The organism is Rhizobium sp. SG_E_25_P2 (assembly GCF_029892285.1).
Lineage (GTDB): Bacteria > Pseudomonadota > Alphaproteobacteria > Rhizobiales > Rhizobiaceae > Rhizobium_E.
In genome coordinates this window covers 114619-171467 of sequence record NZ_JARXVM010000009.1, presented here as the reverse complement: position 1 = coordinate 171467, position 56849 = coordinate 114619, and the positions used below count along the sequence as shown (strand labels likewise).

At 61.4% G+C, this 56849-nt stretch carries 56 protein-coding genes (2 of these 56 only partly in view); 38 read left to right on the top strand and 18 right to left on the bottom strand.

Features of this window, described 5'->3' with window-relative positions; all coding sequences use genetic code 11:
* The 4 genes from M2360_RS14405 to M2360_RS14390 form a co-directional block, all read left to right on the top strand.
* Positions 1-213, top strand: the final stretch of a protein-coding gene (locus M2360_RS14405; protein WP_280775892.1) for a LysR substrate-binding domain-containing protein. It extends 645 nt beyond the left edge of the window; 213 of the gene's 858 nt are visible here — the last part of the coding sequence; the start codon falls outside the window, past its left edge; the stop codon is at positions 211-213.
* A 68-nt stretch (positions 214-281) separates the two neighbouring features.
* Positions 282-1427: an acetylornithine deacetylase gene (gene argE / locus M2360_RS14400; RefSeq protein ID WP_280775891.1), complete on the top strand. Its 1146-nt coding sequence runs from the start codon at positions 282-284 to the stop codon at positions 1425-1427.
* Between the two features lie 110 nt (positions 1428-1537).
* Positions 1538-1903 carry a metalloregulator ArsR/SmtB family transcription factor gene (locus tag M2360_RS14395; RefSeq protein WP_280775889.1) on the top strand — a complete coding sequence of 122 codons (366 nt, stop codon included), beginning with the start codon at positions 1538-1540 and terminating at the stop codon, positions 1901-1903.
* Positions 1900-2430, top strand: a complete 531-nt coding sequence (locus tag M2360_RS14390) for an SRPBCC family protein (RefSeq protein ID WP_280775888.1) — start codon at positions 1900-1902, stop codon at positions 2428-2430. Before M2360_RS14395 ends, M2360_RS14390 begins: the two co-directional genes overlap by 4 nt.
* 17 nt (positions 2431-2447) lie before the next feature.
* Here the strand turns inward: M2360_RS14390 and M2360_RS14385 are convergent, their stop codons facing one another.
* Both M2360_RS14385 and M2360_RS14380 read right to left on the bottom strand, forming a co-directional pair.
* Positions 2448-2930, bottom strand: a complete 483-nt coding sequence (locus tag M2360_RS14385) for a YchJ family metal-binding protein (protein ID WP_280775887.1) — start codon at positions 2928-2930, stop codon at positions 2448-2450.
* 79 nt (positions 2931-3009) lie between these two features.
* Positions 3010-4239 carry an NAD(P)/FAD-dependent oxidoreductase gene (locus tag M2360_RS14380; protein WP_280775885.1) on the bottom strand — a complete coding sequence of 410 codons (1230 nt, stop codon included), beginning with the start codon at positions 4237-4239 and terminating at the stop codon, positions 3010-3012.
* Between the two features lie 277 nt (positions 4240-4516).
* On the opposite strand from M2360_RS14380, the gene M2360_RS14375 reads away from it, so the two are divergent.
* The 11 genes from M2360_RS14375 to M2360_RS14325 all read left to right on the top strand — a co-directional run bounded on the left by M2360_RS14375 (position 4517) and on the right by M2360_RS14325 (position 16090).
* Positions 4517-4933, top strand: coding sequence for a RidA family protein (locus M2360_RS14375; RefSeq protein ID WP_280775961.1), 417 nt, complete (start codon positions 4517-4519; stop codon positions 4931-4933).
* A 7-nt stretch (positions 4934-4940) separates the two neighbouring features.
* Positions 4941-5618 carry a DUF1028 domain-containing protein gene (locus M2360_RS14370; protein WP_280775884.1) on the top strand — a complete coding sequence of 226 codons (678 nt, stop codon included), beginning with the start codon at positions 4941-4943 and terminating at the stop codon, positions 5616-5618.
* An 18-nt stretch (positions 5619-5636) separates the two neighbouring features.
* Entirely contained in the window at positions 5637-7118 is a 1482-nt protein-coding gene (locus tag M2360_RS14365) for an aldehyde dehydrogenase (RefSeq protein ID WP_280775960.1), read from the top strand.
* Between the two features lie 246 nt (positions 7119-7364).
* Positions 7365-8192: a phosphogluconate dehydrogenase C-terminal domain-containing protein gene (locus M2360_RS14360; RefSeq protein ID WP_280775883.1), complete on the top strand. Its 828-nt coding sequence runs from the start codon at positions 7365-7367 to the stop codon at positions 8190-8192.
* A 102-nt stretch (positions 8193-8294) separates the two neighbouring features.
* Entirely contained in the window at positions 8295-9236 is a 942-nt protein-coding gene (locus M2360_RS14355; protein WP_280775882.1) for a D-ribose ABC transporter substrate-binding protein, read from the top strand.
* Positions 9237-9359: 123 nt separating this feature from the next.
* A complete protein-coding gene (locus tag M2360_RS14350) occupies positions 9360-9998 on the top strand; it encodes a DUF2291 family protein (RefSeq protein WP_280775881.1) in 639 nt (212 codons plus the stop codon).
* Between the two features lies 1 nt (position 9999).
* On the top strand, positions 10000-11541 hold the full coding sequence (locus M2360_RS14345; protein ID WP_280775880.1) for a sugar ABC transporter ATP-binding protein: 1542 nt from the start codon (positions 10000-10002) through the stop codon (positions 11539-11541).
* The gene (locus tag M2360_RS14340; protein WP_137155065.1) at positions 11541-12605 is read left to right on the top strand and encodes an ABC transporter permease; all 1065 of its coding nucleotides are present in this window, start codon (positions 11541-11543) and stop codon (positions 12603-12605) included. The genes M2360_RS14345 and M2360_RS14340 overlap by 1 nt, the downstream gene beginning before the upstream one ends.
* Before the next feature lie 16 nt (positions 12606-12621).
* Complete coding sequence (locus M2360_RS14335) at positions 12622-13656, top strand: Gfo/Idh/MocA family oxidoreductase (RefSeq protein WP_280775959.1); 1035 nt, start codon at positions 12622-12624, stop codon at positions 13654-13656.
* A 30-nt stretch (positions 13657-13686) separates the two neighbouring features.
* Complete coding sequence (locus M2360_RS14330; RefSeq protein ID WP_280775879.1) at positions 13687-15582, top strand: hypothetical protein; 1896 nt, start codon at positions 13687-13689, stop codon at positions 15580-15582.
* A 112-nt stretch (positions 15583-15694) separates the two neighbouring features.
* A complete protein-coding gene (locus M2360_RS14325; protein WP_280775878.1) occupies positions 15695-16090 on the top strand; it encodes a DoxX family protein in 396 nt (131 codons plus the stop codon).
* 50 nt (positions 16091-16140) lie between these two features.
* Here M2360_RS14325 and M2360_RS14320 read toward each other — a convergent pair whose 3' ends face one another.
* The gene (locus M2360_RS14320) at positions 16141-17466 is read right to left on the bottom strand and encodes a four-carbon acid sugar kinase family protein (RefSeq protein ID WP_280775877.1); all 1326 of its coding nucleotides are present in this window, start codon (positions 17464-17466) and stop codon (positions 16141-16143) included.
* Between the two features lie 21 nt (positions 17467-17487).
* The gene (gene oiaX, locus M2360_RS14315; protein ID WP_280775876.1) at positions 17488-18744 is read right to left on the bottom strand and encodes a 3-oxo-isoapionate-4-phosphate decarboxylase OiaX; all 1257 of its coding nucleotides are present in this window, start codon (positions 18742-18744) and stop codon (positions 17488-17490) included.
* A 140-nt stretch (positions 18745-18884) separates the two neighbouring features.
* Here oiaX and M2360_RS14310 point away from each other — a divergent pair, with 140 nt between their 5' ends.
* The 6 genes from M2360_RS14310 to M2360_RS14285 all read left to right on the top strand — a co-directional run bounded on the left by M2360_RS14310 (position 18885) and on the right by M2360_RS14285 (position 25270).
* On the top strand, positions 18885-19604 hold the full coding sequence (locus M2360_RS14310) for a transcriptional regulator NanR (RefSeq protein ID WP_280775874.1): 720 nt from the start codon (positions 18885-18887) through the stop codon (positions 19602-19604).
* Positions 19605-19680: 76 nt separating this feature from the next.
* Positions 19681-20625 carry a LysR family transcriptional regulator gene (locus M2360_RS14305; RefSeq protein ID WP_280775873.1) on the top strand — a complete coding sequence of 315 codons (945 nt, stop codon included), beginning with the start codon at positions 19681-19683 and terminating at the stop codon, positions 20623-20625.
* Positions 20626-20917: 292 nt separating this feature from the next.
* Entirely contained in the window at positions 20918-21898 is a 981-nt protein-coding gene (locus M2360_RS14300) for an ABC transporter substrate-binding protein (RefSeq protein ID WP_280775872.1), read from the top strand.
* A gap of 113 nt (positions 21899-22011) precedes the next feature.
* Positions 22012-22785 carry an ABC transporter permease gene (locus M2360_RS14295; RefSeq protein WP_280775870.1) on the top strand — a complete coding sequence of 258 codons (774 nt, stop codon included), beginning with the start codon at positions 22012-22014 and terminating at the stop codon, positions 22783-22785.
* Between the two features lie 10 nt (positions 22786-22795).
* Positions 22796-23587 (top strand): ABC transporter ATP-binding protein, encoded by a 792-nt coding sequence (locus M2360_RS14290; RefSeq protein WP_280775869.1) that lies wholly within the window; start codon positions 22796-22798, stop codon positions 23585-23587.
* An 81-nt stretch (positions 23588-23668) separates the two neighbouring features.
* Positions 23669-25270, top strand: coding sequence for a GMC family oxidoreductase N-terminal domain-containing protein (locus M2360_RS14285; RefSeq protein ID WP_280775868.1), 1602 nt, complete (start codon positions 23669-23671; stop codon positions 25268-25270).
* A gap of 4 nt (positions 25271-25274) precedes the next feature.
* Here the strand turns inward: M2360_RS14285 and M2360_RS14280 are convergent, their stop codons facing one another.
* Positions 25275-25514: a WGR domain-containing protein gene (locus M2360_RS14280; protein WP_280775867.1), complete on the bottom strand. Its 240-nt coding sequence runs from the start codon at positions 25512-25514 to the stop codon at positions 25275-25277.
* A gap of 90 nt (positions 25515-25604) precedes the next feature.
* On the bottom strand, positions 25605-26375 hold the full coding sequence (locus M2360_RS14275; protein WP_280775865.1) for a TIM barrel protein: 771 nt from the start codon (positions 26373-26375) through the stop codon (positions 25605-25607).
* A 379-nt stretch (positions 26376-26754) separates the two neighbouring features.
* Here M2360_RS14275 and M2360_RS14270 point away from each other — a divergent pair, with 379 nt between their 5' ends.
* On the top strand, positions 26755-27765 hold the full coding sequence (locus tag M2360_RS14270) for a helix-turn-helix domain-containing protein (protein ID WP_280775864.1): 1011 nt from the start codon (positions 26755-26757) through the stop codon (positions 27763-27765).
* A gap of 24 nt (positions 27766-27789) precedes the next feature.
* Here the strand turns inward: M2360_RS14270 and M2360_RS14265 are convergent, their stop codons facing one another.
* Both M2360_RS14265 and M2360_RS14260 read right to left on the bottom strand, forming a co-directional pair.
* Positions 27790-28227, bottom strand: coding sequence for a helix-turn-helix domain-containing protein (locus M2360_RS14265; RefSeq protein ID WP_280775862.1), 438 nt, complete (start codon positions 28225-28227; stop codon positions 27790-27792).
* 271 nt (positions 28228-28498) lie between these two features.
* Complete coding sequence (locus M2360_RS14260; RefSeq protein WP_280775860.1) at positions 28499-30121, bottom strand: ABC-F family ATP-binding cassette domain-containing protein; 1623 nt, start codon at positions 30119-30121, stop codon at positions 28499-28501.
* Positions 30122-30248: 127 nt separating this feature from the next.
* Here M2360_RS14260 and M2360_RS14255 point away from each other — a divergent pair, with 127 nt between their 5' ends.
* Positions 30249-30464: an antitoxin Xre/MbcA/ParS toxin-binding domain-containing protein gene (locus M2360_RS14255; protein WP_280775859.1), complete on the top strand. Its 216-nt coding sequence runs from the start codon at positions 30249-30251 to the stop codon at positions 30462-30464.
* A 2-nt stretch (positions 30465-30466) separates the two neighbouring features.
* Here the strand turns inward: M2360_RS14255 and M2360_RS14250 are convergent, their stop codons facing one another.
* The 6 genes from M2360_RS14250 to M2360_RS14225 all read right to left on the bottom strand — a co-directional run bounded on the left by M2360_RS14250 (position 30467) and on the right by M2360_RS14225 (position 36606).
* Positions 30467-31534 carry an ABC transporter ATP-binding protein gene (locus M2360_RS14250; protein ID WP_280775858.1) on the bottom strand — a complete coding sequence of 356 codons (1068 nt, stop codon included), beginning with the start codon at positions 31532-31534 and terminating at the stop codon, positions 30467-30469.
* Positions 31531-32358, bottom strand: a complete 828-nt coding sequence (locus M2360_RS14245) for a carbohydrate ABC transporter permease (RefSeq protein ID WP_280775857.1) — start codon at positions 32356-32358, stop codon at positions 31531-31533. Before M2360_RS14245 ends, M2360_RS14250 begins: the two co-directional genes overlap by 4 nt.
* Positions 32355-33257, bottom strand: coding sequence for a sugar ABC transporter permease (locus M2360_RS14240; protein WP_280775856.1), 903 nt, complete (start codon positions 33255-33257; stop codon positions 32355-32357). The genes M2360_RS14245 and M2360_RS14240 overlap by 4 nt, the downstream gene beginning before the upstream one ends.
* Positions 33258-33366: 109 nt before the next feature.
* Complete coding sequence (locus tag M2360_RS14235) at positions 33367-34599, bottom strand: sugar ABC transporter substrate-binding protein (RefSeq protein WP_280775855.1); 1233 nt, start codon at positions 34597-34599, stop codon at positions 33367-33369.
* Positions 34600-34661: 62 nt separating this feature from the next.
* Positions 34662-35564, bottom strand: a complete 903-nt coding sequence (locus M2360_RS14230) for a sugar phosphate isomerase/epimerase (RefSeq protein WP_280775854.1) — start codon at positions 35562-35564, stop codon at positions 34662-34664.
* Between the two features lie 4 nt (positions 35565-35568).
* The gene (locus M2360_RS14225) at positions 35569-36606 is read right to left on the bottom strand and encodes a Gfo/Idh/MocA family oxidoreductase (protein WP_280775853.1); all 1038 of its coding nucleotides are present in this window, start codon (positions 36604-36606) and stop codon (positions 35569-35571) included.
* 127 nt (positions 36607-36733) lie between these two features.
* On the opposite strand from M2360_RS14225, the gene M2360_RS14220 reads away from it, so the two are divergent.
* The 12 genes from M2360_RS14220 to M2360_RS14165 all read left to right on the top strand — a co-directional run bounded on the left by M2360_RS14220 (position 36734) and on the right by M2360_RS14165 (position 48888).
* Positions 36734-37750, top strand: a complete 1017-nt coding sequence (locus M2360_RS14220) for a LacI family DNA-binding transcriptional regulator (protein WP_280775852.1) — start codon at positions 36734-36736, stop codon at positions 37748-37750.
* A 60-nt stretch (positions 37751-37810) separates the two neighbouring features.
* Positions 37811-38764 (top strand): sugar-binding transcriptional regulator, encoded by a 954-nt coding sequence (locus tag M2360_RS14215; RefSeq protein WP_280775851.1) that lies wholly within the window; start codon positions 37811-37813, stop codon positions 38762-38764.
* Positions 38765-38978: 214 nt separating this feature from the next.
* The gene (locus tag M2360_RS14210) at positions 38979-40289 is read left to right on the top strand and encodes a sugar ABC transporter substrate-binding protein (RefSeq protein ID WP_280775850.1); all 1311 of its coding nucleotides are present in this window, start codon (positions 38979-38981) and stop codon (positions 40287-40289) included.
* Between the two features lie 133 nt (positions 40290-40422).
* Positions 40423-41295: a sugar ABC transporter permease gene (locus M2360_RS14205; RefSeq protein ID WP_280775849.1), complete on the top strand. Its 873-nt coding sequence runs from the start codon at positions 40423-40425 to the stop codon at positions 41293-41295.
* 10 nt (positions 41296-41305) lie between these two features.
* Positions 41306-42130: a carbohydrate ABC transporter permease gene (locus M2360_RS14200; RefSeq protein WP_280775847.1), complete on the top strand. Its 825-nt coding sequence runs from the start codon at positions 41306-41308 to the stop codon at positions 42128-42130.
* 20 nt (positions 42131-42150) lie between these two features.
* Positions 42151-43152 (top strand): ABC transporter ATP-binding protein, encoded by a 1002-nt coding sequence (locus M2360_RS14195; protein ID WP_280775846.1) that lies wholly within the window; start codon positions 42151-42153, stop codon positions 43150-43152.
* Positions 43149-43922, top strand: coding sequence for an L-iditol 2-dehydrogenase (locus M2360_RS14190; protein WP_280775844.1), 774 nt, complete (start codon positions 43149-43151; stop codon positions 43920-43922). The genes M2360_RS14195 and M2360_RS14190 overlap by 4 nt, the downstream gene beginning before the upstream one ends.
* 31 nt (positions 43923-43953) lie before the next feature.
* Positions 43954-45435: a mannitol dehydrogenase family protein gene (locus tag M2360_RS14185; protein ID WP_280775843.1), complete on the top strand. Its 1482-nt coding sequence runs from the start codon at positions 43954-43956 to the stop codon at positions 45433-45435.
* Positions 45432-46148, top strand: a complete 717-nt coding sequence (locus M2360_RS14180) for an HAD family hydrolase (protein ID WP_280775841.1) — start codon at positions 45432-45434, stop codon at positions 46146-46148. The genes M2360_RS14185 and M2360_RS14180 overlap by 4 nt, the downstream gene beginning before the upstream one ends.
* The gene (locus M2360_RS14175; RefSeq protein ID WP_280775839.1) at positions 46141-47718 is read left to right on the top strand and encodes an FGGY-family carbohydrate kinase; all 1578 of its coding nucleotides are present in this window, start codon (positions 46141-46143) and stop codon (positions 47716-47718) included. The genes M2360_RS14180 and M2360_RS14175 overlap by 8 nt, the downstream gene beginning before the upstream one ends.
* A gap of 458 nt (positions 47719-48176) precedes the next feature.
* A complete protein-coding gene (locus M2360_RS14170) occupies positions 48177-48626 on the top strand; it encodes an NUDIX domain-containing protein (protein WP_280775838.1) in 450 nt (149 codons plus the stop codon).
* 85 nt (positions 48627-48711) lie between these two features.
* Positions 48712-48888: a hypothetical protein gene (locus M2360_RS14165; RefSeq protein ID WP_280775837.1), complete on the top strand. Its 177-nt coding sequence runs from the start codon at positions 48712-48714 to the stop codon at positions 48886-48888.
* A gap of 20 nt (positions 48889-48908) precedes the next feature.
* Here the strand turns inward: M2360_RS14165 and M2360_RS14160 are convergent, their stop codons facing one another.
* The 4 genes from M2360_RS14160 to hutI are packed head-to-tail and all read right to left on the bottom strand — an operon-like array spanning position 48909 to position 53938.
* Positions 48909-49457 (bottom strand): HutD family protein, encoded by a 549-nt coding sequence (locus M2360_RS14160; protein WP_280775836.1) that lies wholly within the window; start codon positions 49455-49457, stop codon positions 48909-48911.
* Positions 49457-51133, bottom strand: coding sequence for a urocanate hydratase (gene hutU / locus M2360_RS14155; RefSeq protein ID WP_280775835.1), 1677 nt, complete (start codon positions 51131-51133; stop codon positions 49457-49459). The genes M2360_RS14160 and hutU overlap by 1 nt, the downstream gene beginning before the upstream one ends.
* A 31-nt stretch (positions 51134-51164) precedes the next feature.
* On the bottom strand, positions 51165-52700 hold the full coding sequence (gene hutH / locus M2360_RS14150) for a histidine ammonia-lyase (protein ID WP_280775834.1): 1536 nt from the start codon (positions 52698-52700) through the stop codon (positions 51165-51167).
* A complete protein-coding gene (gene hutI / locus M2360_RS14145) occupies positions 52697-53938 on the bottom strand; it encodes an imidazolonepropionase (protein ID WP_280775833.1) in 1242 nt (413 codons plus the stop codon). The genes hutH (M2360_RS14150) and hutI overlap by 4 nt, the downstream gene beginning before the upstream one ends.
* Positions 53939-54049: 111 nt before the next feature.
* Between hutI and M2360_RS14140 the strand changes: the two genes are divergently transcribed.
* The 3 genes in view from M2360_RS14140 to hutH (M2360_RS14130) are tightly spaced (at most 60 nt apart) and all read left to right on the top strand, a layout consistent with a single transcriptional unit that may run on beyond the window.
* Positions 54050-55396: a formimidoylglutamate deiminase gene (locus M2360_RS14140; RefSeq protein WP_280775832.1), complete on the top strand. Its 1347-nt coding sequence runs from the start codon at positions 54050-54052 to the stop codon at positions 55394-55396.
* A 60-nt stretch (positions 55397-55456) separates the two neighbouring features.
* A complete protein-coding gene (gene hutC, locus M2360_RS14135) occupies positions 55457-56197 on the top strand; it encodes a histidine utilization repressor (RefSeq protein ID WP_280775831.1) in 741 nt (246 codons plus the stop codon).
* Positions 56194-56849, top strand: partial view of a histidine ammonia-lyase gene (gene hutH / locus M2360_RS14130; protein ID WP_280775830.1) — the 5' portion only. Its footprint extends 838 nt past the window's final position; 656 of the gene's 1494 nt are visible here — the first part of the coding sequence; its start codon is at positions 56194-56196; its stop codon lies beyond the right edge, outside the window. The genes hutC and hutH (M2360_RS14130) overlap by 4 nt, the downstream gene beginning before the upstream one ends.

Here is a 56849-nt window from a genome sequence, read left to right as displayed (position 1 = left end):
CTGACCGCAGCCGCAAAGGCAGGAATGGGCGTGTTCGTACAGCCGCGCAGCCTCGCGCCGTCTGGACTTCGCGAAATCCCCACTGGGCGTCTTCCCGAACTCGAGGATGTCGAATTCGTGCTTGTCGAGCGGCGAGGGGCTGACAAGGCGCTCACCTCGGCGCTCACCGAAGAAATCATGCGCAAGGCGATCAATCTGCGCGCGGCGCCCTGACGTCGCGATGCGTCCTTGCGTCCGCCATGGTCGCAGCGGTAGTTTGCGGCAAACAGGAATCGCCTCGCATGACCAGCGCCTATGACATTCTCGACCGATTGATCGCTTTTCCGTCCGTGAGCCGAGACGGCAATATCGATCTGATCCGCTATATCGCCGATGCGCTGGCGGCGGCCGGCATTCCCTCCCGATTGTTCCCACACGAGAATGGCGACCGCGCCTCGCTTTTCGCCACGATTGGACCGGAAGGGCCGGGGGGCATCGTGCTCTCAGGCCATACCGACGTCGTGCCGGTCGATGGCCAGGCCTGGACGGTCGATCCCTTCCGCATGAGCCGCAAGGGCGACCGCTTCTATGGACGCGGGACCACGGATATGAAAGGCTTCATCGCCTGCGCCATGGAAGCAGCGGCAGCCGCCACCGAGCGCCGGCTAACCCGTCCGTTGCATCTCGCCTTTTCCTATGACGAAGAAATCGGCTGCGTCGGCGTTCGCCCGATGCTGGATGAATTGGCGACTGCCGGCATCGATCCGGAATGGGTGTTGATCGGCGAACCCACCGCCATGCAGGTCGCCACCGGCCATAAGGGCAAGACCGGCGTCAAGGCCTATTGCACCGGCCATTCCGCCCATTCGGCGCTGGCGCCCACCGGCCTCAACGCCATCTATATGGCGACAGAGCTTCTGGCGGAAGTGCGCGCCATCCAGGCCGATATCGAGGCCTCCGGGCCCCGCGATGACGATTACACCGTGCCCTACACCACGCTGCATGCCGGCGTGATCCAGGGCGGCACCGCGCTCAACATCGTGCCCGACGCCTGCCGTCTCGATTTCGAAATCCGCAACCTCGCCGGCGACGATCCCTTGGCCTATATGGCCAGACTTTTCGACAAGGCCGAGCGGATCACCGAAGAGGGACGGAAGCGTTTCCCGGAAACCGGCATTCGCCTCGACATCTTCAACACTTATCCGGGCCTCAATGTCGATCCGCGCGGCAAGGCGACCGAGACGGTGAAATCGCTCTCCGGCGGCCAGCAATTCAAGGTCTCTTTCGGCACGGAAGGCGGGTTGTTCGAACAGGCCTTCGGCGCGCCTTCGATCGTCTGCGGCCCCGGCGATATGGAGCAGGGCCACAAGCCCGACGAATTCATCGAACTCAGCCAGATGGAGGCATGCCGGACGATGCTCGGCAAGATCCTCGATCGGCTGTCCTGACCTTTCATTCCAGCGCAGCATAAGCCAACCGCAACGCGGCTGGCGCAGATCGGGATTTTTATTCAACCAATCGGTTGACAATTAAGCGCCGATCAAAAATATTCAACCACATGGTTGAACATCACACACAACAGATAGATTTGATCTTCCACGCTCTGTCGGACGCGACGCGCCGAGGAATGCTGGCCGCACTCGCCTCGGGCGAACGCAGCGTCGGTGATCTCGCCGCGCCGCATGACATGTCGCTGGCCGCGGCCTCCAAGCACATCAAAGTGCTGGAAAGCGCGGGGCTTCTCCGCCGCGAGGTGAGAGGGCGCACCCATGTCTGCCGGCTCGACCCCGGCCCATTAGCGCGCGCGCATGAGTGGCTGGCGATCTATCAGCGTTTCTGGACCGATCGTCTCGATGTTCTCGAAAATCTGCTGCGGACGGACCGCGGCGGCGATGGAAATGCAACAGAGGGAGAGACCCGATGAATGAGCATGCCAAACTGAACGCCTACGCCGCCGTCGTCGAACAGGCGACTTTGAAACTCGAACGCCTGCTGCCCGGCCCCGCCGAGCGCGTCTGGTCCTATCTCACCGACAGCGAGCTGCGTCGCCAATGGCTGGCGTCCGGGCCGATGGATCTCACGATCGATGGGCCCATGGAACTGGTCTGGCGGAATGACGAACTGACTGACCCGCCGGGCGCGCGGCCGGAAGGTTTCGGCGAAGAGCATCGCATGCAGAGCCGGGTGACGGAAATCGACCCGCTGCGCAAACTGGCCTTCGCCTGGGGACCGGGCGAAGTCAGCTTCACGCTGGAGCCGAAAGGTGAGGATGTGCTTCTGACGGTGATCCACAAGCGCATCAGCGACCGCGCCAATATGGTCAAGATCGGCGCCGGCTGGCACGCCCATCTCGACATCCTCAAGGCGCGGCTGGAAGAGGCTGACCCCAAACCCTTCTGGGACGTCTGGTCGAGCCTGCGCAACGAATACGAGACGATGATCCCGGCGTAAAGCTCAGGGGCCTGCGCTCAGCCGGCCCCGCAGCATTTCTTGAATTTTTTTCCCGATCCGCACGGGCAGGGATCATTACGACCCGGCGCGGAGAAGGTAGGCGCGGATGCGCGCGAGATATTGCCGCGCATATAGCGCCATCCATCCGCAAGCCTTTGGAATTCCGATGTTTCTGTTTGCGAAAACAGCCGACCGCCCTCGCGATAGCGAACAGCAAATCGCACGGTCCCTGCCGCATCCTCTTCACCGCCATTGACGGTTTCCTCGATCGTCAGGCCCAGCCATTCCGTGTTTGCGATCGACCGGCCGAGCGAGAGGCGATCAAAGGCGAGCCTCGCGTCGCCGGCGCAGGTTCGTTCGATATAATCGAGATCACCGCGTGTGAAAGCCGTGTAGCGCGACCGCATCAGACCTTCGGCGGTCGGCGCCGGCTTGCCGGCCAGATAAGGGCCGCAACAGGATATCTCGAACTGGCCGGAGCCGCAGGGACATGCGATCATGAACGCCTCGCGCGTGAACTGACATCAGCCCTTAGCGCCTTACCCGGACCTTGGCCAGACGCACTCACGAAGTCCCCGCTCAGCCCTGACGCGCGGCGATCTGCTCGGCCAGATATTTTGCGTCGTGCCAGACGCCCCAGATAAAGGGCGAGGCGCGGCGGGAGAGCCAGGCAAGGCCGAGGAAATAGAAACCGGGGACGGCGGAGACGCCCCGGCTATGGGCAGGCCGGCCCTTTTCGTCCATCACGTCGAATTTAAGCCAGCCAAAATCGAGCACATAGCCCGTCGCCCAGATGATCGAGGTGACGCCAGCCTCAGCAAGATCGAGATCAAGGATCGGGTTCTTCACGCAATCGGGCTCGGGGCCGATGATCCGCGCTTGGGGCTCTTCCGGGAAATCCAGTCCTTCGCGAGCGATATGCGCGTCGGCGGCATCGAGCACCGAGAGATAGTCAGCATCGCCCATGGCGATGTTTTTCGCCAGGTCATCGGCGAAATGCAGCACGCCCGACTCATAGGATTGGGCGCGACCGACCAGCGTGATGCCCTGGGCGGCGAGTTCGCGGAAATCCACAGTATGACCGCCGCGTGCGCCGCTCACGGCAATGGTGACATGTTCAAGCGCGGGATCGTTGGCCTTGACGTCCCAGAGGCCGAGCGCGCCGAGCCACCAGACAAAATCCTTGCCGCGATAGCTGCGGGGCGGCCGGTTGTGCGGGCCTACCGCGAGATAGACCTTGCGGCCGGCGCGCGCCAGTTCATCGGCGATCTGTACGCCCGAGGAGCCGGCCCCAATCACCAGCACGCCGCCATCAGCAAGTTGTGCGGGATTGCGATAGGATGAAGAATGGATCTGTGCCACCCCGCTATCATCAGGCACAAGGGCGGGAATAACAGGCTTCTGAAACGGGCCGGTGGCGGAGACGACGTTCCGCGCTTCGAAGACGCCCTCGCTGGTCTCGGCGATGAAACCCGAACCGTCAGGCTTGCGGCGGAGCGCCGTGACCTCGACGCCGCACCGAACAGGGGCGCCGAAGTGTTGTGCATGAGCTTCGAGATAGCTGACAATGCTGTCCTTGCCCGCAAAACCGTCGGGATCGATATCATCGAAGCTCCGGGTCGGAAAACGGTCATGCCAAGCAGGTCCGTTGGCCACCAATGAATCCCAGCGCTCCGAACGCCAGCGCTCGGCAATGCGATTGCGCTCCAGCACGAGATGAGGGACGCCGGCGCTACACAGGTGCTCGCTCATCGCGAGCCCGGCCTGGCCAGCGCCGATGATGAGTGTGTCAATCGTTTCTACCGTCATGGCGGGCTCCTTCGTGACCGGGACGAGAAAAGGCTAGTCGAAGGGGCTGCTTCGGGAAATGATGATTTATCTGTCATCTGATTTTGATATTTCGAACCAGCGGACGCAATCACCGTTCGCCCACATCATGCCATAGTCGACTAAGCAAGGCGTTGATTGCTTCGGTTTTCCTGACGCAACGAACAAGGAAAGCGTTCTTTCCTCAATCCGGAACATAAGGTCCAATAACAGCCTGCCTCGCCCCGGCGGGGATCGCCAACCGAAGAATGGAATGACCATGCCCATCCACAAGCGCATCCGGATGTTCAACACAAAGGACACCTATCCCGAACAGAAGCTCGACAACGATCTCTGCCAGGTCGTGGTCGCACGGGGTACCATGGTGTTCGTTCGCGGCCAGATCGGCCAGGACCTCGACACCAGCAAGAATGTCGGCATCGGCGATGTCGAGGCGCAGACCGAGCAGGCGATGAAGAACATCAAGATGCTGCTTGAGGAAGCCGGCTCCGAACTTGGCCATATCTGCAAGATCACCATCTATCTGGTTGACCCGCGCTATCGCGAAACCGTTTATCGCGTCATCGGCAAATGGCTGAAGGGCGTCTTTCCGGTGTCGACAGGCGTGGTGATCTCGGCGCTCGCCCGGCCGGAATGGCTGGTCGAAGTGGATGTCACCGCCGTCATTCCGGATTGAGCGCGCCATGACCTTCTCGATCCTCGGGCGCTGCAAGACCACCGGCCAGCTTGGCATGGCCATCTCCTCCTCGTCTCCTGCGGTCGCCGCCCGCTGCGCCCATGCCCGCGCCGGGGCCGGCGTCGTCGCCAGCCAGAACATCACCGACCCCGCGCTCGGGCCGAAGGGGCTCGACCTGCTCGCAAAGGGTCTAGCCGCAGACGCTGCGATGACGGCGCTTCTCGACGGTTATCCGCATGCGGAGTGGCGCCAGATCGTCATTCTGGACGCAAAAGGGCAATCCGCGCTGTTTTCCGGCGCCCAGGCGCTCGGCGTTCACGAGATGGCGCAGGGGCGCGATTGCGCCGCAGCCGGCAATCTGCTTGCCAATCCCTTCATTCCCAAGCGCATGGTCGCGGCGTTTGAAGCGGCAGAGGGCGATCTCGGCGACCGGCTGCTCGCCGCCATGCAGGCGGCGCTTGAGGCGGGCGGGGAGGCGGGGCCGGTTCATTCCGCCGGCCTGCTGATCGTCGATCATGTCAGCTGGCCTGTCGCCGACCTCCGCGTCGATTGGGCCGAAGAGGATCCGATCGGCCAGCTCGCCGATCTCTGGCGGCTCTACAAGCCGCAACTCGACGCCTATGTCACCCGCGCGCTCAATCCCTCGGGCTCGCCGAGCTACGGCGTTCCCGGCGACGAAAGATAAGGAGCGTATGCCATGACCATGACCCTCGCAGACTGGAAAGCAGCCGCTGAAAAGCTGAGCGTCCGCAACAAGGCCTTCATCGACGGCGCTTTCGTTCCGGCGCTCTCCGGCAAGACTTTTCCGAGCGTCAATCCAGCGACGGAGGAGGTGATCGCCGAGATCGCCGCCTGTGACGCCGAGGATATCGACCGCGCCGTCAAAGCCGCACGCGCCGCCTTCGAGGACGGTCGCTGGTCGGGCAAGACGCCGGCTGAGCGCAAGGCGGTGCTGTTGAAGCTTGCCGATCTCATCCGCGACAATCTCACCGAATTCGCGCTGCTCGAAAGCCTCGACATGGGCAAGTTGGTGACGGATGCAGCCGCCATCGATGTGCCGGGCGCGGCCGGTGTGTTCCAGTGGTTCGCCGAAGCCATCGACAAGATCTATGACGAGATCGCGCCGACAGGTCGCGGCAATGTCGCGATGGTCAGGCGCGAAGCGCTGGGCGTCATCGGCGCTGTCACGCCCTGGAATTTCCCGCTCGATATGGCCGCATGGAAATGCGCGCCGGCGCTCGCCATGGGCAATTCGGTGGTGCTGAAACCGGCCGAGCAATCGCCGTTGTCGGCCCTCTTCCTCGCAGAACTCGCACTTGAGGCGGGCGTGCCGGAAGGCGTCTTCAACGTCGTGACCGGTTTCGGCGAGACCGCCGGCAAGGCGCTCGGCCTGCATGAGGATGTCGATTGCATTACTTTCACCGGCTCCACCGAAGTCGGCAAATATTTCCTCGGCTATTCCGCCCAGTCCAATATGAAACAGGTCTGGCTGGAATGCGGCGGCAAGAGCCCCAACCTGATTTTCGACGATTGCGAGGATTTGGACGCCGCAGCCGACATGGCCGCCTTCGGCATCTTCTTCAATCAGGGCGAAATCTGCTCGGCCAATTCCCGCCTGCTCGTCCAGCGCGGCATCGCAGACGCCTTCCTTGAGAATATGAAGGAGCGCGCCGCGCGCTATGTGCCCGGCGATCCGCTCGATCCGGCCTCGACCATGGGCGCGATTGTCGATGGCCGCCAATGCGACCGGGTTCAGGCCTATATTGAACACGGCAAGACCACTGCCAAGCTGATCGCAGGCGGAGAGCGCGTGACGGTAGCTGGCAAGGGCCACTTTATCCAGCCGACCATCTTTGCCGACGTCGATCCTGACAATCGCCTGTCGCGTGAAGAGATCTTCGGCCCTGTGCTGGCCGTGACGGTGTTCGACACCGAGGAAGAAGCCGTGACGCTCGCCAATGACACGATCTATGGCCTGGCCGCCTCCGTCTGGACGTCAAACCTGTCGCGCGCCCACAGGCTGATCGATGTCCTGAAAGTCGGCACTGTCTCCGTGAACACCGTGGACGCCCTGTCTCCGATGACGCCGTTCGGAGGCTTCAAGCAATCCGGCGTTGGACGTGACCTGTCGCTGCACGCCTTTGACAAATTCTCCGGCCTCAAGACCGCCTGGATCAAATACTGACTGTTTCTCCCGCCAAGCCTTGCCCGCCGGCTGCAATCCGGCGGGTTTTTTGTGTTCGCACAAAATAATCATTACCTCATTGACTCATCATACCAGTTGCTTTACCGATCCTCGCCAGAGTGAGGAGCGGCGCCGTCGGGAGAACGGCAGCCTGGGAGGCCTCCGCCGCAGCGTCGGCGGATAGCGACCCTCTGCGCCCAAAGCGCCGCCCCTCCAAATGGACACAGCAAAGACGGAGACGGCACAATGACGGCGATCGCGCTATTCGGAGCAGGCGGAAAAATGGGCTGCCGCCTGGCGAAAAATCTCAAGGGATCGCGTTTCGACGTCCGTCACGTCGAAGTCAGCGACGCCGGCAAAGCTCGGCTTGCCAATGAACTGGGCGTCACGGCCGTTGACGCCGACGCAGCACTCGATGGCGCCGATGTGGTGATCCTGGCGGTGCCGGATACCGCCATCGGCAAGGTCGCGCATTCGATTTCCGACAAGCTCAAGCCGGGCGTGATGGTCGTGGTGCTCGACGCCGCCGCCCCCTTCGCCGGCCATCTGCCGGAACGCACCGACCTCACTTATTTCGTCACCCATCCCTGCCACCCGCCGATCTTCAACGATGAGACCGACATGGCCGCCAAGAAGGATCACTTCGGCGGCGTGCACGCCAAGCAGCATATCGTGTCTGCGCTGATGCAGGGTCCGGAAAGCGAGTATGCGCTCGGCGAGGAAATCGCCAAGACGATCTGGGCGCCGGTCATGCGCTCGCATCGCGTCACCGTCGAACAGATGGCGCTGCTGGAGCCCGGTCTGTCCGAAACCGTCTGCGCCTCGCTGCTGGTCGTGATGAAGGAAGCCATGGACGAATGCGTCCGCCGTGGCGTGCCCAAGGAAGCGGCCCGCGACTTCCTGCTCGGCCATATGAATGTGCTCGGCGCGGTCATTTTCGAAGAGACGCCCGGCGTGTTTTCCGACGCCTGCAACAAGGCGATCGAATTCGGCAAGCCGGTGCTGATGAAGGACGACTGGCTGCGCGTCTTCGAGCCTGAAGAAATCGCCGCCAGCATTCAGCGCATCACCTGAGGCTTCGCGCCACAGACAAGCGGGCGTGGAGGCGTCCGCTTGATGACTACAGGACACGGCCGACGCGCCGCGCCAAAACCTGTTCAAGAGGAGGAGAACATTATGACACTGACCCGCAGACTGACGCTTGCCGGCTTCGCCGCCATCATGGCGGCCACCACCGCCATGCCGGCCTTCGCCGCCGATCTCATCGCCATCATCACCCCCAGCCACGACAACCCGTTCTTCAAGGCGGAAGCAGTCGGCGCGGAAGCCAAGGCCAAGGAACTCGGCTATGACACGCTGGTGCTCGTTCATGATGACGACGCCAACAAGCAGTCGCAGCTAATCGACACGGCCATCGGCCGGGGCGCAAAAGCCATCATTCTCGATAATGCCGGCTCGGAAGCCTCGATCGCCGCCGTCAAGAAGGCCAAGGACGCAGGCGTCCCCTCCTTCCTGATCGACCGCGAAATCAACGCCACCGGCATCGCCGTCTCCCAGATCGTCTCCAACAACTATCAGGGCGCGCAGCTCGGCGCGGAAGAATTCGTCAAGCTGATGGGCGAGAAGGGCAATTATGTCGAGCTTCTTGGCCGCGAAGCCGATCTCAACGCCGGCATCCGCTCCAAGGGCTATCACGACGTCATCGACGACTATCCGGAGATGAAGATGGTCGCCCAGCAGTCGGCCAATTGGAGCCAGACGGAAGGCTATTCCAAGATGGAAACCATCCTGCAGGCCAATCCGGACATTCAGGGCGTGATCGCCGGCAATGACACCATGGCCATGGGCGCGATCGCCGCACTCCAGGCCGCCGGCCGCAAGGATGTGATCGTGGTGGGCTTCGACGGCTCCAACGACGTGCGCGACTCCATCAAGGCGGGCGGCATTAAGGCCACCGTCATGCAGCCGGCCTATGCGCAGGCCCAGATGGCGGTGACGCAAGCCGACGAGTTCATCAAGACCGGCAAGGGTCCGGCTGAAGAAAAGCAGCTGATGGACTGCGTGTTGATCAACGCCGACAACGCCGACAAGCTCGAAACCTTCGCGCTCAAGGACTGATCTTTCCCAAGGCCGCCTTACGGCCAACTTTGCGCGGGGGCGCCGTCCAGCATCCCCGCGCCTTTTCCCTTCATTCCGGGCCGTTTGCCGGCCCATCATTGGTGTACACGACCGGAGCGCGCCATGTCCCGACATCACGCCTTCATCGCCCTTCTGGCGCTGACTGGGCTCACGCTGGCCGGATGCAAATTCGTCAAGACCGCGGACCAGCAGAAGGAAGCAGCCGCCGCCGCCTTCGATCCAGACCGGCAGGTGGCCGAGATCTGGGACAGCAAGGTCGCACCCTATTTCGACAAGAAATCCGCGCCCTATAAGGACGTGGCGGCCCTTGTCGCCTCCGATCCGGACGCCGCTAACAAGACCTATGGCCATAAGGAAAAGCAGGGCAACGCGCCCTGGACCTATGTCGCCAAGGTCGACGGCGTCATCGTCAAGGCCGAGACCAAATCCCGCGCCGGCTATGTCGACGTCGATGTCGACGGCGACCAGAAGGCGGATGTGCGCGTGGCGATCGGCCCGGCCATTCGCGGCACAGCGCTGCGCGACGCGCTGGATTTCGTCGATTTCAATTCCTTCCGCAACCAGATCGAATGGGCGCAGTTCGGCAAGTCCTTCAACATTCATGTCAACAAGCTGACGCTGGAAAAGCTGCCGCGCGACACACTCGTCGGCAAGACGGTGAAGGCGTCGGGCGCCTATCCGCAGCCGTCTTCGGGCCAGTTGCCGCAATTCGTGCCGGCGACGATCACGTTCGGAGGCTGACATGGACGCTTCCCAGGACGACGTCATCCTCGAACTGCGCGACGTCACCAAAGCCTATTCCGGCATTCTCGCCGTCAAGAAGGCCAATCTCAAGCTCAGGCGCGGCGCGGTCAATGTGCTGGTCGGCGAAAATGGCGCCGGTAAATCGACGCTGATGCGCATCATCGCCGGCGTGGAGCAGCCGACGCTGGGCGAGATCTGGATGGATGGCGAACGCATTTCGCTCTCCTCGCCCGCCGACGCCGTCAAGCATGGCATCGGCATCGTCTTTCAGGAACTCAACCTGTTCGGCAATCTCACCGTGGCGGAAAACATCTTCGCCACCCGCGAGATCACCCGCGGCCTGCGCGGCATCGACCACAAGGCGCAGGTCGACAAGGCCAACGCTTTCCTTAACCGACTGGAAGCCGGCATCTCCGCCGAGACGCTCGCCGAAGATCTGCCGATCGGACAGCAGCAGCTGGTGGAAATCGCACGCGCGGTTTCGCTCGACACCCGCATCCTGATCATGGACGAGCCGACCTCGGCCCTGTCAGCCGCCGAGGTCGACATTCTCTTCCGGGTCATCGCCGAACTGAAGGCGCAGGGCGTCGCCATCGTCTATATCTCGCACCGGCTCGAAGAGCTGATGCGCATCGGCGACTACATTACTATGCTCAAAGACGGCCAGATTACCGGCCAGGCGCTGGTGAAGGACATCGACACCCGCTGGATCGTCCGCTCGATGATCGGCTCGGACGCCAAGGATTTCGCCAAAGCCACGGATCACAAGATCGGCGGCGAGGCGCTGCGCGTCGAGGAAATCTGCCTGCCGCGCGCCCAGGGCGGCTATGCCGTCGATCACGTGTCGCTCACGGTGCGCAAAGGCGAAATCCTAGGCATTTACGGCTTGATGGGCGCGGGACGCAGTGAACTTTTCGAATGCGTCATGGGCCGTCATCCCCTGTCGTCGGGCCGGATCTTCATCGATGGCGCGGAACTCACGGCGCCCGACACCACGCGCCGCATCCAGAAGGGGCTCGCTCTGATCCCCGAGGATCGCCAGCGCGAAGGCCTCGTGCAATGCCTGTCGATCGCCGAGAACCTGACGCTCGCGAGCCTCGGCCAGTTCGTGAAGGGACTGTTCCACATCGATCTCGGCAAAGAAAAGCAGGCGATCAAGGACTCGATCCGCAATCTCGCCATCAAGGCGCCGAACCCGGATTTCGAAGTCACTTCGATGTCGGGCGGCAATCAGCAGAAGGTCGTGATCGGCAAGGCGCTGATGACCGGGCCGAAGGTGCTCTTGATGGACGAGCCGTCGCGCGGCATCGATGTCGGCGCAAAGGCCGATGTCTTCCGCACCATGCGCCGGCTGGCGGGCGAGGGGCTCGCCATCCTGTTTTCCACCTCCGATCTCGAAGAGGTCATGGCGCTGTCGGACCGGATCGCCGTGATGAGCAACGGCCGACTGGTGACGATCCTTGATCGCGCCGCCGCCACCGAGGAGGCGATCATCGCCGCCTCCGCCGAAGGACATAAACAAAGAAGGACGCTTCACTGATGACCGCCGCCGCCAATGCCGCAACGGGCGCGAGCCCAGTCTCCGGATCGCTGCTCCTGACGCTCATGAAACTGCGCACTTTCATCGCGCTGTTTGCCGTGATCGCCTTCTTCTCGATCTTCGCCCCGAATTTCCTGTCGACGGCGAATATGATCCTGATGTCCAAGCATGTGGCGCTCAACGCCTTTCTCGCCATGGGCATGACCTTCGTCATCGTCACCGGCGGCATCGATCTCTCGGTCGGCTCGATCGTCGGCCTCTGCGGCATGGTGGCGGGCGGACTGATCTTGAACGGCATCCAGCTTCCGATCGGCTACACCGTCTATTTCAACATTTTCGAAGTGGCGCTGATCGTGCTGGTGGTCGGCGTGTTCATCGGCGTCATCAACGGGCTGTTGATCACCAAGCTCAATGTCGCGCCCTTCATCGCCACGCTCGGCACGCTCTATATGGCGCGCGGCGCGGCGCTTCTCTATTCCGACGGTCAGACGCTGCCCAATCTGGTCGGCAAGCCGGAACTCGGCAATGAAGGCTTCGGCTTTTTGGGCGCAGGCTATATTCTGGGATTGCCGACATCCGTCTGGCTGCTGATCGCGGTAGCGCTGGCCGCCGCCTATTTCGCCCGTTTCGTGCCGCTCGGCCGGCATATCTTCGCCGTTGGCGGCAATGAGCGGGCGGCCCGCATGTCCGGCATTCGCGTCGACCGGGTGAAGATGTTCGTTTATATGTTTTCCGGCTTTTGCGCCGCGATCGTCGGGCTGGTGATATCGTCGGAATTGATGGCTGCCCATCCGGCCACCGGCAATTCCTTCGAGCTCAACGCCATCGCGGCGGCCGTGCTCGGCGGCACCTCGATGTCAGGCGGACGCGGCACGATCGGCGGCACGATCATCGGCGCTTTCGTGATCGGTATTCTCTCGGACGGACTGGTGATGATGGGCGTCTCATCCTTCTGGCAGATGGTCATCAAGGGTCTCGTCATCATCGTCGCGGTCGTGGTCGATCAGGCGCAACGCAAATTGCAGCAGCGCGTGACGCTGATGCAGATGGCCAAGGCCGGCTGAGCAGGGGAGGGCGATGATGCCGACATTCAAGGGCGCGTTGATCGGCTGCGGCTTCTTCGCCGTCAACCAGATGCATGGCTGGCGTGACGCCGGCAATGTCGAGATCGTCGCGATTTGCGACCGCGATCCGGAACGGCTGAAGATTGTCGGCGACCAGTTCGGCGTCGCCAGACGCTATCAGGATGCGGAGACTATGTTTGCCGATGGCGGCTTCGACTTTGTCGACATCGCCACCACCGTTTCCAGCCATCGGGCGCTGGTGGAGCTTGCCGCCCGGCACAAGATCCCGATGATCTGCCAGAAGCCCTTCGCGCCGACGCTGGATGACGCCAAGGCCATGGTCCGCGCCGCCCGAGACGCCGGCGCACCCCTGATGATCCACGAGAATTTCCGCTGGCAGACGCCGATCCTGGCGGTCAAGGCTGTGCTGGAGTCTGGCGAAATCGGCGAGGCTTTCTGGGGCCGCGTCTCCTTCCGCTCCGGCTTCGACGTGTTTTCCGGCCAGCCTTACCTGGCCAAGGGCAAGCGCTTCATCATCGAGGATCTCGGCATACATTCACTCGACATCGCCCGCTATCTGTTTGGCGACGCCAGCCGCATGACGGCGCGCACCAGGCGCATCAATCCCGCTATCGCCGGCGAGGATGTCGCCACAATGCTGCTCGATCATGCAAACGGCGTCACCTCCGTCGTCGATGTGTCCTACGCCTCGAAGCTGCCGGAAGAGCCGTTCCCGGAAACCTTCGTCGAGATCGACGGAACCGAGGGCACGCTCCGGCTCGGCAAGGATTATCGCCTCACCGTGCATGGCCGATCGGGAACCAGAATTTCCACCGTCGCGCCCAACCTGCTGCCCTGGGCCTCCCGCCCCTGGCACAATATCCAGGAAAGCGTATCGCTGATCCAGAAGCACTGGATCGAGCGGCTGGTCGCAGGGCAGGCGCCGGACACCTCCGGCGACGACAATCTGAAAACCTTCGCGCTGGTCGAGGCCGCCTATCTCAGCGCCGAGACCGGCAGACCGATCGATCTCGCGGATCTCCTAGGCTGACCCCCTGTTGCAATCCATGAGGAGGAAACCATGAGCAGCCTCGATTTCCGTCTTTATGGAACTTATGAGCCGCCAGCGCCCATGCGCAGGCTGACGGCGGGGCCTCTGAGCGTCGATCTGCAGGACGGCAATCTCCGCACCATCCGCTATCGTGGCCACGAAGTCCTTCGCGCCATCGCCTTTCTGGTGCGCGACAAGGATTGGGGAACATGTGCAGCGAAGATTTCCGACCTCGCCATTCATGAAAGTGAGCCGCGTTTCCGCATCACCTATCGCGCAAGCTATTCCGCTCCCGATGGCGCAGGACTCTTCGCCGACATCGTCATAGAAGGAGAGGCGGAGCGCATTCGCTTCACGGCGAATTTTACGGCGCAAGGCGATTTCGAGACAGCCCGCGCCGGCTTCACTGTGCTGCATCCCATCGTCGGCGTCTCCGGCCAACCGGTGACGGTGGGCCATGCGGATGGATCGGTTGAGCAGGCGCATTGGCCCAGGGCGATTGATCCCTGGCAGCCTTTCAAGGAGATCGCCTCCATCACGCATAGGGTCGCGTCCGGCATTACAGCAGAGACCCGCTTCGCCGGCGATATCTTCGAGATGGAGGACCAGCGCAACTGGACCGACGGTTCCTACAAGACCTATGTCCGGCCCTTGGCGCTGCCCTGGCCCTACCGCCTCGAAAGCGGCGCGCGCCATAGCCAGAGCGTCGAACTGATCCTGTCAGCAGACGCCGCAGCGCCGGCTTTGGCGCGGTCGGATGCGCCCATCGCGCTTGCTCTGTCTCCGAAGGCTGTGCGACTGCCGGAGATCGGCGTTGGTCTGCGGCCCGACTGCGCTGAGGCCGAGGCGCGGCATCTCCCTTTGCTTGAGCAGATCGGAGCGCGCCATCTCATCGCTCATTTTGATCCGATCGCGGGTCATGGCCTTGATGCGCTCAAGCATTACGCATATGTGGCGCGGCAGACGGGGCTCAAACTCACCCTCGAATGCGCCGTCGCTTGCAAACGCCCGCTCGATGACGAGATGGCTGAACTCGCTGCGCTCATTGCGAAGGCCAATCTCCCGATCGACACGCTGTTTGTAAGCCCCTCTGTCGACCGGCAATCGACTCCCCCAGGCTCGGCATGGCCCAATTGCCCGCCTCTTGAAGACCTCTATCAGGCGGCGCGCAAGGCCTTTCCCGGCGTTCGGCTGGGCGGCGGTATGCTCTCCTACTTCACCGAACTCAACCGCAAACGCATTCCGGGTCACTCTGTCGATTACGTCAGCCATTGCACCAACCCGATCGTGCACGCGGCCGACGATCTCTCGGTGATGCAGAGTTTCGAGGCGCTGGCCGACGTCGTCGCCTCTGCGCGCGCGCTCTATGACGACAAACCCTATCGCATCGGTCCCTCGACCATCACCATGCGCCAGAACCCCTATGGTTCTGCGACCAAGGACAATCCGACGCTCTCGCGCATTCCCATGGCCAATGTAGATCCGCGCCATAACGGCCTGTTCGGCGCGGCCTTCGCGCTCGCTTACGCCGCGACCACGCTGCCGGCTGGCCTCGAACTGCTCACGCTGTCCAGCTTGGCGGGGCCATTCGGATTGATCGCCGGCGAGGGGGAACCCTGCGCAGCCGGCACGCTGCGCCCCCTCGGGCGCATCATCACAGAACTCGCCGCGCTCTCGGGGAAAACCGCATGGACGCTAACCTCCGAGACGCCGTCGGAGATCGTGGGTCTCGCCGCAGAAGGCGAGGGCCGAACAGTTCTGCTCGCGGCGAACATCACCTCCCAGAGGCGGATAGTCCGCCTCCCAAGCACCGCAAGCAGCCTCGCTCTTCTCGCCGCTGACGATCTGGAACAGGGCTTCAAGCCAGGTCCGACTTCGGACATCGTCTCCCTGCCCGCCTATGCCTGTCTCAAGGCCTTGATCTGACAGCGCAAGGGGTGTTCACGAGGAATTTATCTGGAGTTGAAGTGACAACATTTCCGAGCCATGCGAAGCCGCTGAGGCATTCTCCTCTCAGCCCAAGCAAGGCATTGAATCCATGACGCTCACCGCAAGACTGAACTCCTATTCTCCCTATATGCTCAGCATCACCCGGATCATTTCGGGTCTCATCTTCCTTGAACATGGCACCGCCAAGCTGCTCGGCTTTCCGGTGTCGCAGATGAACCCGGCGGCGTTCAGCCTCGGTTGGTGGGCCGGCGTTATCGAACTGGTCTGCGGCGCTCTCCTGACCGTCGGTTTCCTGACCCGTCCGGCCGCCTTCCTCGCTTCGGGCATGTGCGCCTTCGCCTATTTCATCGCGCATGCGCCGCAGAATTTCTTCCCGATGAACAATGGCGGCGACGCGGCGATCCTCTACTGCTTCCTGTTCCTGTATTTCGTCTTTGCAGGCGCCGGTCCGCTCAGCGTCGACGCCCAGCGCGCCAAGGCCTGATTGACTGATGATCCGAGGGGAGGGCGGCAAAACCGCCCTTTCTTCGACCGTCAGGGACGGCCGGCGCGGATCATCGAGAAGTAATCGTCGCCGCCGACCTGACCGCCCTTCAGCGCGATCTCCAATCCATCGAGATCGCCGCCATGCGCCTTGCAGAGCGGCGAGCCCGGCGTTTGCGGCAGCGGCATCGCCAGCGTCAACGCTTCGATCCCCATTTCCCCAAGCGCATGGCTGGACGTGTCGCCGCCAGCGACCACCGCGCGGGAGAGCTTGGCCTGGCCGACCAGACGCTTCTGGATCTTTCCCAGTCCCTGTCCGATCCGGTGCCGAGCGCCGTTGCGCGCGTCGATGTCACTGCCGCGATCAGCGGACGGTCCGAGCGCCGTATAGATCACCGGGCTCGCGCTGCGCGACAAGATCTCGAGACCCGCCGCCACGGCGCGGTCCATCTCACGCTCCGCTTCATCGCCGGTTAGAAGCAGCGGATCGAGCGCCACGGCTTCAAACCCTTGCGTCAGCGCATGACGGATCTGCCGCTCCGTTGTCGGCGACACCGAACCCGAGACCACCGCAATCTGCTCAACCGGCCCGACAGGCTCGAAAACCGGTTTCGGCCCAATCAGCCCCGCCTGCCGCCAGGCTTCGATCAGCGCATATTCGACGCCCGAGGAGCCGCAGACAAAACGACCGCGATCTCTCAGCGCATTCCACAGGATCTGTCCGGCGGCGGCCTGCGTGCCCCCATCCAGCACATCGACCAGCAGAATGGCGGGATCATCCGCGAGCGCGGCTTCCAGCGCGCCAGCGACGTCGGCACCGGTCAAGGACACGCAATCGAGCAGCGCAGTCGACAGTGACGTCTGGCGCGACAGATGCAGGAGAAGATCCGCCTCGTCCATCGGCGTCACCGGATGCCGGCTCATCACCGGATGGCGATCGATACGGAAATTCTTGCCCTGATAGGCGGCGAAAAGCTGGCCGAATGCAGTGTAACGACGGATCTGCGGCGCGCCGACAAGGAGACTGGTGGTTCGATTTCCAAATATACGCGCGCCGATCTCGATGGCCCGACCGATGCTGCCAATCTCAGGGCGGGAGTCGAAGGTCGAGCAGACCTTATAGTGGCAGAGTTCGGCGTCGAGCCCGGCGAGCCACGCAAAGGCCTCAGCAAGATGGACATCCATCCAGTCAGGGCTTTCGCTGCGGCTTGTGCCAGCAAGCCCGACGGCGCGGGCGTCGCGAAACCGCTCAGCTGTCACCGCGCTTGGACGCTTCAGATAGAGGACGGTGTCGACGCCATTGGACGCAAGCGCCTCCATCACATCGGTCGAGCCGGTGAAATCGTCGCCGTAATAGCTGATCAGGGGGCGGGTCATATCATGCTCCGGGAAGGTTTGTCAGGCGGCCTTGCCGTCAGCGAATTTCTCGATCGAGCGGGCGAGTTCGGGGTGATCCCGTGCGTAATCCTCGAGCGGAACGCCCGCCACCGCCGCCTCCCAGGCCTGCCGGACGGCCTTGACGCCCGCGCCCGGCCCATCGGGATGGCTGACGATGCCGCCGCCGCAGAGATAAAGAAGATCGGTCGAACCGCCGGTCGCCTTGAGCGTATCCGGCGCCTGGCCGCCCCATTGGCCCGAGCCGATCACAGGCAAGGGACAATCGGAGGGGTCGAACATCGGCGTCGACACCGCCTTGTAGGAGCGCACGAAACTCTCGTCCGGCTCCCAATATTTGACGCGGATGCCGTTGATCTGGAACTGGTCGACGCCGAGCAGGCGCCAGAACTGTTGCCAGACGGAAAACTCAAAGCCGATGCCGGCGTGACGGGTGAGAACATCCCAGCCATTGCGATGGGCGTGCAGCACGAGCCCTGACCGCTTGCGCAGAAAACTCATGCCACTGAACCCGATCGAATTGATGTTGACCACGGCGCAATTGCCGCCAGCCTTGAGCACCAGATCATGATTGCGCATCATTTCATCGGGATCGGCATGCGAGATGCCGAAGGCGTACATCACTTTCTTGGCGGTCTTCTGCTCGTGGTCGAGTATCCTCGGCATGATCGCCGCCACCCGTTCCGACAACGGCGAATAGGCCGGGCTCATCAGCTTCTCGTCGTCCTTGATGAAATCGACGCCGGCCTCGATCAGTTCGCCGACCATCTCCGCCGTCTCATGCGGGCGAAGGCCGAGCGCAGGCTTGACGATGGTGCCGATAATGGGCCTGTCCACGACGCCCGTCAGTGTCCGGCTGCCCGCGACGCCGAATTGCGGGCCGGGATGGGCCGTGCGGAACGCGTCGGGCAGTTTGAGATCGACGATGCGGATGCCGGTCATGCCCTTGATCGAAAAGACGCCGCCGATGCAGATCGTCATCAGCGCCGAGAGATCAGTCCCCACCGCGTCCATCGGAAAGTCGATATCGATATCGGCGCGATGAAACAGACTTGCGCCGCCGCCTTCATCAGGAAAAGACGGCGTGTCGGTCGGGGGCAGGGGTCGGATATCGACGACCCGGGCTGCGACCCGCGCCTTGAGCTCTTCCGTCTCGCCGGGCAGCGCCACGAATGTGCCGGTGGATTGGTCGCTGGCGATCTTGGCGGCCATTTTTTCAATGGAGCCGGCCGTTTCAATACGATAGGTGACCCTGATCACGGCGCTCCTCCCCGAGCATTCGCGTTGCGGATGGAAGACAACTGGTATAATGAGTATCACTGTCATGCAAGTGCCCGGCGACGGTTTTCTTGCTTCGCGCAATCGTGCATAAGATCAGCGGCGAAACAGAAGGTAACGCGATGACCATCCTCTCCGAACCGATCGTGCGACGGAAGCTATCCGACGAAGTGTTCCTGAGATTGCGGGCGCTGATCGAGACGGGCGAACTCAAGGCCGGCGACGAAATGCCGTCGGAACGAACGCTGATGGAGCGGTTCGGCGTTGGCAGGCCGGCGATCCGCGAAGCGATGCAGGCGCTCGCCGGCAAAGGGCTGGTGGAAATTTCGCATGGCGAACGCGCCCGGGTATTGAAGGTCACGGCGCAATCGCTGCTGAGGCAGGTGGATTTGCCGGCCAAGGTCATGCTGGCGGGATCCTCGGACTCGCTCGAACATCTGAAAAGCGCCCGCATCTTCTTCGAGCGCGGCATGGTGCGGGAAGCCGCCGAAAAGGCCACAGACGACCAGATTCGTGAACTCAAGACAAAGCTCGAAAAGCAGAAGGCGCAACTCGGCGATTCCGAAGGCTTCATCGGAGCCGACATGGAATTCCATACGGCCATCGCCCGCATCTCCGGCAATCCGATTTTCGAGGCGGTCAGCGAGGCCATGCTCGGCTGGCTCAAGGCCTATCACACGGAAATGCTGATCTGGACCGGCAAGGAGAATTTCACGCTGGCCGAGCACGAGGACATCATCGCCGCGATCGAGGCCCATGATCCCGAAGCGGCCGAAAACGCCATGATCAAGCATCTGGAGCGATCCCGCGCGCTATACGCCCTCAAGAACGGTCTGGGCTGAAGCGCCTTCGGATGCTAATGTCGACTGGACGGACACGCCGGACAGGCGAGACTGACAATAACCGGATGTCCCCTGCATGCGCTTCACGTTGAGACAGCTCGAATATTTCATCGCTGCAGGCGAAACCGGCAGCATCGCGCAGGCGTCGGACCGCATCAATATCTCCTCTCCGTCGATCTCGACGGCCATTTCGCAACTGGAGCAGGAACTCGGGGTCCAGCTCTTCGTGCGTCACCACGCACAGGGCCTGTCGCTAACGCCCGCTGGCCGCGTCATGCTGGCGGAGGCCAAACGCCTGATCGAACAGGCTGAAGCGCTTTATTCGGCGGCGACGGCGACTTCGGAAGAGGTGAGGGGACAACTCAATGTCGGCTGCCTCACCACGCTCGCGCCGATGATCCTGCCGGAATTGTCGCTTTCCTTCATGTCGGCCTTTCCCAAGGCGTCGATCCGTCCCTTCGCCGATCACCAGGAAACGTTGCTGTCGGGCCTCCACAAGGCAACGATCGATGTCGCCATCACCTATGACCTGCAGATCCCGCTGGACATAGATTTCACGCCGCTCGTCGACCTCCCCGTTCATGCGCTGTTCGGGGAAACGCATCCGCTCGCTCGGAATTCCGCCGTGACGCTGCAGGAACTCATCGAACTGCCGCTGATCCTGCTCGACATGCCGATCTCCACTGAATATTTCATGGCGCTCTTCCTCAAGGAAGGCCTGCAGCCGACGATCGGCTTCCGCTTCTCGCAGCCGGATGTGATCAGGACCATGGTCGCCAATGGCTACGGCTATACGCTTGCCAATGTCACCTCGCGCTCGGACCAGGCGCTGGATGGCCGCAGGGTGACGCGGGTGCGACTGGCTGGCGATCACAGGCCCATGACCATCGGCGTCGCCACTCTCAAGCAATTGCGCAAATCGCGTTTGCTCGCCGCCTTCAGCGCCCATGCCCGGGCATTTATTTCCGACTCCTATATTCCGGGAATGGTGGCGCCGGCCATGGGACAGAAACGCCGCTGAACTGGCGAAAAACCATGGCAGAGACCGGAAATATGCAGACGCCCAAAGCTTAGGCGACGCCTGCGCGTATTTTAATCGACGCAGACGAACGCTCACGAAAAAAGCTGTTGATTAGGCTGACCCTAATCAATTTCGTCAGAAAAGTTTATTTTTCCAAATGACCGATCCGTGCTTACTTGTATAGGCAACGACAAAAGACGCCGGTCCGATGCGGTTTTGGGATCTCTCCTGCCCCAGAAAATCCATCGTCAGCCAGGACGTCGAGAACGAACCACAGACAAGGGAACGTCACATGAAATCTCTTTCTCGCCTGTTCAAGACTTCGCTGGCCGCTGGCGTCGCGCTTCTCGCGGCCAGCACAGCCGAAGCCGGAACCATGAAGCTCGGCATGACCACCTGGGTGGGCTACGGCCCGCTGTTTCTGGCCCGCGACCTCGGCTATTTCAAGGAAAAGGGCCTTGAAGTCGATCTTCAGATCGTCGAGGACCATGCGCTCGCCATGGCTGCGGAAGCCTCCGGCGAACTGGATGGCGACGCCGGCACGATCGACGAGACGCTGCAATATCGCACCAAGGAATTCTGCTTCAAGACGGTCTACGCGCTTGACGACAGCCATGGCGGCGACGGCATGCTGACGCCCACCAGCGTCAATTCCATCAAGGAGTTGAAGGGCATGGAAATCGGCCTGAACGAAGGCTCGGTCTCGCAGTTCTGGTTCAACATCCTGCTCAAGCGCGAAGGCATGACGGAAGCCGACGTCAAGGTTACCAACATGACCGCCGACGACGCCGCCGCCGCCTTCATGGCCGACCGCATCCCGGTCGCCGTCACCTGGGAACCGCATCTGACGCTGGCCAAAAAGGCCAACAAGGGCAAGGTTTTGATCGATTCGTCCAAAACCCCCGGCGTGATCGTCGACGTGCTGTCGCTGCGCTGCGATTATATCGAAAAGCACCCGGAAGACGTCAAAGCGCTGGTCGAAGGCCTCTACAAGGCCAATGAATATATCAAGACCAACAAGGAAGAGGCCTACGCCATCATGGCCAAGGGCGTCGGCGGCTGGCTGTCCGATCCCAAGGATTTCGCCGATTCCGCCGCTGGCGTGAACTTCTACGGCAAGGACGAAAATGCCCGCTTCTTCAAGGGCGGCGCAGATAGCGAGGCCGGAACGCTGATCAAGCTCGGCAACGAGATCTGGGGCAGCTTCGGCAAGGTCAAGATGGACGCCAAGTTCGAAGACGTGGTCGACGCACAGTTCCTCGACATCAAGTAACGCTCGACTCTCCGCCGGGCGGCCCAGCCGCCCGGTCCGTATACGCGCCTCCGCCTTCCATCGGGGCAGGAGCTGGAGTACTGATTTTGTCTCAACGTTCTCTCCTAAAAGACATGGCGTCGCCTTTTCGCGCTATTCCGCCGTCGCTGACTGCGGGCCTTGGCGTGCTGATCTGGGTGCTGGTCATCGGCTTCTGGATCGCGGTGACCTGGTCCGGTTACGTGCCCGAAATGTTTCTGCCGAGCCCCGGCCATGTTGTAGAAACAACGGTGAAATTCGCCCAGAATGGCCAGTTGTGGGAGCATACGTCGTCGAGCCTCAAGGTCGTGCTCCTGGGTTTTGTGGTGTCCTCCGTTTTCGCCGTTCCGCTGGGCCTCCTGATGGGCTCTTATCGCGTCGTGCAAGGACTGTTTGATCCGCTCGTCAATTTCATCCGCTATCTCCCGGTCACGTCTTTCGTGCCGCTGTTCATCCTTTGGATCGGCATCGGCATTGAGCAAAAAATGGCCGTGATCTTCTTCGGCATCTTCTTCCAGCAATTGGTGATGATCGCCGACGCCGCCCATTCCGTGCCGCGCGACCTGATCAACGCCGCCTATACGCTTGGAACGCGACGGATCGAGACCGTGTTCCACATCGTTCTGCCGGCGACCCTGCCCAACATTCTCGACGTTTTGCGCGTCACCATGGGCTGGGCCTGGACCTATCTCGTGGTCGCCGAACTCGTCGCCGCCCGCGCCGGCCTCGGCTATATCTCACTGAAGGCCGCCCGCGGCTTCCAGGTCGACGTGATCTTCATGGCGATCGCCATGATCGGTCTTCTGGGCCTCCTCACCGACAAAATCTTCCGCATCGTTCGCCGCTATATGGCGCCCTGGGCCAATTGAGAGGCGCCGCATGTCCAAACTCGATTACAATTCATCGGATATTTCCGTCTCTCATGTCCAGTTGCGCTACGGCGCCGGCAACAAGGCGGTCCTAGCCCTCAACGACATCTCCCTGCATGTGGAAAAGAACGAGTTCTGCGTCATCGTCGGCCCGTCCGGTTGCGGAAAGTCGAGCCTTCTCTATCTCATCGCTGGTCTTGAAGACCGGACGGGCGGCGAGATCACCGTCGGCGGCCGCACCGTCACCGAACCGGGTCCCGATCGCGGCATGGTGTTTCAGGGCTACACGCTGTTTCCCTGGCTGACCGTGGCCCAGAATGTCGAATACGGGCCTAAGCGCAAGGGTATCAACCCAGCCACCCGCAAAGACCTGGTCGATCACTATCTCGCCGAGGTGGGCCTGTCGAAATTCGCCAACCACTATCCGTCGCAATTGTCCGGCGGCATGAAGCAGCGGGTCGCCATCGCCCGCGCGCTCGCCAATGATCCGGAAGTGCTGCTGATGGACGAGCCCTTCGGCGCGCTCGACAGCCAGACACGCCATCAGATGCAGAAATTGCTGCTCAGGGTCTGGGAAGCGACCAAGAAAACCGTACTGTTCGTCACCCATGACATCGACGAGGCGATCCTGCTTGCCGACCGGGTGCTGGTGATGTCCGGGCGGCCTGGCCTGATCAAGAAGGAAATCAAGGTCACGATTCCCAGGCCGCGCTCTGCCGACATCGTGCTGGAGCCGGAATTTATCGCCATGAAGCGGGAGATCCTGGAACTCCTGCGCAATGACGAGGACGACGCTCACTAAAGGCGTCGTCGACATTCAAAACGACATGCAGAGACCAGTCTCGCGCCGGCGCAGGCCGCGCGACAGCGTGGAGATATGCGCATGGACAGACTCGAATTCGACTATGTGATCGTCGGCGCGGGCTCGGCTGGCTGCGTGCTCGCCAACCGGCTGAGCGCGGATCCGACGAAAACCGTCTGCCTGATCGAAGGCGGCGGCTCGGACGCCAGTCTGCGCGTCAAGGTTCCCGCTGGCATTCTCTCGCTCTATGGCAATCCGCGCTTCGACTACGGCTATACGGGCGTTCCGCAAAGCGAAATGAATGGCCGGCGCATTCCCGTCAATCGCGGCAAGGCGCTGGGCGGCTCCTCGACGATCAATTCGATGATTTATATCCGCGGCGCGCGGGAGGATTACGACGAATGGGCATCGCTCGGCTGCAAGGGCTGGGGTTATGACGATGTGCTGCCAGTGTTCAAAAGCTTCGAACGCAACCTGATCGGCCAAGACGCGGCCTATCACGGCTTCGACGGCGAACTCCTGGTTGACCGGCCGCGCGATCCCAATGTCGTAGCGCGCCTGTTTGTCGAGGCCGGCAAGCAGGCCGGACTGCCTGAGAACGGTGATTTCAACGGCCAAAGCCAATTTGGCGTCGGCGTCTACAATGTGACCCAAGACAAAGGCAGCCGCTTCTCCGCGCATACCGCTTTCGTGAAGCCGATCGCGGGCAGGGCGAACTTGCATGTCCTCACCGAAACCGAGGTCATCGATCTCGACATCGATGGCGACAAGGCCACGGCTGTTAATGTCGTGCGCAATGGAATTGCGCATAAGATAGTTGCGCGCGGCGAAATCATCCTGTCGGCGGGGGCGATCGGCAGCCCGCGCATCCTGCTGGCCTCGGGCATGGGCCCCGCAACTGAACTCGCCGCCGCAGGCGTCGAGGTCAAGCTGAATATTCCAGGCGTCGGCAAGAATTTGCGCGATCATATCGACGGCATGATCACCGTGCGCTCCAAAAGCCTCAAGACGCTCGGCCTTTCGCTCGGCAATCTGCCGGCGATCCTCGCAAGCCCGATAGATTATCTCCTGCGCCGCAAGGGCATGCTGACCACCAACTATGTCGAGGCCGGCGGCTTCGCCAAGACCCGGCTCTCGACTGGGCTGCCGGACATCCAGTTCCATTTCGTGCCGGGCTATCGCAGCCATCGTGGCCGGCTCGTCGAATATGGCCATGGATTTGCCGTGCATACCTGCGTTCTCAGGCCGAAAAGCATCGGCGAACTCACGCTCTCCGCCGATGGAACGCGTCGTAACGCCTTGATAGACCACCGCTTCTTCAGCCGATCGGAGGATCTCGACACGCTGATCGAAGGCATCAAGGTGGCGCGCTCGATCTTCTCACAGGCAGCCCTTTCCCAACTCAAGGGAACAGAAATTCTCCCGGGTCCGGATGTCCAGACCGACGATGAAATTCGCGCCTATCTCCGCGCCGAAGCGCTTACGGTCTATCACCCGGTGGGCACGGTGAAGATGGGCGTCGACGACATGGCCGTCGTCGATCCCGAAACATTGAAGGTGAGGGGCCTTTCCAATCTGCGCGTCGCCGACGCCTCGATCATGCCGACGCTGATCGGCGGCAACACCAATGCGCCCTCGATGATGATCGGCGACAAATGCGCCAGGATGATCTGCGCCGCTTGACATTTTAGCCGTAGCCGCGCCGCCTCTTGATCCGCTCCAATCGCGCCCAAGCGCGGACGGCGTCGTCTTGCGAGGCGAAGGTCTCGATCTTTTTCTGGCCTTCGCCGCCAATCCGGCCCCATTGGCGGATGAGCGAGATTTCGCCGAACAAGGTCGGCTGCAGGCTGAGGAGATAGAAGCGGGCCATGTTGCGGGCGGCATCGATCCGGCGAAGGCGCAAGGGGGTTGAGAAAGAACCTGTCATGGCGCGATTCTTCCAGCCGCGCCGGCGAACGTCCAACGACTTTGCTGAATCGATCCGCACGGATCGATTCACGGATGTGATGGATGGGGATCAGCGATAGCGGTCAAGCCAGTGCAGCCCGGCGATTGTGTCCGCTATCGGCCGGTATTCGCAACCCACAAAGCCCTCATAACCGAGCGCATCGAGTTCAGCGAAAATTCTGGCGTCGTCGAGTTCGCCGCTGCCTGGTTCTCCACGATGCGGAACCGCCGCTGTCTGGACATGACCGACCAGGGGAAACAGCGACCTCAGCCCGGTCAACACGTCGCCATGCAGGATCTGGCGGTGATAGATATCGAATTGCAGCCTGAGGCAGGAATGGCCGAGCCGATCGATCAGCTCGGCAGCGTCATTGAAATTATTGAGATAATAGCCGGGCATATCGCGTGGATTGAGCGGCTCGATCAGGATTTCGGCGCCGATTTCACCGGCCGCGTCGGCCGCTTTCAAGAGATTGTCGCGATAGACGCGGGCCGCAACAGGATCAGGGCGTTCGGCGATACCGGCCATGCAATGCAGCCTCTTGACCCCGAGCGCGCGGGCATAGGTCAGAGCAAGACTTAGCGACGCGTTGAATTCATCCTGCCGACGCGGATCAACCGCAAGCCCCCGATCGCCGGCGCTCCAGACTCCCGGCGGCATATTGAAAAGCGCCACGGGCAAGCCGGCCTGCTGAACCCAGTCGGCAACGCGCTCCGGCTTGTGGTCATAGGGAAACAGAAACTCCACCGCCTCGAACCCGGCCTCCGCCGCCGCGGCAAAGCGCGCCTCGAATGGCAATTCGGTGAACAGCATGGTGAGATTGGCGGCGAAACGTGGCATCAGGGCTCCATGGCGGATGATGGACTTATCATCGCATCAATCTTTTCTGCAATCTTCCAGACATCCTTCAGACGTGGGGAGCGCGACATCCCAACTTTGCAGAAACAGGACAATTCAACTTTGCGGCTACATACGAAAAGTCGATAATCATAATTATGGAACTAGCTATTCTCATGACAAGGGCGCGCGGCGTATATCTGATATTTCCATGGTCCGCTCAGCGCCGCCAGGCCGACATCGACGCGATGCCGCACAGAGCGAATTTTCCATATGGACAAAACGTATAGCGCAAGAAACCATAATCGCTGTCGCTGATAGACATATTGATGAGCTTAGACATAAATGCGCGGCACGCAAAGCCGTGCCAACCGGATCCAGAATGACCATACCGCGTTCCTTTTTCGACACACGCAAACTGCCGGCGGGCCCAGCCTGGGACCTTTGGCATGATCAGATCAGCGTGATTTTCGACTCTCGTCCTCACAAGCGCATCGAAGAAGGCTTCTTCGCATCTGTGGACGCCTGGCTGGTCGGTGAAGTCGGAATCGGACACATCCACGGCGGCGGCCAGCGTTTCGATCGGTCGCGCAAGAAGATCGCCAAAGACGCGATGGATGGCTATGTCCTGCAATTCTACCTTCAGGGACAGAGCGAAGGACGCGTCAGCGGCCAGACGGCCAAGCCGGGCGATCTCTACCTGATCGACATGGCGCAAGCCTTGGCGACCACCACAACCGATCATGAGCAGATCAGTTTCGCGCTGCCGCGGCGCATGCTCGCGCCATTCCTGAAAATGCCGGACAATTGCCATGAACTGGTGATCCCCGGCCAGCAGCCGCTGGTCACATTGCTGCGCGACGCCATGGTGAGCTATACGCGCAATCTCGACCGGATGCGGGCCGATGACGCGGAAGCCGCGCTCAAGCCTTTGGTCGATCTGACCGCCGTGGCGATCAATTCGGAACTGTCCGAGGAAAAGGCGGAAGCCGTGAATCTGATGCTGACCGCCAGCATCAGACGACATATCGAGGCCAATCTGCTGGATCCGGACCTATCGGCTGAAACGGTCGCCGGCAGCTTCGGCCTATCTCGTCGTTCTCTTTACCGATTGTTCGAGCGGTTCGGCGGCTTCCAATCGTATGTGCATGAGCGACGGCTGCGGCGCGCCTGGGAAGCGTTGCGGGCCGCGGACCAGCGCCATCTGCCCATTTCCGCCATCGCAGACAGTCACGGCTTCGCCAATCCGGAAAATTTCACCCGCGCCTTTCGCCGCCTGTTCGGCATGACGCCGCGAGAAGTGCGTCATCTCTCGGCCTCCGACATGGAGCGAGCGATGGCGGCGACCCCGCAAGCGATGTGGTCGCAATGGGTCGCCAAGATCGGCAGCTGAAATTCAGGGGCTTGCTTCCCGCCCTCAGGCGCTGAGTCTCGCCGGTTCGTTTGACGTCAGGGCCGCCAGCCGGGCATGACGACGGGGTGGGACGCCGAAGCGTTCGCGATAGGCGGCGATGAGATTGTTGGCATGGCCGTAGCCGATCAGAAACGCGATCTGCTTGAGCGGCATTTCTGTCTCACCGAGCAGCCTGCGCGCGGTTCTCAACCGGCTCTCGCGCAGATAGCCGAAGATCGTGCTGCCAAACTGCTCGCGAAATCCTTGCGTCAACCGCCGCTGGCTGAGCCCGACCATCTCCGCCAAGTCCCCAAGGCTGAGCGGATCGGACAAATTCTGTTCGATCAAAACGCCGGCGCGTCGCACCGCCTCCCGCTCCTTGGCGGTCAACGGACGGGAACCGTCTCCATCGTCATGTAAGCGCGCATTAACATGCGTATTCTGCTCTTTCACGCTGGCCATATGCATCTCGAAATCTTCCCCGCTTGCCTCGAGCGTCGGCGCCGCTGGCCGACAATTTCTTGAGCAAGACCATGGAGATCTCAGTAAGTCCCTGCAATGGTTAGGTTTTGAATACCCGCCAATCAGTCAGACGGTGCCTGGGAACCGGCAAATAGTGCCATGATTTAGCAGTGAATAATGTTCGCGTCCCAGAATGAGCGGCGCCGATCCAAGCGCCGCCCCAAAAATCGATTGTTGTCATCAAGCTTATTTCGAAGCGGAGCACAGGCGCTCAGCCGCGTAAGCCGGGCGCTTCCTGGCCGGTGCGGGCGACATATTCGGTGTAGCCGCCATCATAACGATGGACACCGTCGGGCGTCAGCTCCAGCACGCGGTTCGACAGCGCGCCGAGGAAATGCCGGTCATGGCTGACAAACAGCATCGTGCCCTCGTAATCGGCAAGCGCGCGGATCAGCATTTCCTTGGTGTCGAGATCAAGATGGTTGGTCGGCTCGTCGAGGACAAGCAGGTTTGGCGGGTCAAACAGCATATTGGCCATCACCAGACGCGCCTTTTCGCCGCCCGACAGCACACGGCAGCGCTTGTCGATGTCGTCGCCGGAGAAGCCGAAGCAGCCGGCAAGCGCCCTGAGCGGCGCCTGGCCCGCCTGCGGGAACGAGGATTCCAGCCATTCGAGAATAGTCGCTTCGCCATCGAGCAGATCCATCGCATGCTGGGCGAAATAGCCGAGCTTGACGCTCGCGCCGATCGCCACCGTGCCCTCGTCCGGCTCGGTCGTTCCGGTCACCAGTTTCAGAAGCGTGGATTTTCCGGCGCCGTTGACGCCCATGATGCACCAGCGCTCGCGCCGGCGCACGCTGAAATCGAGGCCTTCATAGATCGTCCGGCTGCCATATTTTTTGTGCACACCCTTGATGGCGATGACATCTTCGCCCGAACGCGGCGCGGGACGAAATTCGAAGGCCACGGACTGGCGGCGCTTGGGCGGCTCGACGCGGTCGATCTTTTCCAGTTTCTTCACCCGGCTTTGCACCTGCGAGGCATGGCTGGCGCGCGCCTTGAACCGTTCGATGAACTTGATTTCCTTGGCGAGCATGGCCTGCTGGCGTTCGAATTGCGCCTGCTGCTGCTTCTCGTTCTGGGCCCGCTGGCCTTCATAGAAGCCGTAATCGCCGGAATAGGAGGTCAGCGTGCCGCCATCGATCTCGATGATCTTGGTGACGATGCGGTTCATGAATTCGCGGTCATGCGAGGTCATGAGGAGCGCGCCGTCATAATTCTTGAGGAAGGATTCAAGCCAGATCAGGCTTTCGAGATCGAGATGGTTCGACGGTTCGTCGAGCAGCATCACATCGGGGCGCATCAGCAGGATGCGGGCCAGCGCCACGCGCATCTTCCATCCGCCAGAGAGCTTGGCGACGTCGCCATCCATCATTTCCTGGCTGAAGGACAGACCGGCCAGCACTTCGCGGGCGCGGCCATCCAGCGCATAGCCGTCCAATTCCTCAAAACGCGCCTGCACTTCGCCATAGCGCTCGATGATCTCGTCCATCCGGTCCATCTGGTCGGGATCGGACATCTGCGTCTCGAGTTCGTGCAGTTCGGCCGCCACGGTGCTGACAGGCCCTGCGCCATCCATCACCTCTGCCACCGCGCTGCGGCCCGCCATTTCGCCGACATCCTGGTCGAAATAGCCGATCGTCACCCCCTTATCGACCGACACCTGGCCTTCATCGGGCTCTTCCTGGCCGGTGATCATCCGAAACAGGGTGGATTTGCCTGCGCCATTGGGGCCGACAAGACCGATTTTTTCGCCCTTGTTGAGCGCGGCGGAGGCCTCGATGAACAGGATACGGTGGCTGAGCTGCTTGGATATGTTTTCGAGGCGGATCATGGCTTATCTGAACTGGTTGACGCGGGCGCTCTTATGGCATGCGAAAATCCATCTGTCGCAGATTTTCTGACCCTCCGCCCACCACTGATGGCATACTGGCAAAGAACAGCATCAAGGCGACGCGGTCATGACAAAAGAAGCTATGTCCTTCGGTGTGGAGGAGCGGGAAATCATAAGCCGCATCATCACGAGGTTCGGCAACGAGTCTGAAGCCTTGGATTGGTTCAACAGCACGCCGCTGCCGGGCCACGGAAGTGCAACCGCTCGCGATCTTGTTCGCGAGGGCCGGGCGCAGGAGGTCTTAGCCTATATCGACAGCGTCGACGCTGGCGTCCACGCCTGACATCACACCCGCCGCCCGGTCTCCGGATCAAACAGATGCACCAATCCCGGCTCGATCGTCAGCCGCAGGTTGTCGCCCGGCTGCACACGCTCCCTGCCCTGCTCCACCACGGTGATTTCACTCTGGCCGAAGCCGAGCACGATATAGGTCAGCGAGCCCGTGGATTCGATCAACGACACCGGCAGCGTGAAGCCGGCTTCCTCGCCATGCGCCACTTTCAGATGTTCGGGGCGAAGACCGACCAGCAGCTTGCGTGACGTCTCCACGCTTTGCGAGACCGAAATCTCCGGCGCGCCCGGCAAGTCGAGAACCACGCGCCCGCCGCCGGCGCCCGTCGCGGCCACGAAATTCATCGCCGGCGAGCCGATGAAACCGGCGACGAAGCGGTTGGCGGGCCGGTCATAGAGCTCCAGCGGCGCGCCCTGCTGCTCGATGACGCCATCCTTCATCACCACGACATGATCGGCCATGGTCATCGCTTCGATCTGGTCATGGGTGACATAGACGGATGTTGCGCCCAACCGGTCGTGCAGCGAGCGGATTTCCTTGCGCATGGAGACGCGCAGGGCCGCATCGAGATTGGACAGAGGCTCGTCGAACAGGAAAGCCTTGGGATTGCGGATCACCGCACGCCCCATGGCGACGCGCTGACGTTGGCCGCCAGAAAGCTGGCGAGGATAGCGTTCGAGAAGACCGGAAAGACCTGTGATCGCGGCGACGTCTGCGGCTTTGATCTTGGCGGCGGCCTTGTCCGTCCCACGCATACGCAGCGGATACATGAGGTTTTCCTCGACCGTCATATGCGGATAAAGCGCGTAGGACTGGAAGACCATGGCGATGTCGCGCTTGCGCGGCGGCGCATCGCGCATATCTTCGCCGGCGATGGTCATTCTGCCTTCGCTGATCTTTTCCAACCCCGCCAGAGACCGCAGCAGCGTGGATTTTCCGCAGCCGGACGGGCCGACCAGCGCGACAAAACTGCCCTTATCGATCGTAAGATTGATATTTTTCAACGCATGATAGGCGCCATAATGCTTGTTGACGCCTGTCAACTCGATTTGCGGAATCATTTGAGGGCTCCTGACGTGAGGCCGGACACGATGCGGCGCTGCAGAAGGACGAAAAGGGCGAGGATCGGCGTCACATACATGGTCGCGAAGGCCATGATATTGTTCCACTCATTGGTGTTTGGCCCCATAAAGGAATAGAGGCCCACGCTCGCCGGCTGGTATTCGATCGCCTGGATGATCGACTTGGAATAGACGAACTCGCCGAAAGCCTGCATGAAGATCAGGATGGCCGAAACGAGGATGCCGTTGCGGGCGAGCGGCAGCACGATGTAAAAGAAGGCGCCGATGCGGGAATTTCCGTCGACCATCGCCGCTTCCTCAAGCTCGATCGGCACGCTCATGAAAGTGGCGCGGACCAGAACGACGAAGAACGGCATGCTTTTCGCGGCAATCGCGATGATCACCGCGAGCCGGGGATAATCGAGCATGCCAAGCTGCGAATAACCGACGAAAATCGGCGTGATCATCAGCGAGGCCGGCAGCACCTGCAGCATCAGGATCAGGAAAAGCCCGATATCGATCCAGACATTGCGGTAGCGCGCCAGAACATAGGCGCAGCCGGCGCCGAGAATGGTGATCAGCACCACCGATCCAAACGCGATGAGCAGCGAATTCCAGAGGAAGCGCCCGACGCCCCTCGCCTCCCAGACAGCGCCATAGACGCCCCATTGCGGATCGGACGGCCAGAAGCTCGGCGGCGTGGCGAACATCGCAGAGCCCGTCTTCAGCGCAGTAATATACATCCAGTAAAGCGGAAAAAGGTAGATGGCCGCCAGGATCAACGCGATGACGAGCATCAGACGATTGCGAAATATCTCGCTCATCCCCGCACCTCCTGCCGCGTCGAGCGGACATAGATCACCGCCGCGATCATCACGAAGACGATCATGATCACAGACACGGTCGCGCCGCGGGCGAAATCATATTGCTTGAAGGACAAGTCCCAGGCCCAGTATTGCGCCACATTCGAGGAATTGTTGGGCCCGCCCGAGGTGATGCCGGCAAAGAGATCGAATTGCTGCAGGGTGAAGATGAGACCCAGCGAGATGATCGCGCCGATGGTCGAGCGCATCATCGGCAGGGTGATGGTGAAGAAGCGCTGGAAGACGCCGGCGCCATCGAGCTCGGCCGCCTCGTAGAGATCCTTCGGGATGCCGGACAGCCCGACGGACAACAGGATCATGTTGAAGGACGTGCCGAGCCAGATATTGGCCAGGATCACCGCCCAGAGCGAATAATGCGGATCTGAGCGCCAGAAGATATTGCTGGAAATGACGCCCAATTCGCGCAGGAAGTAATTCAATACGCCGAAATCGCCGGAGAGAAGCCAATTCCAGATTGCGCCAACGACGAGGCCGGGCATGACCCAGGAGACGAGAAACAGACCGCGCAGCCAGCTTGAGCCGGGAAAATCGTTCCAGAAGAACAGCGCCAGCCCGAAGCCGATCAGAAACTGGCCGGCGATCGAGGCGACGACGAAAACCGCCGTGTTGCGCAGGATCGGCCAGGTTTCCGGTTGGGAAAACAAAGCGATATAATTCTTGAAGCCGACAAACGGCCGGATGAACGTGCCGAGCGAGAACATGTCGACTTCCTGGAAGCTCATGAGCACATTGTAGATCAGCGGCAGGCCGGACATCACGAACAGGAAGCCGAGCGGCAACGCCACAAGGCCGATGTCGAAGCCGCGGCCGTCGGTCAGGCTGGTGAGGAATCTCTTCATGGAACCCCGCGAAAACTAGGCGTCCTCGGGGCCGCCCGCCTCGGTCAAGCAAGGCGGCCCCTTCGGGAGGAACGGGTGGCTTTCCCCCCGAGGAGGAAAGCGGATAATGTCAGCCGAGCACGGCCGAGATCTTCTCGGCGGCCTGATCGAGCGCGTCCTTGGGGCTCATCTGGCCGGTCAGGGCAGCCTGAATGGCGTCCTGGATTGCCTTGGAGATCTTCGGCCATGCCGGATGCGGCCCGCGCGGCTGGGCGTATTTCAGCTGCTCCAGGAAGACCTTGAGCGCTTCGTCCTTAAGCGGCTTGCCGGTCGCGGCAATGGTGATGTCGGAACGAGCCGGCAGCTGGCCGAATTTCGCAAACATCTTGTCATCCTGCGAGGCGAAATATTCCAACACCTTGAAGGCTTCATCCGGATGCTGGGTATTAGAGAAGATCGCCCAGTTGAAATCGCCCATGGCCGAGGAACGCGGAGCGCCCGCGTCCGGAACCGGCAGCAGCGCCACGCCCCAGTCAAACTTGGCTTCCTCCAGCATGCGGTCGAGCTCCCAGGGGCCGGAGATCGCCATGGCGGCATTGCCCGAATTGAAGGTGCCGGTGGAATCCCACTGACCGCGCGTCAAGCTGTCGGGAGACGCCAGCTTTTCGTCCATGATGGTCTTCCAGGTTTCCAACGCCTTCACTGCGCCCGGCGCGTTGATCTGCTGGTAACCGCCGCCCCCCATCTGCGCCCAGGGCAGGAACTGGAAAGTCCCCTCCTCGCTCGCCTTGGCCGAGAAAGCCAGGCCGTAGACATTGTTGGCCGGGTCGGTCAGCTTGCGGGCGTCCGCCACCAACTCGTCCCAAGTCTGCGGCGGCTTGTTGGGATCGAGTCCCTTCGCCTTGAACATATCCTTGTTGTAGTAGAGCGCGATCGTGTTGGTCGCCTTGGGAACGCCGAAATATTTGCCGTCCCACATCACCGACTTCAGCGGGCCGGGATAATAATTCTCGGGCTTGATCACCGTGGATTTGGCGATCCGGTCGGTCAGGTCGAGAAAAGCGCCGCGCGACGAAAACATCGCATGTTCCGGATTGTCGACCGCGATGATGTCGGGCGCCTGGCCGGTGGAATAAGCGCGCATGGCCTCGCTCACCACATCGTCGAACTGGATCTGGCGGTACTCCACCGTGATGCCGTTCTTGAGATCGTTGAAGTCCTTGACAAGGTTCGGCGCTGGTTGGATGTCGCGGTCGAGCGACCAGACGGTGATCTTCACGTCTTCGGCATGCGCCGAAAGGCCGAGCACTGACACTGATGCGAGCGCCAGCGCGCCCGCCATGAGAAATTTCCTGATACCCATGTTCTCCTCCATTCAGGTTCAGAGTGATCCGGACGGCTTTCCTCCTCGCCGCCCGGGCATTCTCATTGCGGGTCGATGACGAAGTCGCCGCCCCTGCAATTCTTCAAGTAATTCAGCCCGTGGACCTGGCCGGTCATCTCCAGCGCGTCGCGGTAGACCGGATCGTGCCAGCCTTCGATGTCGATCGAACCGGACCAGCCGGCCAGGCGAAGCTCCGAAATCACATCCGTCCAGTTGGTGTCGCCGAAGCCCGGCGTGCGCATGAAGACGAATTTCTCCTTGCCGAAAATGCCGTGCTCGCGGATCACGTCCCAGCGAATGGTGGCGTCCTTGCCATGCACGTGAAAAATCTTGGCGGCCCATTTGCGGATCTGCGGCAGCGGATCGATCAGATAGACCATCTGATGGCAGGGCTCCCATTCCAGTCCGAGATTGTCATCCGGCGTTTCGTTGAACATCAGCTCCCAGGCGTCGGGATTATGGGCGATGTTCCAGTCGCCGGTCTGCCAATTGCCATCCATGGCGCAATTCTCGAACGCGATTTTGACGCCCTTGTCGGCGGCGCGCTTGGCGAGTTCGCTCCAGATTTCCTTGTAGCGGGGAAGACTGTCGGTCAGCGGCGTGTTGCGGATGCGGCCGGTGAAGCCCGCGACACAGGTGGCGCCGAAATGATGGGCGTTGTCGATGCAGTCCTTCCAGCCCTCAAGCGTGATCTGGTCGATCTCGGTGGTTTCGAGCGGATTGCCGAACATGCCGAGCGTGGAAATGGTGATATCGCGGTCGCCGATGGCGTCCTTGCATCGCTTGCCGAGTTCGGCGAGATCCTGGCCATTGGTGGTCTGCCAGAAGAAGGGTTCGAAGCTTTCGAAGCCCATATCGGCGATCTGGCCGATGCGCTCGGCCGCCTTGCCGCCGCTGGCGCTGACCATGGTGCCGACGCGGATCGATTTTGCCGGGTTGCTCATCCTGCTACTCCTTGGAAATGACGACGCGCTTGCCGCGCCTGGCGCTTTCGATGGCGGCGAACACCATGGAAAGGCTCTTGATATTGTCTTCGCCTGATGTTTCCGGCGGCGTTCCGGTCTCGATCGCCCGGATAAAGGCGGAGATAACGCTGGCGTGCCCCTCGGTCTCCGAGAGATCGGGGGCGGGGGCGACGGAGATCCCTTCCTGATCGCGCAGGAACCCCTCGTCCGCAGCCACGCGATGGGCGGAAAACTCATCCAGCCCGTCCCAGAGCAGCGTCCCCTTCTCACCGGTGATCCGCCACTGGCTTTCCCAACTTGTGTTGGCGCCTTCGGCGCACCAGGAGCCGCGATAGGTGAAGGTCACGTCGTCGCTCATCTCAAAGATGGCAAAAGCCGAAGCGCCATGCGCATACCAGGAGCCATTGGGATTGGTCTCATGGCAATAGACGGCCTTCGGCGTCTTGCCGGAGACGAAGCGGGCGGCGTCGAAGGTATGGATCGCCATATCGAGCAGCAGGACATTGTCCATCTTGTCGCGAAAACCGCCGAAATGCGCGCCGATGAAAAAGTCGCAATGGACACCGGTGATCGCGCCGATCGCGCCGGACTCGACAAAGGCCTTCATCCGCCTGACGCCCGCAATATAGCGCCGGTTCTGCACGACGGCGTGGGTGAGGCCCTTCTTGCGGGCCTTTCGAACAAGGCTTTCCGCGTCCTTGATCGAGGTCGCCATTGGCTTTTCCGACAGCACGTGGCAGCCATGGGCAAGGCCTGTTTTGACCACATCCTTGCGCGCCGGCGGCACCACCACGTCAAACAGCAGATCGGCAGCCGTTTCGGACAGGACTGCGTCCAGATCCGAGCCGATCACCACGTCAGTCAACCCGAATTCTTCAGCCAGACTGCGGGCCACGCCCTCATCGAGATCGACCAGTCCAGCAATGGCGATCTTATCCTTGAGATCCTCATGTTCGGCGATCGCACGAAGCCAACCTTTGGCCATAGCTCCGCACCCGCACAAAACGGCTGTGTATGTCACTGATTTCCTCCACCGACGGAAGCGAAACTCCTCTTTCGCATTCCGTAAACGTTTACGATACTATTTACAGCAATGGAAATTTGTCAATAGGATTTCCGTAAACGATCACGGAGCGCATCGAGACCGCATGACAGGCATTCGCCAACTCGCCGACCATCTGAAGATTTCGATCGGCACCGTCTCTCGCGCCCTGAACGGCAAGCCGGATGTCAATCCGGACACGCGAAAGCGCGTGCTCGAGGCCGCCGAGAAACTGGGCTACGTGGCCAATCAATCCGGCCGGGCGCTCAGGAAGGGTGAGACGGGCGTCATCGGCTTCATGATGCAGACCGGGCCAGAGATCACCGGCCGCGGCGACACGTTTTTCATGAGCGTGTTCGACGGCGTCCAGACCGTGCTCGCCCGTCATAATCTCGATATGGTGGCGATGCTGTGCTCGTCGGAGGAAGATCCGGACGAATATCTGAAGCGCATGGTGGCGCGTGGTTTCGCCGATGGCGTGATCCTCTCCGCCACCCGCCGGCACGAGGCGCGTTTCGAGTATCTCGCCCATCGCAACATTCCCTTCATCACGCTCGGCCGAAGCCTGACGGATGTCGACCAGCCCTGGATCGATCTCGATTTTGAGAGCATGGCGGAACGGTCGGTACGGCGCATGGTCGAACGCGGCAAACGAGATCTCGCTTTCGTCTGGCCGCATGGCGATCTCAATCTCGGCTATGTCTATGTCGAGCGCTGCCGCGCCGTGCTTGCCGAATACGGCCTCGATCTGCCCGACGCGCGGATATTTCACGCCGCCGCCAGCGAAAAAGGCGGCTATGACGTGGCGAGCCAGATCCTCAAGGCGGAAAAGCGCCCTGATGGCGTGCTGCTGGTGAGCGAGTCCATCGCGCTCGGCCTCTATCGGGGCCTCGCGGAAGTCGGCCTTTACCCCGGCCGCGACATTGCGGTCATCGGCATGCGCAGCCCGCAGGCTGAGTTCCTGGCCCCGAGCCTGACCTATTTCGATCTGTCGCTGCGCGATCTCGGCGCTGCTCTTGCCGAAAGCCTGCTAGCCGCCATGCCCGCCTATCGCGAGCACTATCCGGATGCGCCCCGGCGCCAACTCTGGCCGATGAGCTTCGTCGAAGGCGAAAGCGGCTGAAGATGTTTGACAGGCCGCGCGAAACTTGGCAGCACAGACGGGACGATAGACGAGGGTAAAATGGCCAAACGACCGGACAGTCAGGGACGTCTTGACGAAGCGGCGCGCGCCGGCTGGCTCTATTACGTCGCAGGTCGCACGCAGGACGAAATCGCCGCGATCATGAGCATTTCGCGTCAGAGCGCACAACGCCTGATTTCATTGTCGGTGGCGGAGAAGCTGGTCAAAGTTCGTCTCGATCATCCCATCGCCGCCTGTCTCGAACTGGCCGAAGCCATCAAGGATCGCTATGGGCTGAAGCAGGTCGAGGTGGTTCCCAGCGATCCGAATGCGGGAAACACACCACTCGGCGTCGCCGAAGCCGGCGCCGCCGAGCTCGAACGCTGGCTCAAACGCAGCGAACCCCTCGTGATCGCCATGGGCACAGGCCGCACGCTGCGCGCCGTCATCGACCAACTGTCGCCGATGGACTGCCCGCAACATAAGATTGTATCACTCACCGGCAATATCAGCCCGGACGGATCGGCCGCTTATTTCAACGTCATCTTCTCTATGGCCGACGCGGTGAAGGCGCCGCATTTCCCGATGCCGCTGCCGGTCATCGTCTCCTCGCGGGATGAACGCGACCTGATGCATAGCCAGCCGCTGATGGCCACCACCATCGATCTCGGCAAGCATTCCGACGTCACCTTTGTCGGCATCGGAGACATGGCGCTGAACGCGCCGCTGCTCGTCGATGGCTTCCTGAAGCAGGCGGAGATGGAAAACTTGCTTGCCGCCGGCGCGGTGGGCGAGATCTGCGGCTGGATCTTCGGGCCGGACGGCGCTCTTCTCGACCATCCGGTCAACGACCGCGTCGCGAGCCTGCCGATCCCCTCCCGCGAGGACTCGACGGTCATCGGTCTGGGGCGCGGCGCCCGCAAGCACAAGGCGATCAAAGCCGCCGTTCTGGGCGGCAAGATCAACGGATTGATCACCGACGAAGACGCCGCGCGGATGCTGCTCGCCAACTGATCGGCGCTTCCCCTTCCCTCCCCGTGCCATGTGTCCGCCCCCGCTCTTGTCAGGGGCGGCTTATGAGCCGTTATTTTTATTTCAATTTTTTCAATAGTTTGCAGCGCCGTTTCGGCGCTGCAAAAAAGATTCCCTATTGACAGTTTTCAGAGTGAAGTGAATATCTGCCCATGAGCATGGCATTTGCTCAAGTTTCTCTTCTGGGAGGAAGACCATGAACCTGAAAACTTTTCTGCTGGGCGCGAGCTCGGCCCTGGCGATGTTTGGCCTCGCGAACGCCGAGACGCTGACGATCGCCACCGTCAACAATGGCGACATGATCCGCATGCAGAAGCTGACGGACGATTTCACCAAGAAGAACCCGGGCATTGAGCTGAACTGGGTGACGCTCGAAGAAAACGTTCTGCGCGAACGCGTGACCACCGATGTCGCCACCAAGGGCGGCCAGTATGACGTGATGACCATCGGCACCTATGAAGCCCCGATCTGGGCCAAGCAGGGCTGGCTGGTCGCGCTCGACAATCTCGGCGCCGACTATGATGTCGACGACCTCCTGCCCGCTATCCGCGGCGGCCTGACGATGGACGGCAAACTTTACGCTGCGCCTTTCTACGGCGAGAGCTCGATGGTCATGTACCGCAAGGACCTGATGGAAAAGGCCGGGCTGACGATGCCTGACGCCCCCACCTGGGACTTCATCGCCGACGCCGCCCGGAAGATGACCGATCGCGCCACCGGCGTGAACGGCGTCTGCCTGCGCGGCAAAGCCGGCTGGGGCGAGAACATGGCCTTCCTGACCGCCATGTCCAACTCCTTCGGCGCCCGCTGGTTCGACGAAAGCTGGAAACCGCAGTTCGACCAGCCGGAATGGAAGAACACGCTTGAATTCTACGTGAAGCTGATGAACGACGCCGGCCCGCAGGGCGCGTCCTCCAACGGCTTCAACGAGAACCTGGCGCTGTTCCAGCAGGGCAAATGCGGCATGTGGATCGACGCCACTGTCGCCGCTTCCTTCGTGTCCAACCCCAAGGATTCCACGGTCGCCGACAAGGTCGGCTATGCGCTGGCTCCGGACAACGGTCTCGGCAAGCGCGGCAACTGGCTCTGGGCCTGGAATCTCGCAATCCCCGCAGGCTCGCAGAAGGTGGAAGCAGCTGAAAAGTTCATCGCCTGGGCGACCGGGAAGGACTATCTGAAGATGGTGGCGGACAAGGAAGGCTGGGCCAACGTTCCTCCGGGCACGCGCACCTCGCTCTATGAAAACGCCGAATACCAGAAGGCGGCGCCGTTCGCGAAGATGACCCTCGACTCCATCAACGCGGCCGATCCGACCAAGCCGACCGTCAAGCCGGTTCCCTATGTCGGGGTCCAGTTCGTGGCGATCCCTGAATTCCAGGGCCTCGGCACTACTGTCGGCCAGCTCTTCTCGGCAGCGCTCGCGGGCCAGATGAGCGTCGACGATGCGCTCGCTCAGGCGCAGCAGGTGTCTGAACGCGAAATGACCCGCGCCGGCTATATCAAGTAATCCACAGGCTCCCAGGCCTGACCTTGCTGCCCGGCCCCTCCGGGCAGCCTTTTTCCAAGAACAATTCCGCGCCCAAGCGCGACATCTATTGTCTCGACAATTTCACCATTCGGGCTACGCAGGGGAGGAAACGATGGCGACGCAACAGACGAGGACGCTCGCGCGCGCAATGATAGCGCCGTCCGTGGGGCTACTGTTGATCTGGATGATCGTGCCGCTGGCGATGACGCTGTGGTTCTCCTTCCAGAACTATAACCTGCTCAATCCGGCCAATGTCGGGTTCACCGGCCTGTTCAACTATCGCTTCTTCTATACCGACCCGGCCTTCTTCCAGTCGATCTACAACACATTGGTGCTGGTCGGCGGCGTGCTGCTGATCACCGTCATCGGCGGCGTTCTCATCGCCCTGCTGCTGGATCAGGAAATCTGGGGCCAGGGTCTCGTGCGCATCATGGTCATTTCGCCCTTCTTCGTCATGCCGCCGGTGGCCGCGCTGGTGTGGAAGAACATGATCATGCATCCGGGCTACGGCGTGCTGGCGGATATCAACCGTTCGCTCGGTTTCCAGCCGGTAGACTGGTTTGCGCAATATCCGTTGTTCTCGATCATCATCATCGTCGCCTGGCAGTGGCTGCCGTTTTCGACGCTTATTCTCCTGACCGCGCTGCAGTCGCTCGACGGCGAGCAGAAGGAAGCCGCCGAAATGGACGGCGCCGGCGTCTGGAGCCGCTTCATCTATCTGGTCGTGCCGCATCTTTCCCGCGCCATCACGGTGGTCATTCTCATCCAGACGATCTTCCTGCTCGGCGTCTACGCGGAAATCCTCGTCACCACCAATGGCGGACCCGGCTACGCCTCCACCAATATCGCCTTCCTGATCTACCGCACCGCGCTGCTGGGCTATGACGTGGGCGGGGCCTCCGCCGGCGGCATCATCGCCGTCATCCTCGCCAATATCGTCGCCTTCTTCCTGATGCGCGCCGTCGGCAAGAACCTGGACAAGTAAGGAGAGACCCATGGCCCGCGCCGTTTCCACCCGCCGCAAAGCCGTCTTCACCCTCGCCGCCTGGTCGGTGGCGCTCGTGATCTTCTTTCCGATCCTCTACACGCTGATCACCTCGATCAAGACCGAGACCGAGGCGATCCAGGGCTTCAGCCTCGTCCCCTCCTTCACTCTCGAAAACTATGTCGAGGTCCAGACGCAGCGGGATTATTTCAAGCCGTTCATGAATTCGGTGATCCTGTCGGTCGGCTCGACGATTCTGGCGCTGCTGATTGCGGTTCCCGCCGCATGGTCGATGGCCTTTGCCCCGACCAGCAGGACCAAGGACATCCTGATGTGGATGCTGTCCACCAAGATGATGCCGGCGGTCGCCGTGCTGGTGCCGATCTATCTGCTCTTCCGCGATTTCGGTCTGCTCGACAGCCGCATCGGCCTGACGATCATGTTGATGTTGATCAACCTGCCGATCGTCGTCTGGATGCTCTACACCTATTTCAGGGAAATTCCGGGCGAGATCCTCGAAGCCGCCCGCATGGATGGCGCAACCCTCTGGGGCGAGATCGTGCATGTGCTGACGCCGATGGCGGTCCCCGGCATCGCCTCCACCATGCTGCTCAACATTATCCTGGCCTGGAACGAAAGCTTCTGGTCGATCCGGCTGACCACCACCAATGCCGCGCCGCTCACCGCTTTCATCGCCTCCTTCTCGAGCCCGCAAGGCCTGTTCTGGGCGAAGCTCTCGGCGGCCTCCACGCTCGCCATCGCCCCCATCCTGATCATGGGATGGTTCTCGCAGAAACAATTGGTGCGCGGCCTGACCTTCGGCGCGGTGAAATAACAAATTAGGGGAGAACAGTGATGGGCACGATCCAACTCAAGAAGGTCAACAAGTCGTTCGGCGCGACCACGGTCATTCCGAGCATCGACCTCTCCATCGAAAACGGTGAATTCGTCGTTTTCGTCGGCCCCTCCGGCTGCGGCAAGTCCACGCTTCTGCGGCTGATCGCCGGCCTTGAAGACACGACATCGGGCCATATCGAGATCGACGGCCAGGATGTGACGAAGACGCCACCCGCCAAGCGCGGTCTCGCCATGGTGTTTCAGTCCTATGCGCTCTATCCGCATATGAGCGTGTACAAGAACATCGCCTTCCCGCTGAAAATGGCGGGCATGACGCCTGACGCCATAGACAAAAAGGTCAAGGACGCCGCGCGCATTCTCAATCTCACCGATTATCTCGAACGTCGGCCCGGTCAGCTCTCCGGCGGCCAGCGCCAACGCGTCGCGATCGGTCGCGCTATCGTGCGCGAACCCTCGGCCTTCCTGTTCGACGAACCCTTGTCCAACCTGGATGCGGCGCTGCGCGGTTCCATGCGGCTGGAGATTTCCGAGTTGCACCAGCAGCTTGGGGCCACGATGATCTATGTGACGCATGACCAGGTCGAGGCGATGACCATGGCCGACAAGATCGTCGTGCTGCAGGCCGGCAACATCGAGCAGGTCGGATCACCGATGGAGCTCTACAACCGGCCCGACAATCTGTTCGTGGCGGGCTTCATCGGCTCGCCGCACATGAATTTCGTCAGCGGCGAAGCGGCAGGGCCGCATGGCGCTCATACGATCGGCGTCCGGCCTGAACATGTCAGGCTCTCGACCACGGAAGGCCTGTGGAAGGGCAAGGTCGGAGTCACAGAGCATCTCGGCTCCGACACCTTCCTGCATATCCATACCGAACAGGCAGGCAACCTGACGGTGCGCGCCGATGGCGACACCGCGTTTCGTCATGGACATGACGTGTATCTGACACCGGACGAGCGCCGGATCCACCGCTTCAATGACAAGGGAATGGCAATCCGATGAAAAGACTGGATGGAAAATCAGCCCTGATCACCGGCTCCGCGCGCGGGATTGGCCGCGCTTTCGCAGAGGCCTATATCCGCGAAGGCGCAACCGTCGCCATCGCCGACATCAATCTCGAGCGCGCTGAGCAGACCGCCTCCGAGCTGGGCGCCGCCGCTTACGCCATCCGCATGGACGTAACCGATCAGGCTTCGATCGATGCGGCAATGACAGCGGTTGAAGACAAGACAGGCGGCCTCGACATCCTGATCAACAATGCAGCGCTGTTCGATCTCGCGCCCATCGTGGAAATCAGCCGTCAGAGCTACGACACGTTGTTCTCCATCAATGTGGCAGGCTCGCTCTTCACTCTACAAGCGGCGGCGAAATCGATGATCAAGCGCGGCAAAGGCGGCAAGATCATCAATATGGCGAGCCAGGCCGGTCGTCGCGGCGAGGCTTTGGTCGCGGTCTATTGCGCCACCAAGGCCGCAATCATCTCGCTCACCCAGTCCGCAGGTCTCGATCTCATCAAATACGGCATCAACGTCAACGCCATCGCGCCGGGCGTGGTTGACGGCGAACATTGGGACGGCGTCGACGCGCTGTTCGCCAAGCATGAGAACCGCCCACGCGGCGAAAAGAAAAAACTCGTTGGCGAGGCCGTGCCCTTCGGGCGCATGGGGCGCGCCGAGGATCTGACCGGCATGGCGGTGTTTCTGGCCTCCTCCGAGGCCGATTACATCGTCGCCCAAACCTATAATGTCGATGGCGGCAACTGGATGAGCTGAGGCTCCCAGACCCCAGGATCGGAGACTGCCCATGACCAAACTCTCGCTCGCCAATCTCGACGCGCTATCGGCCCAGGCCGGCGTTCCCCGCTATCGCCGCGACGATCTCTCGGCTGGCATCGTGCATTTCGGCGTGGGCAACTTCCATCGCGCCCATATGGCCGTCTATCTCCATGAGCTGATGAACGAGGGCAAGGCGCTCGACTTCGCCATTATCGGGGCCGGCGTCATGGCCTCCGACGCCAAGATGAAGGCGACGCTTCAGGCGCAGGATTATCTAACGACGGTCGTCGAGCAGGACGTCAATCGTTCCGCCGCCACCATCACCGGCCCGATGATCGACATTATTACCGCCCCCGACTTCGCCCGCATCATCGACACGCTTGCCGATCCCAAGATCCGCATCGTTTCAATGACCATCACCGAAGGCGGCTATTTCATCGACCCCGCCACCGGCAAGTTCGACCCGAAGCACCCGGCAATCGTCGCCGACGCCGCCGATCCAGACCATCCCAAAACCGTGTTCGGCCTGATCATCGCCGGGCTCAAGGCGCGCCGCGCCAAGAACATTCCGCCCTTCACGGTCATGTGCTGCGACAATATTCCGGGCAATGGCGAGGTGACTGAGGCGACCGTCACCGGCCTCGCCAAGCTGTCCAATCCGGATTTCGCTCACTGGATCCATGAGAACGTCGCCTTCCCCAATTCCATGGTCGACCGCATTACGCCGGCGACCGGACAGCGGGAAATCGACATCGCCCGCGACGCCTATAGAATCGAGGACGGCTGGCCAGTGTTCTGCGAAGAGTTCAAGCAATGGGTGATGGAAGATAATTTCCCGCTCGGACGCCCCGCTTTCGAGGATGTCGGAGCGACTTTCGTGCCCGATGTCGCCCCCTACGAGCTGATGAAATTGCGCATCCTCAATGGCGGCCATGCGGCGATCGCCTATCCCGCCGCGCTCATGGACATTCATTTCGTCCACGAGGCGATGGAGAACGAACTGATCCGCGCCTTTCTCGCCAAGCTGGAGCATGACGAGATCATTCCCGTCGTCCCGCCGGTGCCGAACACCAGCCTCAGCGATTATTTCGACCTGATCGAGCGCCGTTTCGCCAATCCCAAGATCGGCGACACCATTCCCCGTCTCGCCCAGGACGGCTCCAATCGCCAGCCGAAATTCATCCTGCCATCCACCAGTGATCGCCTCACCAAGGGCCTTGACGTCGTCGGTCTGGCGCTCGTGTCCGCGCTGTGGTGCAGATATTTCGAAGGCCTGTCGGACAGCGGCAAGGCCATCGTGTTCAACGATGCGAGCGCCGACAGATTGCAGGCTGCCGCGCTCGCTTCGCGCCAAGATCCGAAAGCCTTTCTTGCGCTCGGCGATATTTTCGGCGATGTGGGTGTAAACCCGCAATTCGTCGCCCGCTTCGGCACGGCGCTCGCAAGTCTGCGGGACAGAGGCACGGCGGCGACTTTGACCGCCTATCTTGACGGGACGCTTGGCGGGTGACGACACACGAAAACGGCGGCGATTGGCTTGTGATCTTTGATTGCGACGGAGTTCTCGTCGACAGCGAGCCAATCGCGCTGGATGTTCTTCGTGACATGCTGGCCGAAGAAGGCGTCACTCTGGATGCCGATTCGATCTCGGATCGTTTCCTCGGACGCAGCCTGTCGTCCATGACCGCCCTCATCCGGCAGGAATTCGGCGTCGCGTTGCCGGAGGATTTTCCGGACCGCATGCGCAAGCGTCTATTCGTGCGTTTCGAGGAGGAATTGCAGCCGATTTCAAATATGGCCGAGACGCTCGACGCGCTTGCCTCAGCAGGCTTCTTCTATTGCGTCGCCTCCTCCAGCCAACCCGAGCGCATAGCCAAGAGCCTCGATGTGACGGGGCTTTTCAGTCGTTTCTCGCCGCGCATTTTCAGCGCCACTATGGTGGCGCGCGGCAAACCCGCGCCGGATCTCTTTCTCCATGCCGCGACCCGGCTGGGCTTTCCGCCCGAGCGCAGCATCGTGATCGAGGATAGCCCGGCTGGCGTTCAGGCCGCACGCGCGGCTGGCATGACCGTATTCGCCTTTTCCGGCGGATCGCATGCGAGCAGTGAAAACTATCACGCCGCCATCAAGGCTCTCAAACCCGATCAACAATTTGACGCGATGGGTGATTTGCTGCACCTTGCCGAACGGGCGAGGAGATCGAAAGACGGCATTGATGGGTGAACATGTCATCGCGGTGGATGTCGGCACCGGCAGCGCGCGCGCCGGCGTTTTCGATCTCAGCGGACGGCAGTTGGCGCGGGCGGTGACGCCCATCGGGCTCAATCGACCGCAGCCGCTTCAATATGAGCAGGATAGCGAGGAGATCTGGGCCGCCGTCTGCAGATCCGTGCGAGAGGCGCGGCAGGCCGCCGGTCTTTCCCCCGATGACATCGCCGCGATCGGTTTCGACGCCACCTGTTCACTGGTGACGAGAGATAAAGACGGCGCGCCGATCTCGATCTCCGCCTCGGAAAGCGGATCCTTCGACACCATGCTCTGGATGGATCACCGCGCCCGCAACGAAGCGGCGGAGTGCTCGCTTGCGGACGACCCTGTCGTCAGCCGTTTTGGCGGTCGGCTTTCGCCGGAAATGCAGGCGCCGAAACTTCTTTGGCTCAAACGACATCTGCCGGAGACATGGGCGAAAACAGGCCAGATCTTCGATCTCTGCGATTATCTCACCTGGCGAGCCACCGGCTCCCCTGCGCGTTCGCATTCGTCGCTCGCCTCGAAATGGGGCTATGAGCCCATAGCGCCCGGCGCACGCCCCGACGATTTCTATCGCCGCATCGGGCTGTCCGACCTGGCGGCAAGATCTGGAATTCCCGAGATGTCGACGCCGTTGGGCGCGGCCATCGGATCACTGAGCGGGAGCGCGGCAGACGCTCTCGGGCTCACACGACGCTGCCTCGTCGCCCCCGGCCTGATCGACGCCTATGCGGGCGCGATCGGCGTCTTCGCCTCCGTTGGCGGCGCGGATTTCCACCGGAAGGCCGCGCTCATTGCCGGCACGTCGAGTTGCGTCATCCGCTTCGATGAGAATGCTCGGACCAAAGCCGGATGTTGGGGTGGTTTTCGCGATGTCGCCTTGCCGGATCTCTGGCTGATGGAAGCTGGCCAATCCGCGTCCGGCGCGCTGCTCGATCATCTGATCCGCCTGCATCCCGCTGGTCGAGGCGCATCGCCGCCGTCACCTCTGGCGTTGCTGGATGCGATCTCGGAGAGGCTTGCAGCGGCAGGCCCGGCATATGGCGCTCCCTTGACCGTGCTGCCTGATTTTCATGGCGCGCGCTCTCCCGTCACCGACCCGGAATTGACCGGAACTCTGGCGGGGCTGACGTTGGACGAGAGTTTCGATGGTCTCTGCAAATTGTTCTGGCGCGCTTGTGTCGGTCTGGCCTGCTCTATCCGCGACAGTCTTACCAATATGCCCGGAAGCGACGAGGTCAACACGCTGTTGATGGCGGGTGGATTTGTGAGCCATCCGCTCATTCCCACGCTTTACGCCAATGTCACGGGTAAATCAGTGGTGACCGAGGCAAACAGAGATTCGGTTCTTTTTGGTTGCGCTATGCATGCTATGCGTGCAGCAGAACTGGCGCCAGATTTCGCCAACCAACCGGCGCCTTATGATCGTGGAAGACAGGTCATCACTCCCAATTCGGAGACCTCCCGTCTCCACGAACGCGACTATTCCGCCTATCTGGCCATGAAACGGCATCGCGCCGAATTGAATGCGATCTACGGCTGAGAACTTCTGCGCCCGTCAACTTCGGGAAATTGCGTCTTGTGAAAACACGCCAGTTCTGCAGACGTTTCCGGGTTTGATCATGGCGCCAATTGGATCGCGTGCTATCGGTTGCGAAAGCGATTAATGCATCTTGCGATTCCTGAAAGACGCGATAGATTATCCATTATCTACTTCTTAACCATCTCGCCACTGTCCACAATTCGCGCCGGCGCTTGAAAACGGCGAAAGCGAGACTGTGCGGAGGCGATAGCGGCCGCCCGTGCGTGAAGCGCGGAGGAGCGGGCGGCCGCACCAACTTTCACTTTTCAAACAGATTTGATGAGGCAGGCGGACGGCGCAAAATAACGGGCGCGGCCATTCTGATCGCGCATGAATGGCAGAATTCTGTTGCGAGACCCGGCGTCGAACCGCTAAGCTCTAAATGTCTAATTGGATAGACATATAGCGCAAGGATCCGAGTGCAAAGCTACCTCTCCACCCTCACCGCTTGGACACGCGATATCCGCGCCGGCAGGCTTGTCGAACAAGCGGCCGCGCTGTGCTTGCGCGCCGATGCCCGGGGCAGGACTGAAATCCTGTTGGTGACGAGTCGCGACACCAAACGTTGGGTTCTGCCGAAAGGCGCGGTGGAGAAGAAAGAGAGCAGCGGCCAGGCCGCAGCGCGGGAAGCCTTTGAGGAAGCCGGCGTAGCCGGCGCCGTGCAGAAAAAGCCGTTTGGTCGCTATATCTATGTCAAGCAGAAGGAGGGCGTGGTGTGTCTCGTGACCGTCCACCGCATCGTCGTTGAGAAATGCGTGGATATGTTTTCCGAGAGCGGACTGCGCATTGCCGAATGGGTGCCGATCCTGGAAGCCGCCCGGCGTGTGGATGAGCCGGAACTGAAAAGCCTCATCGCTTCGCTGGCCTGAAGAACGGGAGTTCCGTTCATTTAGGAACACCCGTCGTTTCCAATCGTTCTGTTTTTATAGCTGAACCGAGACGGAAGGAGCGACGATGCCCACCAGCGAACAAATCGAAAAGGCGCAGCAAAAAGCGCATGAGCAGGTTGACCGCACCAGCGGCGGCGGCCAGATCGGCGGAACCTATGCCGGTCAGCAGCCGGATGCCGCCACGACCTCGACGGTCAAAGGCAAAGGCGACCGCACCGACAAGAACCAGGACGGCCACTGAGCAGTCGTTCTCCCGGCGGATCACGCATCCGCCGGCGTGATATCGATCCTCAGCAGCACGCCCTCGCCTTTAAACTCCATGGTTTCGCCCAATTCGAGACAGACCACGTCCAATGGCGCGAGTTGCGTGTCTCCGACATCCAGTCCACCCTCCAGGATCAACACAAAGGTCAGGCTTGCCGCCTCCACGTTGCCTGGCGAGAGTAGCGAAACCGCGTGAGAAAAAATCCCCCGGCGCGTCATCACGTTGAAATCGACCGTTGGGCCGCCATGGTTGCGGCTTGATATCTCAAGATCGCCAGAAAAAGAAAACGGCGCGCCGGCGACGTGCAATTCGACACTTTCATCGGGCAGATCAAGCGTCATGCCCTTGCCGGAGAGCAGCGTTATGGTCCGGTCGATCCCGGGAAAGACGGAAAAAGGGCCATCCTCCGCCACATGCGCGATCGACAGCCGCCAGCCGAATTCATCGAGACCAGCGCCGTCCGGAAAGGACGCGACCTCTTCGGTCACGCCCTTGCCGTTCTTCCACGGCATTTTCCGATAGTCGTCCCGCCGTAGGATGCGCATCAGTTGCCCAGGATGCCCGGCAGGCGCAGACCCTTGTCGTCCGCGCATTCCAGCGCAATATCATAGCCGGCGTCGGCATGACGCATGACGCCGGTCGCCGGATCGTTCCAGAGGACACGCTCCAGCCGGCGCGCCGCATCATCCGTGCCGTCGGCGCAGATCACCATGCCCGAATGCTGGGAATAGCCCATGCCGACGCCGCCGCCGTGGTGCAGCGACACCCAGGTCGCGCCCGAGGCGCAATTCAGGAGCGCATTGAGCAGCGGCCAATCTGAGACGGCATCCGAACCGTCCTTCATCGCTTCGGTTTCGCGATTCGGCGAGGCGACTGAACCGGAATCGAGGTGATCCCGGCCGATGACGACGGGCGCTTTGAGTTCCCCGTTGCGCACCATTTCGTTGAAGGCGAGGCCGAGCTTGTGGCGATCGCCCAAGCCCACCCAGCAGATGCGCGCCGGCAGCCCCTGGAAGGCGATGCGCTCACGCGCCATGTCCAGCCAATTGTGCAGATGCTTGTTGTCCGGCAGCAGTTCCTTGACCTTGGCGTCGGTCTTGTAGATGTCCTCGGGATCGCCCGACAGGGCGGCCCAGCGGAACGGGCCGATGCCGCGGCAGAACAGCGGACGGATATAGGCCGGCACGAAGCCGGGGAAAGCAAAGGCGTTCTCAAGCCCCTCGTCCTTGGCGACCTGGCGGATATTGTTGCCATAATCCAGCGTCGGCACGCCCATGTTCCAGAAGTCGACCATGGCCTGAACATGCACCTTCATCGAGGCGCGGGCGGCTTTTTCGACCGATTTGGGATCGCTTTCCTGCTTGGCGCGCCATTCGGCAACCGTCCAGCCTGATGGAAGATAGCCGTTGATCGGATCATGGGCGGAGGTCTGGTCGGTGACGATATCGGGCCGGACGCCACGACGCCCGAGCTCGGGGAAAATGTCTGCCGCGTTGCCGATCAGGCCGACGGATTTCGCCTCGCCCGCCTTGGTCCACTGGTCGATCAGCGCGAGCGCCTCGTCCAGCGTGTGCGCCTTGGCGTCAAGATAGCGGGTGCGGAGCCGGAAATCGACGCGAGTTTCATCGCATTCGACCGCCAGGCAGCAGGCGCCGGCCATGACGGCGGCGAGCGGCTGTGCGCCGCCCATGCCGCCGAGGCCGCCGGTCAGGATCCACTTGCCCGTCAGATTGCCGTCGTAATGCTGGCGGCCCGCCTCCACGAAGGTTTCGTACGTGCCTTGGACGATGCCTTGGGTGCCGATATAGATCCAGGACCCCGCCGTCATCTGGCCATACATGGCCAGGCCGCGCTTATCGAGTTCGTTGAAATGGTCCCAGGTCGCCCAATGCGGCACCAGATTGGAGTTGGCGATCAGCACGCGCGGCGCATCCTTATGCGTGCGGAACACACCCACAGGTTTCCCCGACTGCACCAGAAGCGTCTCGTCTTCGTTCAGATCCCGGAGCGTCGCGACGATTTTGTCGAAGTCATCCCAAGTGCGGGCGGCGCGACCGATGCCGCCATAGACCACCAGATCATGCGGCCGCTCGGCGACGTCGGGATCGAGATTGTTCATCAGCATGCGCAAGGGCGCTTCGGTCATCCAGCTTTTGGCGGTCAGTTCAGTGCCGGTGGCGGCGCGGACGTCGCGGATATTGTGGCGGGGATTGGCGGTCATGTCGGTTCCCTCTGTTCGTGATTTTTAAATGTCAGCTTTCGAGCCGCGGCAAGAGGCCGGGCGAGATGCTATCGGTGAGCCCGCCCTCGGCAATAAGGCGGGAGGCGGCGTCGAGATCACCGGCCATGTAACGGTCGACTTCGAGCGTCCGCACAACCGCGCGGACGGCGGCCATGGCCTTTTCGAGTTCGGGACTGGTGCGCAGCGGCGCGCGGAATTCCACGCCTTGCACCGCTGTCAGCGCTTCGATGCCGATAATGGCATTGAGATTATCGGTCATCTGCAACAGGCGGCGCGCGCCATGGCAGGCCATGGAGACATGGTCTTCCTGATTGGCCGAAGTCGGGGTCGAATCCACCGACGCGGGATGAGACATCTGCTTGTTTTCGCTCATTAAAGCAGCCGAGGTGACTTCGGCGATCATCAGGCCGGAATTGAGGCCAGGCTTTTTGGCGAGGAAGGCCGGCAGTCCGTAAGATAGCGCGGGGTCGACAAGAAGCGCGATGCGCCGCTGGGCAATCGCGCCGATCTCGCAGATCGCGATCGCGATCTGGTCGGCGGCAAACGCCACCGGTTCGGCATGGAAATTCCCGCCAGAGACGACGGAATTGTCTGACAGCACCAGCGGATTGTCGGTGACGGCGTTGGCTTCAATTTCGAGCGTGCGGGCGGCCATGCGCAACAGATCGAGGCAAGCGCCATCGACCTGCGGCTGGCAGCGGATGCAATAGGGATCCTGCACCCGTTCGTCGCCATCGAGATGGCTTTCACGGATTTCGGATCCGGCCAGCAACGAACGGAGCGCGGTCGCCGCGTCGATCTGCCCCTTGTGGCCGCGCAGCGTATGAATGTCGGGGTGGAACGGCGCCGAGGAGCCCATGGCGGCGTCGGTCGACAGAGCGCCAGTAATCAACGCCGACCGCGCGGCGCGATGGGCGCGGAACAATCCGGCCAGCGCAAGAGCCGTCGAGGTCTGCGTGCCGTTGATCAGCGCCAAGCCTTCTTTCGCCGAGAGGACCACCGGTTGAAGACCGGCTTTCGCCAAGGCGTCAGCGGCCGGCATCCGCACGCCCTCGAAGAACGCTTCACCCTCGCCGATCATCGCCGCCGCCATATGGGCGAGCGGGGCGAGATCGCCGGAGGCGCCGACCGAGCCTTTTTCCGGGATGACCGGGGTTACACCTTTTTCCAGCATGCCCTCGATCAGCCGGACAAGCTCGAGACGAACGCCGGAAGCGCCGCGGCCAAGCGAGATCAGTTTCAGGGCCATGATCAGCCGGACAATGTTTTCGGCGAGCGGCGCTCCGACGCCGCAGCAATGCGACAGGATGAGATTGCGCTGCAGCGTGGCGAGATCGGCGCTGTCAATCTTGATCGAGGCGAGTTTGCCGAAGCCGGTATTGACGCCGTAAACGGGCTCATTGCCGGCGGCGATTTCGGCGATGCGACGCGCGGCCTTGTCAATCCCCGCATCGAAAGAGCGTTCCAGCCTCGCCGGTGCGGAAGTCCAAAAAATCGTTTCGAGGTCAGTGAGCGGCACGGAGCCGGGATGGAGCGTGATGGTCAAAGCGAGATCCTTTCGCCTTTAAAAACATGCAGATGCAATGGGTTGAAGCCGATGCGGTAGACGAGTTCGGCTGGGGTCTCGACATTCCAGACGGCGAAATCGGCGGATTTTCCGGTTTCAAGAGATCCGGTTTCAGCCGAGATCCCCAGAGCGCGGGCGGCGTTGCGGGTCGCGCCGATGAGGCATTCTTCCACCGTCAACCCGAACAGCGTCGCCGACATGTTCATGGTCAGAAGCAGCGAGGTCAGCGGCGAAGTGCCGGGATTGCAATCCGTTGCGATGGCGATGGGCGCTCCGGCAGAGCGGAGCGCGGCAACCGGCGGCTTGCGGGTCTCGTGTATGGCGTAGAAGGCGCCGGGCAGAAGCACCGCGACCGTGCCCGACGCCTGAAGTGCGGCAACACCCTCATCATCGAGATATTCGACATGATCCACCGAAAGCGCGTCATAGGATGCCGCGAGCTTGGCGCCGCCGAGGTTCGAAAGCTGCTCGGCATGCAGCTTGATCGGCAGGCCGAGTTCCCGCGCATGGCGAAACACAATGTCAATCTCGGCGACCGAAAAGGCGATGCCTTCGCAAAAGCCGTCTACAGCGTCTGCGAGCCCCTCGGCTTTGGCCTGAGCCATGCCCGGAAGCACGACGTCGGCGATATAATCTGCGTTGCGGCCTTTGTAGGCTGCCGGAGTTGCATGTGCCGCCAGATAGCTGGTGATCACCCGCACCGGCCTGATGTCGCCGAGCCGACGGGCCGCGCGGAGCATGTTGAGTTCGCCTTCGATCGTCAGCCCGTAACCGGACTTTACTTCGATCGTCGTGACGCCTTCGCCGATCAACGTGTCGAGCCGCGGCAAAGAGGCTTCGACCAGTTGCTCGACGCTCAGGGCATTGGTCTGACTGACGGTGGAGACGATGCCGCCGCCGGCGCGGGCGATGTCCTCATAGCTGGCGCCGGCAAGACGCATTTCAAATTCACGGGCGCGGTTGCCGCCATGGACGATATGAGTGTGGCAATCGATAAGGCCGGGCGTGACCCACCGGCCTTCGAGATCATACACAGCCGCGTCGGTCAGCATTTCGCTGGAGGGAAGATCACCTTCCTCGCCCACAAAAGCGATCCGCCCATCCCGCACGAGAAGCACGCCTCTGTCGATGGCCCCGAGTCCCTTGCAGGACAACGCCATGGTAGCGATGCGGGCGTTTTTGTAGAGCGCGTTTGGTCGCGAAAAAATCTGGTCCATGCTCGATATTCCGCTTCAATCTTTTTAATTCATGTATATACATAATAATCGAGAGGCAAGCGAAATTTTTAAGCGCCTTCAGCTAGGACAAGACAAACGGAGAAGACGCCGATGACCCGACTTCACGCAAAGACCGCCCTCACCACCTCCGGCTGGGAAAAGGACGTCCGTTTGACGCTTGCGGATGGACGGATCGCGGAGTTGGAAACCGGAGTTGCGGCGATGCCCGACGATCAGACCTGTGACGCGCTCATCCCCGCCATGCCAAACCTCCATAGCCATGCGTTTCAGCGCGCCATGGCGGGACTGGCCGAACTTCGCGGACCGGGCGCCGACAATTTCTGGAGCTGGCGCAGCATCATGTACAAATTCGCGCTGACGATGACGCCCGATGACATGGAAGCCGTGGCGGCGCAGCTGTACATGGAAATGCTGGAAGCCGGCTTCGGCCGCGTCGGCGAATTCCACTATGTCCATCACGACAAGGATGGCGCGGCCTATGCCGATATCGGCGAACTCGCCAATCGCATCATGGCGGCCTCCAGCGAGACCGGCATTCATCTCACGCTACTACCGGTGTTTTACGCCCATTCCGGCTTTGGCGGCCAAGCCCCGATCGACGGACAGCGGCGTTTCATCAACTCGATCGACAGCTATGCCAGATTGATGGAGGCCTGCCGGTCTCGCATCAAAGAGCTCCCCGGCGCGCGCCTCGGCATCGCGCCGCACAGCCTCCGCGCCGCGACACCGGAGGAGTTGAAAGCAATCATTCCGCTCGCCGAAGATGGCCCCATTCACATCCATATTTCAGAACAGGTGAAGGAAGTCGAAGACTGCGTCGCCTGGTCGGGCGCGCGACCAGTGGAATGGCTGCTCACCAACATGCCGGTCGATAATCGCTGGTGCCTGATCCACGCCACACACATGACCGGGGCGGAAACCGAAGCCATGGCGCGGTCGGGCGCGATCGCCGGCCTCTGCCCGATCACCGAAGCCAATCTCGGCGACGGCGTTTTCCCGGCGCCGGCTTTTCTGGAGCATGGCGGCGCGTTCGGCGTCGGATCAGATTCGAATGTTCTAATTTCCGTTTCTGAAGAACTCCGGACACTCGAATATTCCCAGCGTCTGTCGCTGCGCGCCCGCAATGTCGTTGCGCCGGCAGGCGGCTCGACCGGTCGGCGGCTGTTCGATGGCGCGCTGGCTGGCGGATCGAAGGCGCTCGGCGCGGGCGTATCGCTCAAGGTCGGCGACACGGCCGACTTCGTCAGTCTCGATTTGTCGGAAACGCCTCATCTCACCAACGACCAGATCCTCGATCACTGGATCTTCGCCGGCCGCCTCAGCGTCGATGCGGTCTGGACCGCTGGCGTCAAACGCGTCGAAGGCGGCCGCCATCTTCAGCGGGACGCCATCAGCCGCCGTTTTCATGCGGCGATGGCGAGACTTCTTTCCGCCTGATCTTTCCGGCGATCAATAGCCGGTGTAAGCGCGGCCCGGAACAGGACACGAGGCGGATCCATGGAAACAAGCAAGGAATCCTTGCATCAGAAAATTCTGAGCGACATCGAAACCCGCATCGTCTCGGGACAATGGCCGCCGGGTCATCGCATCCCCTTCGAAGTGGATCTCGCCGAACACTACGGCTGTTCGCGGATGACCGTGAACAAGGTCATGACTCAGCTTGCCAATTCCGGCCTGATCGAACGGCGAAAGAAGTCGGGCAGTTTTGTCGCCTTTCCCAAGGCCCAGTCCGCCATCCTCGAAATTCATGATATCAAGGCGGAGGTTCAGAGCCTCAATCTCGCCTATAGCTACGAGATCGCCAGCTTCGTAACCCGCAAGGCGACGGCTGATGACCGCAAGCGTCTCGAACTGACCGCAGGGGCGCGGGTGGCTGACATCGTCTGCCTTCATTTCGCGGCAAACCGCCCCTTCTGTCTCGAAGAACGGATCATCAATCTCGATACGGTGCCCGAGGCCGCCAAACCGGACTTCTCCCAGAACGCGCCAGGCCCGTGGCTGTTGAAGGAAGTCCCCTGGAGCGCCGCCGAGCATCGCATCACCGCGATCTCCGCGAGCGCTGACGTCGCCGCCAGGCTCGACATCGACAAAAGCGCCGCCTGCCTCGCGGTCGAGCGTCGCACATGGAGCGGCGCGGGTCCCGTCACCCATGTGAAATTCACCTATCCCGGCGATCGGCATACCCTCGTCGCCCGCTTCACGCCGCCCGCCCAGACCCTATCCGGAGCATCGAAATGACCGTTCTTCTCAAAGACACGCTGACCTGGCCGGATGTCGCCCGCATCGCTTATGGTGAAAACCTCGAACTCGCGCCAAATGTCTGGGCCCGGATTGAACAGGCGAGCGCCGTCGTCGAGGCGATTGTCGAGAGCGGAGTGCGCGCTTATGGGATCACGACCGGCGTTGGCGCTCTTGCCGATCGCGTCGTCAGCCGCCAACAACAGGCGGCGCTGTCGCGTCACATCCTGCTCAGTCATTCAGCCGGCGTCGGCCCGGCATTGCCGAGACCGGAAGTACGCGCAATCATCGCCGCCCAGATCAACAATTTCGCCCATGGCCATTCCGGCGTCCGACCCGACATCATCCGCTACTATCTGAAATTTCTCGAAACCGGCCTCACGCCGGTGACGCCGTCTCGCGGTTCGGTCGGTTATCTCACCCACAATGCCGCAATTGCTTTATTGCTGATCGGCGAGGGAAAGGCCGAACTGAATGGCGAGATCCTTGATGGAAAGGCTGCGCTGGAAAAAATTGGCCTTGCGCCTCTCACTCTCAGAGCCAAGGAAGGCCTGAGCCTCGTCAACGGTTCGGCTTGCGCCACCGGTCTTTCCAGTCTGGCCGTTTCTCGCATGGCGCGTCTTTTGGACTGGGCGGACGCGATTGCAACATT

Bases quoted from the DNA above. Each gene is read 5' to 3' on its own strand.
- argE (WP_280775891.1), top strand. From the start codon at position 282: ATGACCAGCGCCTATGACATTCTCGACCGATTGATCGCTTTTCCGTCC.
- M2360_RS14395 (WP_280775889.1), top strand. From the start codon at position 1,538: ATGGTTGAACATCACACACAACAGATAGATTTGATCTTCCACGCTCTG.
- M2360_RS14390 (WP_280775888.1), top strand. From the start codon at position 1,900: ATGAATGAGCATGCCAAACTGAACGCCTACGCCGCCGTCGTCGAACAG.
- M2360_RS14385 (WP_280775887.1), bottom strand. From the start codon at position 2,930: ATGATCGCATGTCCCTGCGGCTCCGGCCAGTTCGAGATATCCTGTTGC.
- M2360_RS14380 (WP_280775885.1), bottom strand. From the start codon at position 4,239: ATGACGGTAGAAACGATTGACACACTCATCATCGGCGCTGGCCAGGCC.
- M2360_RS14375 (WP_280775961.1), top strand. From the start codon at position 4,517: ATGCCCATCCACAAGCGCATCCGGATGTTCAACACAAAGGACACCTAT.
- M2360_RS14370 (WP_280775884.1), top strand. From the start codon at position 4,941: ATGACCTTCTCGATCCTCGGGCGCTGCAAGACCACCGGCCAGCTTGGC.
- M2360_RS14365 (WP_280775960.1), top strand. From the start codon at position 5,637: ATGACCCTCGCAGACTGGAAAGCAGCCGCTGAAAAGCTGAGCGTCCGC.
- M2360_RS14360 (WP_280775883.1), top strand. From the start codon at position 7,365: ATGACGGCGATCGCGCTATTCGGAGCAGGCGGAAAAATGGGCTGCCGC.
- M2360_RS14355 (WP_280775882.1), top strand. From the start codon at position 8,295: ATGACACTGACCCGCAGACTGACGCTTGCCGGCTTCGCCGCCATCATG.
- M2360_RS14350 (WP_280775881.1), top strand. From the start codon at position 9,360: ATGTCCCGACATCACGCCTTCATCGCCCTTCTGGCGCTGACTGGGCTC.
- M2360_RS14345 (WP_280775880.1), top strand. From the start codon at position 10,000: ATGGACGCTTCCCAGGACGACGTCATCCTCGAACTGCGCGACGTCACC.
- M2360_RS14340 (WP_137155065.1), top strand. From the start codon at position 11,541: ATGACCGCCGCCGCCAATGCCGCAACGGGCGCGAGCCCAGTCTCCGGA.
- M2360_RS14335 (WP_280775959.1), top strand. From the start codon at position 12,622: ATGCCGACATTCAAGGGCGCGTTGATCGGCTGCGGCTTCTTCGCCGTC.
- M2360_RS14330 (WP_280775879.1), top strand. From the start codon at position 13,687: ATGAGCAGCCTCGATTTCCGTCTTTATGGAACTTATGAGCCGCCAGCG.
- M2360_RS14325 (WP_280775878.1), top strand. From the start codon at position 15,695: ATGACGCTCACCGCAAGACTGAACTCCTATTCTCCCTATATGCTCAGC.
- M2360_RS14320 (WP_280775877.1), bottom strand. From the start codon at position 17,466: ATGACCCGCCCCCTGATCAGCTATTACGGCGACGATTTCACCGGCTCG.
- M2360_RS14310 (WP_280775874.1), top strand. From the start codon at position 18,885: ATGACCATCCTCTCCGAACCGATCGTGCGACGGAAGCTATCCGACGAA.
- M2360_RS14305 (WP_280775873.1), top strand. From the start codon at position 19,681: ATGCGCTTCACGTTGAGACAGCTCGAATATTTCATCGCTGCAGGCGAA.
- M2360_RS14300 (WP_280775872.1), top strand. From the start codon at position 20,918: ATGAAATCTCTTTCTCGCCTGTTCAAGACTTCGCTGGCCGCTGGCGTC.
- M2360_RS14295 (WP_280775870.1), top strand. From the start codon at position 22,012: ATGGCGTCGCCTTTTCGCGCTATTCCGCCGTCGCTGACTGCGGGCCTT.
- M2360_RS14290 (WP_280775869.1), top strand. From the start codon at position 22,796: ATGTCCAAACTCGATTACAATTCATCGGATATTTCCGTCTCTCATGTC.
- M2360_RS14285 (WP_280775868.1), top strand. From the start codon at position 23,669: ATGGACAGACTCGAATTCGACTATGTGATCGTCGGCGCGGGCTCGGCT.
- M2360_RS14280 (WP_280775867.1), bottom strand. From the start codon at position 25,514: ATGACAGGTTCTTTCTCAACCCCCTTGCGCCTTCGCCGGATCGATGCC.
- M2360_RS14275 (WP_280775865.1), bottom strand. From the start codon at position 26,375: ATGCCACGTTTCGCCGCCAATCTCACCATGCTGTTCACCGAATTGCCA.
- M2360_RS14270 (WP_280775864.1), top strand. From the start codon at position 26,755: ATGACCATACCGCGTTCCTTTTTCGACACACGCAAACTGCCGGCGGGC.
- M2360_RS14265 (WP_280775862.1), bottom strand. From the start codon at position 28,227: ATGGCCAGCGTGAAAGAGCAGAATACGCATGTTAATGCGCGCTTACAT.
- M2360_RS14260 (WP_280775860.1), bottom strand. From the start codon at position 30,121: ATGATCCGCCTCGAAAACATATCCAAGCAGCTCAGCCACCGTATCCTG.
- M2360_RS14255 (WP_280775859.1), top strand. From the start codon at position 30,249: ATGACAAAAGAAGCTATGTCCTTCGGTGTGGAGGAGCGGGAAATCATA.
- M2360_RS14250 (WP_280775858.1), bottom strand. From the start codon at position 31,534: ATGATTCCGCAAATCGAGTTGACAGGCGTCAACAAGCATTATGGCGCC.
- M2360_RS14245 (WP_280775857.1), bottom strand. From the start codon at position 32,358: ATGAGCGAGATATTTCGCAATCGTCTGATGCTCGTCATCGCGTTGATC.
- M2360_RS14240 (WP_280775856.1), bottom strand. From the start codon at position 33,257: ATGAAGAGATTCCTCACCAGCCTGACCGACGGCCGCGGCTTCGACATC.
- M2360_RS14235 (WP_280775855.1), bottom strand. From the start codon at position 34,599: ATGGGTATCAGGAAATTTCTCATGGCGGGCGCGCTGGCGCTCGCATCA.
- M2360_RS14230 (WP_280775854.1), bottom strand. From the start codon at position 35,564: ATGAGCAACCCGGCAAAATCGATCCGCGTCGGCACCATGGTCAGCGCC.
- M2360_RS14220 (WP_280775852.1), top strand. From the start codon at position 36,734: ATGACAGGCATTCGCCAACTCGCCGACCATCTGAAGATTTCGATCGGC.
- M2360_RS14215 (WP_280775851.1), top strand. From the start codon at position 37,811: ATGGCCAAACGACCGGACAGTCAGGGACGTCTTGACGAAGCGGCGCGC.
- M2360_RS14210 (WP_280775850.1), top strand. From the start codon at position 38,979: ATGAACCTGAAAACTTTTCTGCTGGGCGCGAGCTCGGCCCTGGCGATG.
- M2360_RS14205 (WP_280775849.1), top strand. From the start codon at position 40,423: ATGGCGACGCAACAGACGAGGACGCTCGCGCGCGCAATGATAGCGCCG.
- M2360_RS14200 (WP_280775847.1), top strand. From the start codon at position 41,306: ATGGCCCGCGCCGTTTCCACCCGCCGCAAAGCCGTCTTCACCCTCGCC.
- M2360_RS14195 (WP_280775846.1), top strand. From the start codon at position 42,151: ATGGGCACGATCCAACTCAAGAAGGTCAACAAGTCGTTCGGCGCGACC.
- M2360_RS14190 (WP_280775844.1), top strand. From the start codon at position 43,149: ATGAAAAGACTGGATGGAAAATCAGCCCTGATCACCGGCTCCGCGCGC.
- M2360_RS14185 (WP_280775843.1), top strand. From the start codon at position 43,954: ATGACCAAACTCTCGCTCGCCAATCTCGACGCGCTATCGGCCCAGGCC.
- M2360_RS14175 (WP_280775839.1), top strand. From the start codon at position 46,141: ATGGGTGAACATGTCATCGCGGTGGATGTCGGCACCGGCAGCGCGCGC.
- M2360_RS14165 (WP_280775837.1), top strand. From the start codon at position 48,712: ATGCCCACCAGCGAACAAATCGAAAAGGCGCAGCAAAAAGCGCATGAG.
- M2360_RS14160 (WP_280775836.1), bottom strand. From the start codon at position 49,457: ATGCGCATCCTACGGCGGGACGACTATCGGAAAATGCCGTGGAAGAAC.
- hutU (WP_280775835.1), bottom strand. From the start codon at position 51,133: ATGACCGCCAATCCCCGCCACAATATCCGCGACGTCCGCGCCGCCACC.
- hutI (WP_280775833.1), bottom strand. From the start codon at position 53,938: ATGGACCAGATTTTTTCGCGACCAAACGCGCTCTACAAAAACGCCCGC.
- M2360_RS14140 (WP_280775832.1), top strand. From the start codon at position 54,050: ATGACCCGACTTCACGCAAAGACCGCCCTCACCACCTCCGGCTGGGAA.
- hutC (WP_280775831.1), top strand. From the start codon at position 55,457: ATGGAAACAAGCAAGGAATCCTTGCATCAGAAAATTCTGAGCGACATC.